The sequence below is a fragment of the Halovibrio salipaludis genome, assembly GCF_002286965.1.
GTDB classification, from domain to species: Bacteria; Pseudomonadota; Gammaproteobacteria; order Pseudomonadales; family Oleiphilaceae; genus Halospina; species Halospina salipaludis.
Genome location: NZ_NSKD01000003.1, coordinates 399,495 through 456,954 on the forward strand (window position 1 = coordinate 399,495; position 57,460 = coordinate 456,954).

General features: G+C 62.6%; 54 protein-coding genes (2 of these 54 only partly in view). 20 read left to right on the forward strand and 34 right to left on the reverse strand.

Annotation, left to right across the window (positions count from 1 at the left end):
• Positions 1-1,262, reverse strand: partial view of an alanine--tRNA ligase gene (gene alaS, locus CK501_RS09605; protein ID WP_095617493.1) — the 5' portion only. It extends 1,369 nt beyond the left edge of the window; the window shows 1,262 of its 2,631 coding nt (coding positions 1-1,262); it begins with the start codon at positions 1,260-1,262; its stop codon lies off the left edge, out of view.
• 191 nt (positions 1,263-1,453) lie between these two features.
• Between alaS and CK501_RS09610 the strand changes: the two genes are divergently transcribed.
• Positions 1,454-1,960, forward strand: coding sequence for an RDD family protein (locus CK501_RS09610; protein ID WP_095617623.1), 507 nt, complete (start codon positions 1,454-1,456; stop codon positions 1,958-1,960).
• A 6-nt stretch (positions 1,961-1,966) separates the two neighbouring features.
• On the opposite strand, the gene lptG is transcribed toward CK501_RS09610, so the two are convergent.
• On the reverse strand, positions 1,967-3,025 hold the full coding sequence (gene lptG, locus CK501_RS09615) for an LPS export ABC transporter permease LptG (RefSeq protein WP_095617494.1): 1,059 nt from the start codon (positions 3,023-3,025) through the stop codon (positions 1,967-1,969).
• Positions 3,012-4,109 carry an LPS export ABC transporter permease LptF gene (gene lptF / locus CK501_RS09620; RefSeq protein WP_095617495.1) on the reverse strand — a complete coding sequence of 366 codons (1,098 nt, stop codon included), beginning with the start codon at positions 4,107-4,109 and terminating at the stop codon, positions 3,012-3,014. Before lptF ends, lptG begins: the two co-directional genes overlap by 14 nt.
• An 87-nt stretch (positions 4,110-4,196) precedes the next feature.
• Here lptF and CK501_RS09625 point away from each other — a divergent pair, with 87 nt between their 5' ends.
• From CK501_RS09625 to CK501_RS09635, 3 genes are all read left to right on the forward strand, one after another.
• A complete protein-coding gene (locus CK501_RS09625; protein ID WP_095617496.1) occupies positions 4,197-4,634 on the forward strand; it encodes a DNA polymerase III subunit chi in 438 nt (145 codons plus the stop codon).
• A 91-nt stretch (positions 4,635-4,725) separates the two neighbouring features.
• Entirely contained in the window at positions 4,726-7,578 is a 2,853-nt protein-coding gene (locus CK501_RS09630) for a valine--tRNA ligase (protein WP_095617497.1), read from the forward strand.
• A gap of 46 nt (positions 7,579-7,624) precedes the next feature.
• Entirely contained in the window at positions 7,625-8,191 is a 567-nt protein-coding gene (locus CK501_RS09635; RefSeq protein ID WP_095617498.1) for a cob(I)yrinic acid a,c-diamide adenosyltransferase, read from the forward strand.
• On the opposite strand, the gene CK501_RS09640 is transcribed toward CK501_RS09635, so the two are convergent.
• The 4 genes from CK501_RS09640 to CK501_RS09655 form a co-directional block, all read right to left on the reverse strand.
• Positions 8,181-10,214 (reverse strand): methyl-accepting chemotaxis protein, encoded by a 2,034-nt coding sequence (locus CK501_RS09640; RefSeq protein ID WP_095617499.1) that lies wholly within the window; start codon positions 10,212-10,214, stop codon positions 8,181-8,183. The two genes, CK501_RS09635 and CK501_RS09640, sit on opposite strands and share 11 nt — an antisense overlap.
• 226 nt (positions 10,215-10,440) lie before the next feature.
• Entirely contained in the window at positions 10,441-11,331 is an 891-nt protein-coding gene (locus CK501_RS09645; protein ID WP_095617500.1) for a histidine kinase, read from the reverse strand.
• Positions 11,331-11,921, reverse strand: a complete 591-nt coding sequence (gene ampD, locus CK501_RS09650) for a 1,6-anhydro-N-acetylmuramyl-L-alanine amidase AmpD (protein ID WP_269844189.1) — start codon at positions 11,919-11,921, stop codon at positions 11,331-11,333. Before ampD ends, CK501_RS09645 begins: the two co-directional genes overlap by 1 nt.
• Before the next feature lie 75 nt (positions 11,922-11,996).
• Positions 11,997-14,255, reverse strand: coding sequence for a DUF1631 domain-containing protein (locus tag CK501_RS09655; protein ID WP_095617502.1), 2,259 nt, complete (start codon positions 14,253-14,255; stop codon positions 11,997-11,999).
• 127 nt (positions 14,256-14,382) lie between these two features.
• Here CK501_RS09655 and nadC point away from each other — a divergent pair, with 127 nt between their 5' ends.
• Both nadC and thpR read left to right on the forward strand, forming a co-directional pair.
• Positions 14,383-15,240: a carboxylating nicotinate-nucleotide diphosphorylase gene (gene nadC / locus CK501_RS09660; RefSeq protein ID WP_332888974.1), complete on the forward strand. Its 858-nt coding sequence runs from the start codon at positions 14,383-14,385 to the stop codon at positions 15,238-15,240.
• 71 nt (positions 15,241-15,311) lie between these two features.
• Entirely contained in the window at positions 15,312-15,896 is a 585-nt protein-coding gene (gene thpR / locus CK501_RS09665) for an RNA 2',3'-cyclic phosphodiesterase (protein WP_158223088.1), read from the forward strand.
• Here thpR and CK501_RS09670 read toward each other — a convergent pair.
• Genes CK501_RS09670 through CK501_RS09685 form a run of 4 tightly spaced genes read right to left on the reverse strand, consistent with a single transcriptional unit; the run spans position 15,893 to position 19,083 of the window.
• Entirely contained in the window at positions 15,893-16,234 is a 342-nt protein-coding gene (locus CK501_RS09670) for a YqcC family protein (protein ID WP_198949460.1), read from the reverse strand. The genes thpR and CK501_RS09670 overlap by 4 nt on opposite strands.
• Positions 16,235-16,239: 5 nt before the next feature.
• Positions 16,240-17,037, reverse strand: a complete 798-nt coding sequence (locus CK501_RS09675; RefSeq protein ID WP_095617504.1) for a ParA family protein — start codon at positions 17,035-17,037, stop codon at positions 16,240-16,242.
• 54 nt (positions 17,038-17,091) lie between these two features.
• Entirely contained in the window at positions 17,092-17,793 is a 702-nt protein-coding gene (hda, locus tag CK501_RS09680; RefSeq protein ID WP_095617505.1) for a DnaA regulatory inactivator Hda, read from the reverse strand.
• A gap of 9 nt (positions 17,794-17,802) precedes the next feature.
• A complete protein-coding gene (locus CK501_RS09685) occupies positions 17,803-19,083 on the reverse strand; it encodes a DUF2066 domain-containing protein (protein WP_158223089.1) in 1,281 nt (426 codons plus the stop codon).
• A gap of 141 nt (positions 19,084-19,224) precedes the next feature.
• On the opposite strand from CK501_RS09685, the gene purM reads away from it, so the two are divergent.
• The 3 genes from purM to CK501_RS09700 are packed head-to-tail and all read left to right on the forward strand — an operon-like array spanning position 19,225 to position 21,730.
• A complete protein-coding gene (purM, locus tag CK501_RS09690) occupies positions 19,225-20,280 on the forward strand; it encodes a phosphoribosylformylglycinamidine cyclo-ligase (RefSeq protein WP_095617507.1) in 1,056 nt (351 codons plus the stop codon).
• The gene (gene purN / locus CK501_RS09695; protein WP_095617508.1) at positions 20,280-20,939 is read left to right on the forward strand and encodes a phosphoribosylglycinamide formyltransferase; all 660 of its coding nucleotides are present in this window, start codon (positions 20,280-20,282) and stop codon (positions 20,937-20,939) included. Before purM ends, purN begins: the two co-directional genes overlap by 1 nt.
• 56 nt (positions 20,940-20,995) lie before the next feature.
• Complete coding sequence (locus CK501_RS09700; RefSeq protein WP_095617509.1) at positions 20,996-21,730, forward strand: DUF3108 domain-containing protein; 735 nt, start codon at positions 20,996-20,998, stop codon at positions 21,728-21,730.
• Here CK501_RS09700 and CK501_RS09705 read toward each other — a convergent pair.
• The 5 genes from CK501_RS09705 to apbC form a co-directional block, all read right to left on the reverse strand.
• A complete protein-coding gene (locus CK501_RS09705; RefSeq protein ID WP_095617510.1) occupies positions 21,721-22,983 on the reverse strand; it encodes a valine--pyruvate transaminase in 1,263 nt (420 codons plus the stop codon). The genes CK501_RS09700 and CK501_RS09705 overlap by 10 nt on opposite strands.
• 12 nt (positions 22,984-22,995) lie before the next feature.
• Positions 22,996-23,619 carry a DUF416 family protein gene (locus CK501_RS09710; protein WP_095617511.1) on the reverse strand — a complete coding sequence of 208 codons (624 nt, stop codon included), beginning with the start codon at positions 23,617-23,619 and terminating at the stop codon, positions 22,996-22,998.
• Between the two features lie 16 nt (positions 23,620-23,635).
• Positions 23,636-24,205, reverse strand: a complete 570-nt coding sequence (gene dcd, locus CK501_RS09715) for a dCTP deaminase (RefSeq protein ID WP_095617512.1) — start codon at positions 24,203-24,205, stop codon at positions 23,636-23,638.
• Positions 24,206-24,278: 73 nt separating this feature from the next.
• On the reverse strand, positions 24,279-24,815 hold the full coding sequence (locus CK501_RS09720) for a DUF2062 domain-containing protein (RefSeq protein WP_095617513.1): 537 nt from the start codon (positions 24,813-24,815) through the stop codon (positions 24,279-24,281).
• A 95-nt stretch (positions 24,816-24,910) separates the two neighbouring features.
• Positions 24,911-25,999 carry an iron-sulfur cluster carrier protein ApbC gene (gene apbC, locus CK501_RS09725; protein WP_095617514.1) on the reverse strand — a complete coding sequence of 363 codons (1,089 nt, stop codon included), beginning with the start codon at positions 25,997-25,999 and terminating at the stop codon, positions 24,911-24,913.
• Positions 26,000-26,725: 726 nt separating this feature from the next.
• Here apbC and CK501_RS09730 point away from each other — a divergent pair.
• From CK501_RS09730 to nth, 9 genes are all read left to right on the forward strand, one after another.
• Positions 26,726-27,898: an RNA-guided endonuclease InsQ/TnpB family protein gene (locus tag CK501_RS09730; protein ID WP_158223090.1), complete on the forward strand. Its 1,173-nt coding sequence runs from the start codon at positions 26,726-26,728 to the stop codon at positions 27,896-27,898.
• Positions 27,899-28,066: 168 nt separating this feature from the next.
• Positions 28,067-30,124 (forward strand): methionine--tRNA ligase, encoded by a 2,058-nt coding sequence (gene metG / locus CK501_RS09735; protein ID WP_095617516.1) that lies wholly within the window; start codon positions 28,067-28,069, stop codon positions 30,122-30,124.
• Between the two features lie 370 nt (positions 30,125-30,494).
• The gene (gene rsxA, locus CK501_RS09740) at positions 30,495-31,076 is read left to right on the forward strand and encodes an electron transport complex subunit RsxA (protein WP_095617517.1); all 582 of its coding nucleotides are present in this window, start codon (positions 30,495-30,497) and stop codon (positions 31,074-31,076) included.
• Between the two features lie 19 nt (positions 31,077-31,095).
• Entirely contained in the window at positions 31,096-31,695 is a 600-nt protein-coding gene (gene rsxB / locus CK501_RS09745; protein WP_198949476.1) for an electron transport complex subunit RsxB, read from the forward strand.
• Positions 31,695-33,386: an electron transport complex subunit RsxC gene (rsxC, locus tag CK501_RS09750; RefSeq protein ID WP_095617519.1), complete on the forward strand. Its 1,692-nt coding sequence runs from the start codon at positions 31,695-31,697 to the stop codon at positions 33,384-33,386. Before rsxB ends, rsxC begins: the two co-directional genes overlap by 1 nt.
• Before the next feature lie 2 nt (positions 33,387-33,388).
• Positions 33,389-34,390 (forward strand): electron transport complex subunit RsxD, encoded by a 1,002-nt coding sequence (gene rsxD, locus CK501_RS09755; protein WP_095617520.1) that lies wholly within the window; start codon positions 33,389-33,391, stop codon positions 34,388-34,390.
• A complete protein-coding gene (locus CK501_RS09760; RefSeq protein ID WP_095617521.1) occupies positions 34,387-35,034 on the forward strand; it encodes an RnfABCDGE type electron transport complex subunit G in 648 nt (215 codons plus the stop codon). The genes rsxD and CK501_RS09760 overlap by 4 nt, the downstream gene beginning before the upstream one ends.
• On the forward strand, positions 35,031-35,741 hold the full coding sequence (locus tag CK501_RS09765) for an electron transport complex subunit E (protein ID WP_095617522.1): 711 nt from the start codon (positions 35,031-35,033) through the stop codon (positions 35,739-35,741). Before CK501_RS09760 ends, CK501_RS09765 begins: the two co-directional genes overlap by 4 nt.
• A complete protein-coding gene (nth, locus tag CK501_RS09770; protein WP_095617523.1) occupies positions 35,738-36,373 on the forward strand; it encodes an endonuclease III in 636 nt (211 codons plus the stop codon). Before CK501_RS09765 ends, nth begins: the two co-directional genes overlap by 4 nt.
• Here nth and CK501_RS09775 read toward each other — a convergent pair.
• The 6 genes from CK501_RS09775 to CK501_RS09800 form a co-directional block, all read right to left on the reverse strand.
• Entirely contained in the window at positions 36,370-36,948 is a 579-nt protein-coding gene (locus CK501_RS09775; RefSeq protein WP_095617524.1) for a chalcone isomerase family protein, read from the reverse strand. The two genes, nth and CK501_RS09775, sit on opposite strands and share 4 nt — an antisense overlap.
• A 238-nt stretch (positions 36,949-37,186) precedes the next feature.
• On the reverse strand, positions 37,187-37,528 hold the full coding sequence (locus CK501_RS09780; protein ID WP_095617525.1) for a P-II family nitrogen regulator: 342 nt from the start codon (positions 37,526-37,528) through the stop codon (positions 37,187-37,189).
• Positions 37,529-37,545: 17 nt separating this feature from the next.
• Positions 37,546-40,656 carry an efflux RND transporter permease subunit gene (locus CK501_RS09785; protein WP_095617526.1) on the reverse strand — a complete coding sequence of 1,037 codons (3,111 nt, stop codon included), beginning with the start codon at positions 40,654-40,656 and terminating at the stop codon, positions 37,546-37,548.
• A gap of 37 nt (positions 40,657-40,693) precedes the next feature.
• Positions 40,694-42,049, reverse strand: a complete 1,356-nt coding sequence (locus tag CK501_RS09790; RefSeq protein WP_095617527.1) for an efflux RND transporter periplasmic adaptor subunit — start codon at positions 42,047-42,049, stop codon at positions 40,694-40,696.
• The gene (locus CK501_RS09795) at positions 42,049-43,323 is read right to left on the reverse strand and encodes a TolC family protein (RefSeq protein ID WP_158223091.1); all 1,275 of its coding nucleotides are present in this window, start codon (positions 43,321-43,323) and stop codon (positions 42,049-42,051) included. The genes CK501_RS09790 and CK501_RS09795 overlap by 1 nt, the downstream gene beginning before the upstream one ends.
• 575 nt (positions 43,324-43,898) lie before the next feature.
• Positions 43,899-44,339, reverse strand: coding sequence for a MerR family transcriptional regulator (locus CK501_RS09800; protein WP_095617529.1), 441 nt, complete (start codon positions 44,337-44,339; stop codon positions 43,899-43,901).
• An 86-nt stretch (positions 44,340-44,425) separates the two neighbouring features.
• On the opposite strand from CK501_RS09800, the gene CK501_RS09805 reads away from it, so the two are divergent.
• Together CK501_RS09805 and CK501_RS09810 are read left to right on the forward strand one after the other, a co-directional pair.
• Positions 44,426-46,576 carry a heavy metal translocating P-type ATPase gene (locus CK501_RS09805; protein WP_095617530.1) on the forward strand — a complete coding sequence of 717 codons (2,151 nt, stop codon included), beginning with the start codon at positions 44,426-44,428 and terminating at the stop codon, positions 46,574-46,576.
• A gap of 116 nt (positions 46,577-46,692) precedes the next feature.
• Positions 46,693-47,586 carry a cation diffusion facilitator family transporter gene (locus CK501_RS09810; protein ID WP_095617531.1) on the forward strand — a complete coding sequence of 298 codons (894 nt, stop codon included), beginning with the start codon at positions 46,693-46,695 and terminating at the stop codon, positions 47,584-47,586.
• A 35-nt stretch (positions 47,587-47,621) separates the two neighbouring features.
• Here CK501_RS09810 and rpoS read toward each other — a convergent pair whose 3' ends face one another.
• From rpoS to CK501_RS09870, 12 genes are all read right to left on the reverse strand, one after another.
• Entirely contained in the window at positions 47,622-48,632 is a 1,011-nt protein-coding gene (gene rpoS, locus CK501_RS09815; protein WP_233128881.1) for an RNA polymerase sigma factor RpoS, read from the reverse strand.
• 80 nt (positions 48,633-48,712) lie between these two features.
• Entirely contained in the window at positions 48,713-49,573 is an 861-nt protein-coding gene (locus CK501_RS09820) for a peptidoglycan DD-metalloendopeptidase family protein (RefSeq protein ID WP_095617532.1), read from the reverse strand.
• A gap of 254 nt (positions 49,574-49,827) precedes the next feature.
• Positions 49,828-50,766, reverse strand: coding sequence for a DUF368 domain-containing protein (locus CK501_RS09825; RefSeq protein WP_095617533.1), 939 nt, complete (start codon positions 50,764-50,766; stop codon positions 49,828-49,830).
• Entirely contained in the window at positions 50,763-51,419 is a 657-nt protein-coding gene (locus CK501_RS09830) for a protein-L-isoaspartate(D-aspartate) O-methyltransferase (RefSeq protein WP_095617534.1), read from the reverse strand. Before CK501_RS09830 ends, CK501_RS09825 begins: the two co-directional genes overlap by 4 nt.
• The gene (gene surE, locus CK501_RS09835; protein WP_095617535.1) at positions 51,420-52,169 is read right to left on the reverse strand and encodes a 5'/3'-nucleotidase SurE; all 750 of its coding nucleotides are present in this window, start codon (positions 52,167-52,169) and stop codon (positions 51,420-51,422) included.
• A complete protein-coding gene (truD, locus tag CK501_RS09840; protein ID WP_143421417.1) occupies positions 52,166-53,134 on the reverse strand; it encodes a tRNA pseudouridine(13) synthase TruD in 969 nt (322 codons plus the stop codon). The genes surE and truD overlap by 4 nt, the downstream gene beginning before the upstream one ends.
• Positions 53,131-53,625, reverse strand: a complete 495-nt coding sequence (gene ispF, locus CK501_RS09845) for a 2-C-methyl-D-erythritol 2,4-cyclodiphosphate synthase (protein ID WP_192497230.1) — start codon at positions 53,623-53,625, stop codon at positions 53,131-53,133. Before ispF ends, truD begins: the two co-directional genes overlap by 4 nt.
• Positions 53,622-54,353: a 2-C-methyl-D-erythritol 4-phosphate cytidylyltransferase gene (gene ispD / locus CK501_RS09850; protein WP_095617537.1), complete on the reverse strand. Its 732-nt coding sequence runs from the start codon at positions 54,351-54,353 to the stop codon at positions 53,622-53,624. Before ispD ends, ispF begins: the two co-directional genes overlap by 4 nt.
• A 9-nt stretch (positions 54,354-54,362) precedes the next feature.
• A complete protein-coding gene (locus CK501_RS09855) occupies positions 54,363-54,635 on the reverse strand; it encodes a septum formation initiator family protein (protein ID WP_077530768.1) in 273 nt (90 codons plus the stop codon).
• Positions 54,636-54,666: 31 nt separating this feature from the next.
• Complete coding sequence (gene eno, locus CK501_RS09860) at positions 54,667-55,965, reverse strand: phosphopyruvate hydratase (protein WP_095617538.1); 1,299 nt, start codon at positions 55,963-55,965, stop codon at positions 54,667-54,669.
• Positions 55,966-56,163: 198 nt separating this feature from the next.
• Entirely contained in the window at positions 56,164-57,009 is an 846-nt protein-coding gene (kdsA, locus tag CK501_RS09865) for a 3-deoxy-8-phosphooctulonate synthase (RefSeq protein ID WP_095617539.1), read from the reverse strand.
• A 24-nt stretch (positions 57,010-57,033) separates the two neighbouring features.
• Positions 57,034-57,460, reverse strand: partial view of a CTP synthase gene (locus tag CK501_RS09870; RefSeq protein WP_095617540.1) — the 3' portion only. It continues 1,202 nt past the right edge of the window; the window shows 427 of its 1,629 coding nt (coding positions 1,203-1,629); the start codon falls outside the window, past its right edge — the gene reads right to left on this strand; its stop codon occupies positions 57,034-57,036.

Sequence of the window (57,460 nt, forward strand, 5' to 3'; positions counted from 1 at the left end):
TCCAGATCCAGGGTCAGGCCACGTTCGCGGGCAATGTCGTTGGTGAGGTCCACCGGGAAGCCGTAGGTATCGTAGAGGGTGAAGACGGTTTCCCCAGGAATCTCACTGCCGCTGAGCTGGGCAATGTCATCCTCCAGCAGCCTGAGACCCTTTTCCAGGGTGCGGGCGAACTGCTCCTCCTCCTGTTTGAGGATCTTCTCGATCTGCGGGCGTGCCTTCGTCAGCTCGGGATAAGCCTCGCCCATCAGTGCTTCCAGCGGCTGCACCAGCTTATGGAAGAAGGTGCCAGTGGCGCCCAGCTTGTTACCATGCCGGGCCGCCCGGCGGGTGATCCGGCGCAGAACGAAGCCGCGCCCCTCGTTCGAGGGCATGACGCCATCCGCGATCAGGAAGGAGCAGGAACGGATATGGTCGGCGATCACCCGCACCGAGGCCTGCTCCGGATCCACACCACCCAGCGCTTCTGAGACGGACTTCAGCAGCGACTGGAAAAGGTCGATCTCATAGTTGCTGTGCACGCCCTGCAACACCGCCGCGATGCGCTCCAGCCCCATGCCGGTGTCCACGGACGGACTCGGCAGGTCGTGCATCACGCCGTCGGCCGTGCGGTTGAACTGCATGAAGACGATGTTCCAGATCTCGATGTAGCGGTCGCCGTCCTCGTCCTCGCTGCCGGGCGGGCCACCGGCCACGTCCGGACCATGGTCGTAGAACACCTCGGAGCAGGGACCGCAGGGGCCGGTGTCGCCCATGGACCAGAAATTGTCGGACTTGTAGGGCACCCCGTCCTCATCGCCGATGCGAACGATGCGCTCGGCGGGCACCCCGATCTCCTCGTTCCAGATCCGGTAGGCATCCTCGTCGGTCTGATAGACGGTGACCCAGAGCTTCTCTGCCGTCAGCCCCAGCCACTGCGGATCGGTCAGGAAGGTCCAGGCAAAGTTGATCGCCTTGCGCTTGAAGTAGTCGCCGAAGCTGAAGTTGCCCAGCATCTCGAAGAAGGTGTGGTGGCGCGCCGTGTAGCCCACATTCTCGAGATCGTTGTGCTTGCCGCCGGCACGCACGCAGCGCTGGGATGAAACCGCGCGCGTGTAGCCCCGATCCTCGCGCCCCAGGAAGGCGTCCTTGAACTGGTTCATGCCCGCGTTGGTGAACAGCAGGGTAGGATCGTCCGCCGGCACCAGTGAACTGCTGGGAACAATGGTGTGCCCGTTCTGACGGAAATACTCCAGAAACGCACTGCGCAGCTCGGCTGTTTTCATAGCGGACTCGGACCCGTTCTCTTGGTGGTGAGGATTGCATTGATTCTGAAGGCAACACTCTAACACAGCCGCAAAAAGCCGGGGAACGCGCCATGCGGGGAGCACGTCACGCCTCTGGCAATGGGCCATCTCGCGGCGCCGGCCCTGAGCCGGTACAATAGTGGCCACTTCCCGCAATAACCGTGCGCCTGATGAACAGCGAACCCGCGACCTCCGACACACACACGCCGGCCCCGCTCTGGCGCCGCCTCATTGCCATGCTCTACGACAGCCTGCTGTGCATTGCGCTGGTTTTTGTGGTCACCGCGGTCTACACCGGCCTGCACAAGCTTCTGATCAGCATCGGCCTTTTCAGCGACCGCTACGCCAGCATGACGGAACCCGGGGGCAGCGTTGGCTACGACCCGGTCCTGACCCTGGTGCTGGTTGCGTGCCTGTGGCTGTTCTTCGGGGTCTTCTGGCGCCGCGGTGGCCAGACCCTGGGCATGCAGACCTGGCGAATCCGGATCGAGAACACCGACGGATCCGTGATCAGCTGGACCCAGGCGCTGCTGAGGATCATTGCAGGCGCGCTGAGCTGGGCCACCCTCGGGCTTGGCTGGCTGTGGCAGTGGCTGGATCCACAGCATCGCAGCTGGACGGACCGGCTGTCGGGCAGCCGCACGGTGCAGCTGGCGAAAAGGAAGAAACAGCAGTAACCAGCGTCACCCGGCCCGGCGCAGCAGCACCACCCCGATGGTCCCGGCAATCGCAATGGGCACGATGGTGGCCAGGGCGGGGCTGAAGCCATACACCAGGCTCATGGGCCCCAGCAGGTCCTGGGTGTACTTGAAGCCGAGCCCGGCCAGCAGCCCACAGAAGATCCGGAAGCCCATGGTGACCGAGCGCAGCGGCCCGAACACGAAGGAAATGGCGAGCAGGACCATGGCGGCGGTCCCCAGCGGCTGCAGGGTCTTCTTCCAGAACGCCAGCCAGTAGTCGCTGGCATTCAGCCCCTGGCTCTCCATATAGGTGGCATAGGTATAGAGGCCACTGATCGCGAGCCGGTCCGGCCTCACTGTCAGCACGCTGAGCACATCCGGTGACAGGCCATTCTCCCAGCGGAACGTCTCCTGCTTCTCTGTGCTCACGGACTGCTCCCGGATCCGGGAGTGGCTCACATCGTGCAGCTGCCAGTAATCGCCCTGATACTCCCCGCGTTCGGCATAGAGCGCCTCCTCCAGCCACTCACCCTCGCCGAAACGGAACAGGGAAACACCATGGAGTTCGCCATTGGGCAGCACCGTATTGAAGTGCATGAAGACATCGTCCTCCCGGTGCCAGAACCCATGGGTTGCCGCTGCCTGCCCCCCGTGACGGGCCACCGCCTTGTTGCTCTGGGCGGCCTGCTCGGCAGGAGGCGCCACGAAATCGCCGATCACCAGGCTGACCAGCACCACCACCAGCGCCGGCTTCATGGCGGACCATGCGATACGCCCCAGCGAGACGCCAGCCGCCCGGACCACCACCAGCTCCGAGTTGTTGGCAAGCTGGCCCAGCCCCACCAGGGCCCCCATGAAAGCCGCCAGCGGCAGGAACTCATAGATCCGCCTGGGCAGGGTATAGAGCATGAACAGGAAGGCTTCCCAGGCCTGGTAATCGTTGGTCGTATCCTCGAGTTCCGCGATGTAGGCGAACACGAAATCCAGTGCCTGGACCACCAGCAGCACCAGCAGGATGGAAGCCGCCACCACCCGCATGACGTAGCCATCAATCAGACGCATGACGCACCCCCGCAGCCCTGCGCAGCCGCATCGCCGGCCACCCCAGCATTGCCACACCCAGTACCAGATAGGCGCCGTGCACAGCCCAGAGCCCCGCCCTCGCGGGCACCTGACCCGAGGCAATGGCATCCCGCCCCAGGATCAGCACGCCCAGGTAGCTGATGAACACCAGAATCCCCGGCAGCAGATGGAAGAAACGACCCTGGCGGGGATTCACCCGGCTCAGCGGAATGGCGAGCACCGTGATCACCAGAACCAGCAGCGGCAGGGACAGGCGCCAGTGCACCATGGCCTGATCGGCCCGCGCGTCAGACGCCATAAGCTCGAGCGTGGGCTGGCTTTCACGGGATCCTCCCGAGCTTACGCCGGAAGGTGATTCGATCCTGAGCCCGTAATCCTCAAAGGTCATGGCATCAAATTCCGCTCCGCCAGGCCGCCCCTCAAAACGGACGCCCTCGTGCAGCACCAGGAAACGCTCACCCTCTTCTTCCACGATCTGGGTACCCTCAACCGCCTTCATGAGCGTGAAGCGCCCGTCTTTGCCGCCCTCCGCCATGAACACCCCTTCCAGGGTCTGCTTGTCATCACTCATGGCCCGGGTATAGGTGACGCGGTCGTTCGACCCCATCTCCTGGAAGCGCCCCGGCGCCAGCATCTCGAAGCCAGTGCGCTGGGCCTGTTCCGCGAAGATTCTGTCCACCTGCTGGATTCCCGCCGGAGTCAGCCACAGGCTCATGGCTCCCACCAGGCCGGCCACCAGGAGGCCGGGCCCCAGGGTCAGGAACAGGATCTGGCGCTCGCTCACGCCACAGGCGGTCAGCACCGTCATCTCGCTTTCCTGGTACATGCGGCCGTAGGTCAGCAGGATGCCCAGGAAAAAACTCAGCGGCAGGATAAGCTCAAGGAATTCCGGCAGCCGGTAGCCCATGACGATGAAAATGGCGTTGGCCGCGTACTCGCCTTCCGCAGCCGACGCCAGATACTGCAGGAAGCGGCCGCTCATGAAGATAAGCAGCAGCACCAGCGCAACGGCGGTCATGGTGGTCAGGACCTGGCGGCCCAGGTACCGGAAAATGATGAACACGGGCAGCCCCAGCGTCTCAATCGCCTGACAGGAAGGGCCATTCTAGATAACCTGTGGCAGCAATGACAGCCAACCCCGGAAGACACCATGAGTCACTGGTTCCACATCCTCGCCGGCTCCGGCCGTGACGCCCGCCTGCTGCACGCGGCGAGACTGGCGGAAAAAGCCTGGCAGGATGGCGACCGCGTGGCCCTGTTCTGCGACGACCCGGACACCGCCGAAGCACTGGACGGAATGCTGTGGTCCTTCCGCCCGGAAGCCTTCCTGCCCCATGACCGGCTGCAGAGCAGCGACCAGCGCCCCACGGCACCCATCGCGGTGCTTGAGTGCGAACCCGCGACCAGTGACTGGGACACACTGATCATCGTGGCAACCAGCCTGCCCGCGACGGCGGACGGTTTTGCCCGCCTGGCACTGATCGCCAGCAATGACGACGACAGCCTCCAGCATGCCCGCGCCCAGTACCGGCAGCTGCGCGAACTGGGTATCACCCCGCAGGTCCACGATTTTCGCAAGCCGGACTGACGGTTCGCCGGTGACGGGCCACCATGTATAATCGGCGGTCTGTTAACCTTTAGTGCCTCAACCCAAACCAGCAGACCCGGGCCGAACAAGCATGGACAAGACCTACCAGCCGGAAAAGATCGAGAACCAGTGGTACCGGACCTGGGAAGAGCGTGGCTATTTCGCGCCTTCCGGCCAGGGCGATCCTTTCTGCATCATGATCCCGCCGCCCAACGTAACCGGCAGCCTGCACATGGGCCACGCGTTCCAGCACACGCTCATGGATGCGCTTATCCGCCACCGCCGCATGAAGGGCGACAACACCCTCTGGCAGGTGGGCAGTGACCACGCGGGCATCGCCACCCAGATGGTGGTGGAACGCAACCTGGCCAGTGACGAAGGCCAGACGCGCCATGACCTCGGGCGCGAAGCCTTCATCGACAAGGTCTGGGAATGGAAGCAGCAGTCCGGCGGCACCATCACCAGTCAGATGCGCCGGCTGGGCACCTCCGTGGACTGGGACCATGAACGCTTCACCATGGACGACGGCTTCTACCGCGCCGTCCAGGAAGTCTTTGTACGGCTCTTCGACGAGGGCCTGATCTACCGGGGCAAGCGCCTGGTCAACTGGGATCCGAAACTGCACACCGCCATCTCCGACCTGGAGGTGGAGAACAGCGAGGAACAGGGCCACTTCTGGCACTTCCGCTACCCGATCAACGGCGGCCAGACCACCACCGAGGGCGCGGACTACCTGGTGGTCGGCACCACCCGCCCGGAGACCATGCTGGGCGATACGGCCGTGGCGGTGAACCCGGAAGATGAGCGCTATAAGCACCTGATCGGCGGCACCGTGCGCCTTCCGCTGGTGGAACGCGACATCCCGATCGTGGGTGACGAGCACGCCGACCCGGAAATGGGCAGCGGCTGCGTCAAGATCACCCCTGCCCACGACTTCAACGACTACGCCGTGGGCCAGCGCTGCGGCCTGGCACTGGTCAACATCCTCACGCCGGATGCCAGCATCCGTGAGCAGGCCGAGGTCTTCAACGCCGATGGCACCCCCAACCACGAATTCGATGGCACCATGCCAACCGCCTTCGCCGGGCTGAACCGGTTTGATGCCCGCGAGAAGATCGTCGAGGCCATGAAGGCGGAAGACCGCCTCCACGGCGTGGATGCCCACACCCTCAAGGTCCCGCGCGGCGACCGCTCCGGACTGATCATTGAACCGCTGCTCACGGACCAGTGGTTCGTGGCCACAAAACCCCTCGCCGAGCCGGCCATCAAGGCCGTGGAGAACGGCGACATCGAATTCGTGCCGGAACAGTACGCCAACATGTACTACGCCTGGATGCGTGAGATCCAGGACTGGTGCATCTCCCGGCAGCTGTGGTGGGGCCACCGCATTCCCGCCTGGTACGACAGTGAGGGCAACGTCTACGTCGGCCGCACCGAACAGGAAGTACGCGAGAAATACAGCCTGGCGGAAGACCGGGTTCTGGAACAGGACGAGGACGTACTGGACACCTGGTTCAGCTCCGCGCTCTGGACCTTCGGCACCCTGGGCTGGCCCGAAGATACCGAGCGGCTGCGCACCTTCCATCCCACCCAGGTGCTGGTCACCGGCTTCGACATCATCTTCTTCTGGGTCGCCCGGATGATCATGATGACCCTGCAGTTCATGAAGCACGAGGACGGTACGCCCCAGGTTCCGTTCCAGCAGGTGTATGTGACCGGCCTGATCCGGGACGAGCACGGCAACAAGATGTCCAAGTCCAAGGGAAACGTGCTTGACCCCATGGACATGATCGACGGCATCAGCAGCGAGGACCTGGTGGCCAAGCGCACCGCCAACATGATGCAGCCGCAGCTGGCCGAAAAGATCGCGAAGAATACACGCGAGGAATTCCCGGAAGGCATCCAGGCCCACGGTACCGACGCCCTGCGCTTTACCCTGGCGGCGCTGGCCACCACCGGGCGCGACATCAACTGGGACATGAAGCGCCTCGAGGGCTACCGGAACTTCTGCAACAAGCTCTGGAACGCGGCCCGCTACGTGCTGATGAACACGGAAGGCGAAGACTGCGGCACCTCGGGGGAGCCTCTGGAGCTGTCACTGGCCGATCGCTGGATCCTGAGCCGCCTCCAGACCTGCATCGAAGAAACCAACAGCTTCTTCGACCATTACCGCTTTGATCGTATTGCCCAGAGCATCTACGACTTCCTCTGGAACGAGTACTGCGACTGGTACCTGGAACTCTCCAAACCAGTGCTCTACGACGACAATGAGTCCGCCGAGCACAAGCGTGGCACCCGGCGGACCCTGGTGCAGGTTCTGGAAACGGTACTGCGGCTGGCCCATCCGCTGATGCCCTTCATCACGGAGGAAATCTGGCAGCGCGTGGCCCCGCTGGCCGGCGTGACCGGCGAAACGGTCATGCTCCAGGCCTATCCGGAGCCGGACCGCAACCTGGAAGATGCCGACGCCGAGGCGGATATCGAGTGGCTCAAGGGCGTGATCCTGGCCGTGCGCAATATCCGTGGCGAGATGAACATCTCCCCGGCCCGGGCATTGCCAGTGCTCCTTCGCCACGGCGACGAACAGGACCGTGAGCGCATGGAGGCCAACCGGACCTTCCTGAAATCCCTGGCCAAGCTTGAAAGCATCGACTGGGTCGATGACGGCGAGGCCCCGCTCTCCGCCACACAGCTGGTGGGCGAGCTGGAAGTGCTGGTGCCCATGGCCAACCTCATCGACAAGGATGAAGAGATCGCGCGCCTGAGCCGGGAGCTGGAAAAACTCGACAAGGAGATCCAGCGCCTGGGCGGCAAGCTCGGCAATGCCGGCTTTGTCGAAAAGGCACCGGCAGAGGTGGTGGAGAAGGAAAAGGCCAAGCTGGAGGATGCGGAAAGCCAGCGCCAGCGGCTGAACGAGCAGCTGGAACAGATCCGGGCACTGTAAGACAGCGTATACCGGGAATCAGTCACAACGGAAAACGGACGGACGCATGGGCAACCGCCTCTCCAAGATCTACACCCGCACCGGCGATGACGGCACCACCGGTCTCGCCGATGGCAACCGCATCGCCAAAAACAGTCTGCGGGTCGAAGCCATGGGCACCATGGACGAGCTCAATGCTCAGATGGGCATCCTGATCGAGTCACTCGGCAGCGAGGAAACGGAACTGAAGGAAGTGCTGCAACGGGTTCAGCATCACCTCTTCGATCTGGGCGGCGAGTTTGCCATTCCAGGGAGTCGCGTGGTCGCGGACAGTCACATCGATTGGCTCGAAAGCACCCTCGACCACTGGAACCAGGACCTGCCGCCGCTGAAGAACTTCATCCTGCCCGGTGGGTCCATGCCCGCGGCCCAGTGCCATATGGCACGGGCGGTATGCCGCCGCGCGGAACGGATTACGGTGGCGCTTGGTCATGAGGAGTCCATCAACCCGGACGCCCGCCAGTATCTCAACCGGCTTTCGGACTTCCTGTTCGTCGCCTCCCGGGTTCTGGCCCGCCGCGAGGGCGCGGCGGAAGTGCTCTGGGACCAGCAGATGAGCAAGCCTACACCCTGAAGCGTTCGACCTGTTCGTGCAGTGAGGCGGTCAGGTCCGATAGCTCACGGCTTGCGGAGAGGGTCTCTTCGGCGTTGCCCGCCGTTTCGCGACCCACCTCGGAAATCGTCTCGACATTACTGTTGATGTTGTTGGCGACCGCGGACTGCTCCTCCGCCGCCTGGGCGATCTGCTGACTCATATCCACGATCCGGGAAATGGCGCTGACGATGTTCTCCAGTGCCTCGGTCACCTCACTGGACTTGGTCACCGTCTCGTTGGTCACCTCATGGCTGTTGTTCATGGCACTCACGGCGTCCTTTACGCCGGACTGCAGCCGCCCGACCATCTCCTCGATCTCTTCCGTGGACTTGTGCGTGCGCTGTGACAGCGAACGCACCTCATCCGCCACGACCGCAAAGCCGCGCCCCTGCTCCCCGGCCCGCGCCGCCTCAATGGCCGCGTTCAGGGCCAACAGGTTGGTCTGCTCGGCGATCGCCTTGATCTCGTCCAGCACCTGACTGATGCTGTCGCTGTCGTTGCTGACCCGGTTGATGACGTCCGCCGAGCCCTTGATCTCATCCGCCAGCCGGTTGATCGTCTGCACGGTATCACCTACCACGGCACGCCCCTGATCCGCCTCGGAATCGGCCTCGTTGGCATAATCCGAAGCCTGCTGGGAGCTCTGGGCCACCTCCTGGACCGTATCCACCATCTGCTTCATGGCATCATTGATCTGGTCCGTCTCCTGCATCTGGCGGGAGACGGCATCCGAATTGGAGGTGGCTGTCTCGTTTACGCGCCGTGCCTGCTGATCCACCCGGTTGACCGTCTCACGCACGGATTCCACCAGCTCGCGGATGCTCTCGGTCATGCCGTTGAACTCGGTGCTGAGTTCGCCCAGCTCGTCCCGGCTGTTGAGTTCAAGCTGCACCCGCATGTCGCCATCCGCCACACGGCGGGCTGAATCCGCAAACTTGCGGATGGAGGAGCGCACTGAGTAGTAGAAACCGGTATACAGCCAGACAATGATCAGAAGAACGACCGCAAGGGAGGCAAAGATGATGGTCCGCTGCTGGCGTTCACTGGCAAGACGCGCCTGCAGCTGGCCCCGGATGGCGCCGAGTATGTCATTGCCCACGGAATAGAGCTGGCCAATGGGCTCGGAGACCCGGGTATCATACTCATCCGCCGGAAACTCAAGCCTGAAGGGAGTGATCACCTCCTCTTCCATAAGGTCACGGATCTCGATGGGCGCCTTGCTGAGCCGCTCCGCGTCCTGTGTGAAACGCTGGCCGATGACAGGTGCCGCATCGAAACCAAGGTCGAAGGCCGTCTGCAGCTGGTTGCTGACATTGGTGAGGCTGTCATAGATGCCGTTCATCCGCTCACTGAGCGGCCCCGAGAGCCGTCCCTCATTGAGGCCATGAAGGCCGAAGGCACGGGCCTGGCCCATCTCATTGGCGACCGGTGTCATGCCATTGATGACCAGCTCCAGCAGCATCTGCACACTGTTGGACGGATCCTGCCCCAGCCCGCTGACCTGGAGCACCGTGTTGCGCAGCGCCAGTGTCTTCTGGAAGAAACGGTCGTAGAGATTGAACTGACGGTCGGGGGTCTGCAGGTACTGATCCTCCTCCAGCATACGGGTCCAGGCCGAGGTCACCTCATCCAGCTGCGTCTTCAGGGTATCCCCGTTATCCAGGGTATCCGCATAGTCGCTCAGTACCTGCAGCTTCTCGGTAACGGCCGCCCTGGCCTGCTGCGACTTGTCCCGGAGTCCGCCTTCGAGCTCCCGCACCCGCACCACCGTGTGGTAATCGCGGAAGCGCTGGGCACTGCGCACCAGGTCATTGGCCTCGGCAACCGCCTCTGTACCATCGATCGCCTTGTTCAGGTCATCAATGGAGGCATTCAGCTGGCTCACCAGGAGATACCCCAGTCCCGCTATGGGGATCAGGAACAGAACACTGATCAGGCTGAACTTGTAGACAAACTTCAGCCTGTTCATCAGCAGAATGGCAGGGGTCAGCAGTTTCTTCACGGTACGCCCTCCGAGCGTTCAAACACACCAGTCGTACTGGCAGGCCGGCCCTGAATCCTGCCGGCGCTATCGCCTGTGTGCCGCACTCCGATGCGGCGTTATTCGATTCACAGTAGCCTCTGAATCATTCCGTGCCCGGAAGTCTAGGTCAGATATGCACCGGGACAAGCCTGATCCGTCAGTTCCATGGGCTGTTTAACGACTTTTTCCCGCGGATCTTGAGCCTTCAGGGCATAATTCCCATGAGTGCGAGAATCGCCAGCACTGCCAGCCAGACAAGCAGGCTGCGGTTGAGCAGATGGCGCACGGCCAGAAGGCTCCTGTGGCCGTAATCCGGCCAGCCATCCGGGTCGTGGGCCTGGAAGCGGGCTGGATCCAGGGCGTAGCTGGAAAGGGCGCTGCCGGCGGCGGTCAGCAGTACCTCGCCACAGCTGTCCGTGCGCCGGGGATGGCGGTTGCGGGGTTCGCCCGACCAGCCGGAGAAATCCCCGGCCAGGGCAAAGCTGAATGACAGCAGCCAGCGTGGCGGTATGGCGAGCCAGTGGACCCAGCGCCCGAACAGGGTGCGGACCCCTGTGGAGGGGTAGTGGTCGCGCAGCATCAGGGCCACCAGGATCAGCACCACCCCGGCGGGGCCCAGGAGGGCATACCAGAACAGCGGCAGGAAGTAGCGCTCAAAGGTGGTCTGGATCAGAGCCCCGCAGAGGCTCAGGTGAAGCTGTTCCGGCGCCAGTGCCGCGCCCCTCTGTTCCGCCGGCAGCAGCGGCGAGACATGATGCCAGGCCGCCTGCATGTCCCCGGAGCGCCAGGCCGCACTGTAGGCCCTCAGCGGTGCCCGCCAGCCCGGCATGCCGGTACCGGCGACCAGCAGTGCGAGCGCCAGCAGGCTGGCCCAGAGCCCGCCGGCGATGCCACTTGTTCCCCAGGACAGCAGACCGGTGAGGACAACCAGCAACCCGTAGAGAGGCAGCAGCCAGCGCAGCGTGGCACGGCCTCCGTCCTTCTCCGGGGGCGCGTGCTCCAGGAGCCGCCGCTGCCACTGCTCTGGATCCAGCCAGCCGCGTGCATCCAGCTGCCGGCGCAGCATCCAGGCCAGAAGAATCACCAGAAGACGCATCAGCCCCGCTCCTCTGCCGCATGCTCAACACCCTGCCGGAGCCGCTGCCAGTCAAAGGCGGGCCCCGGATCCGTCTTGCGTTCCGGCGCGATGTCGCAATGCCCCACGACCCGATCCGGTGTAATGCCCGGGAAGCTCTGCATGATGCCACGGGTCAGCGGAATCAGGCAGTCGTACTGGGCCTCTGTGTAGGGCGTATCGTCGGTGCCCTCCAACTCAATGCCGATGCCGAAATCATTGCATTCCGCCCGGCCATCGAAACAGGAACGCCCGGCGTGCCAGGCCCGATCCAGCAGGGAAACGAACTGCACCAGCTGCCCGTCACGCCGGATCAGAAGGTGTGCCGAAACGCGCAGATTGCGCAGCCGCTCAAACCAGGGGTGTTCACTGCAGTCCAGGGTGTTGCAGAAAAGGCGCTCGATGGCATCGCCTCCGAACTCGCCGGGAGGGAGGCTGATGCCGTGAACCACCAGCAGCGAGACGGCAGTGCCGTCAGGCCGGGCATCATGGTTGCCCGAGGGCATGGGTCGCGCCGCCGGGAGCCATCCGTCCGGGTCAGGCGTCAGGAATTCAACAGGATCACTGGCCAATGCGCTTCCCTCACTCGCGGGTTCAGGCGGCAGTGAAGCACAGTGGCCATATTTTGCAAGAGGGAACCGCCGGACTCAGGCGGTCTGCCCCTGGCGCAGGCTGTCGATGACCGACTCCAGGGCGCGGTCAAAGATCAGGCCATCGTCCAGCATCTCGAGGGTGCCATCAGCCAGGGCCCGATTGACCTCCGGCATCATGTACTCGACCACCCGGGCACCGTTGCGGTTAACAAAGACGTACTTGCCCGTGGCACGGATGACCGCGGCCAGCTTGCAGCGGACAGGACTGCCCTCGTGGGGCTGCCACGTGAGCCATGCGCCCACACTCAGGTCCGGAGGCGTCACCGCCTCAGGCTCTTCCTCGGGCTGCTCGGGCATGGCCTCGGGGAGCGCTTCAACCTCTTGCACCGCAGCGCCCCCGTCATTGGAGCATTCAGCCAACCCCGGAGGTGCCTCGCTGGTGATATCCAGCTCGCTGCCACCGGCAGTCTCTTCCGGCGCTTCCTCCTTCGGTGCTGTCTTCAGCCGCTGGAGCACGTCGACATGCACCAGCTCAAGCTGATGCAGGCTGCGATCCGTTTCAAAGGGATCCCAGCCGATCTGTTCCAGGCTCTCGCGCACGCTCCGCACAATACCGGGGATCTCACGCAACAGCAGGGAGCGGGTGGACGCCAGGAAGGGATCCGGATCCAGGCTCCACAGCAGCCTGTGGGTCAGGTCGCACTGCGCCTTCCAGCCTTCCCCCTCGTCGCCCTCACGCAGGTAGTGCCACTTGAGCACACGGAACCAGGCACTCTCCAGAAAGCCGGTCAGACTTTCCGGAACCGTGTACCGGGCCTGCGCCTGACCCAGGAACCGCTCTACCTCGACCCTTGCCTGCTCATCCCGGGCGCGCCCTTCCTCGGCATCGCGCAGGCGCTGCTCCACAAGCTCACGCCGGCGCCGGTCCTTTTCCATGAAGGCCGTGAAGTCATCCAGAACGGATTCAAAAACGCTTACATCATCGCTGTACTCGTTCAGGATCCGGCTGACCGCGGATTCCATCTTTTCATAGAGCGGATCACGACTGCTGTCGTTGCCCTCGTTCCACACCAGCGCTGCTGAGGACAGTTCATTGAGCAGCTTGCGGGCGGGATGACCGCCACGCTCGAAGAAGGCCGGATCCACCAGGGCCACCTTGACCATGGGAATCTGCAGCCGGCCAATCAGTGCCTGCATCGTCTCCGGAAGGCGGCGGTCCTCCAGGATGAAATCGAACAGCATGGAAACCAGGTTGATCACGTCCGAATCCACCTGGCGCACATTGCGGTCATTGCTGTTAACCAGTCCCTGAACAACAGGAACCATACCACCCGCCTGGGCAGCCTCAGCGGAGAGCTGGACACCGGAGAGCATCTGCACCAGCTCGGAGGTCTGCACCGGTGCGGCACCCTGACCCGCGCCAATGACCGGGAAGCCCTGACCGGCCCCCATGGGCCCGGACGATACGGAGCCACCCTGGCCCCCTCCCGAGTGCATCATCTCAATCAGGCTACGGATATCGGTGCCACTGGACTGACCGGCCTCGCCACCGGAAACCTGACCGCCACTGGCCTGGCCCGACGTGCCGGCGGGCGCGCCCTCGCTGCTGTCGCGGCGCTGATGCTGGGTTGCCGGGTTCTTCAGGTTGGGCAGCACACCTTCATCACTGAGGTGCTGGTTCGCCTCGGCGTACAGGTTGTCCAGCTGGTTGATCAGCAGCTTGTCGAACAGCTTGTAGATCACCAGCCGGGAGCGTATATCGATGGACAGCGAGGAGCAGGCCTCGGCAAGACCGTGACAGATGACTTCCGGCCCGAGCGGATTACGCGAGGACGCCAGATCCGGATTCCGCAGCAGTTCCGCCACCCGCTGGCGCAGCAGCTCCACCTGGTCGGTGTAGCGGTTGCGGATGCGCTGGATCATGTTGTCCACCGCCACCTGCTCTTCCAGATCGTCATCCTCAACCAGCGACAGCGACTCCAGGTCGGATTCGCCCTCGCTGTGCCGGCCCGGCGCGGGCTCGAAGTGACCACCTTCATTGAAGGCACGGCTCAGCCACTGCTGGAAGGCCAGGGTCATGGACTTGCGCTGCATGCGCAGTTCACGCATGGCATCAAAGTAGGTGGTCTGCTCGGCATTGGAGCGTGAGCGCTCGGACAGATCGAACAGTGCGTCATCGGCGCTGTCGAAGAAAGCGTCAAGCAGCGTGCGGAAACGGACCGCCGCCCTGTCGCGCAGGCTGATCAGCGGAGCTGGCAGCTGGCGCCCTTCCCCGGACTGCCCCAGGGTGACTACGTTTTCTCCACGACTCATCTGTCTGGCTCCCGAACTTCAGCGAAACGCCGGTTGGATTTTCAACGGTTCCACTATAGAGTCGGAGCGCGTCAATCTGTGTCAGAATTTGTCACCTTTTGTGACCACCGCCAGCAAGGGCCAGACCATGATGAACCCGATCCCCGCTGCCACACTGCGTCAGGCCGTGACACGCGATGTCGCCGCCAGTATTGCCGAGGATGAAGGCTCCGGTGACCGCACCGCAGCCCTTATTGATCCGGCGCGCGTGGTCGAGGCCGGGGTCATTGTACGTCATGAGGCGGTGGTCGCCGGCCGCCCCTGGGTGGATGAGTGCTTCCGACAGGTGGACCCGCGCCTGAGCGTGGTCTGGCACTGCCGTGAGGGGGAGCGGGTTGCGGCGGATTCGCACCTGCTCACCGTCACCGGCCCTGCCCAATCCCTGCTCACCGCCGAACGCATCGCGCTCAACTGGCTCCAGACGCTCTCCGGTGTGGCAACGCGCTGTCGCGCCTATGCAGACCGTGTCGCGCATACCGGGGCCCGGCTCCTGGACACGCGCAAGACCCTGCCGGGACTGCGCATCGCCCAGAAATACGCGGTCGGATGTGGTGGCTGTGCCAACCACCGCATCGGCCTGTACGACGGCATCCTCATCAAGGAGAACCACATCGCCAGCTGCGGCTCCATAACCGCCGCCGTTGAGCGTGCCCGGCAGACATCACCGGATGTGCCCCTGGAGGTGGAAACGGAAACCGAAGCGGAAGTGGCGGAGGCCATCGCTGCCGGCGCCAAACGCATCATGCTGGATGAGTTCCCGCTGGAGAGCATGGCGCGGATGGTGGAACGCTACCGGGGGCAGGCCCGCTTTGAGGCTTCCGGCGGCATCACGGAGGCGAACCTGGCAGCCATTGCGGAAACCGGCGTCGATTTCATCTCCCTGGGCGTACTGACCAAGGATGTCACGGCCGTGGACCTTTCGCTGCGCATACGGGATGAGGCCTGAACGGCACAACGGGCGGTAAACGTCTATAGTGATGGCCAGACGGGTTGCCTGCGACAGAGGAGGATCCGAAGGTGGCCGACGCGATCCGAAGCTTTCTTGCCGTGCCAGTGGGGCAATCCGTGGCGGAACCCCTGATGGCCACGGTCAATGCCTCAACCCACGCCCTGCCGCCACTGCGGGTTACCCCATGGGCGAACCTGCATCTCACACTGGTGTTTCTCGGCGCCGTCCCGCAGCGGGTACTGGATGATCAGGTCATACCCCGGGTGGGTGAGCTGCTGGCCGACGCCCGCCCGGGCCGGATCCACTTCCGTCAGGTGGCGGGATTCCCCGACCCCGGCAGACCCCGACACCTGGTACTGGAAGGCTACGCCTCCCCGACCATCGAGACGCTCCAGCGCACGCTCAGGGAGGGACTGGCCGGCATACTCGACCATGCCCCGCAGGAACAGCAGTGGCGGCCACACATCACGGTCGCCCATTTCCGGGACCGCAGGCCGCGCGCCATAACAGCCACTCCCTGGCAGGCGGAACTACCGGTCGCCGAGGTCTGTCTCTACGAAAGCGAACCGGGCCTGCATGGCCCGGTTTACAGGGTGCGGGAACGCTGGCCACTGGCCCAGGAACCGGACGAGGCCGGCGCAACAGCCCCCTAGCGCGCCGCCGTCACCAGCTCATCCAGCCGCCGGAGCGCCTCGATCAGCAGGCTGCCATCCTGTTCCAGGTTCCGGAAATATTCCTCGGCCATGGGGGCCACATCACACCAGGGCGGCATGGCTTCGCCGCCTTCCAGCATGCCCTCCAGCTTGGGCAGGAACACGAACTGGACCCACTCAGGGAAGGTCATGGTATCCACGCAGAAAGGCTGCACACTGGCAAAGGCCTCGGGCGACGGAGCGGTACTGCTGCGCAGTGCCAGCTCCGACAGTGCCTCCTCCACACGTTTCATGCTGCCAGGCAGCGCCTGACGCGCGTGTTCCCGATCCATTGCCATGCGCCTCAGGCTCCCAGCGGTTCCACGTCCACGGTCTCACCATTGAGCAGACCGTAGAGATCCTGGAAACGCATCGTCAGGTTGTGCTTCGGCGCCATGTGGATGAGGGGCCGGCCCACCTGGTGGGACTCCTTCATCTTCACCGAGGACGGCAGCCGCACCGGCAGCACCGGCAGCCCCTCGTCCGTCAGCTCCTGGACAAGCCGGCGCGGCAGGCTGGCCTGACTCTGGAACTGGTTGGCAATGATGCCCTCAATCATCAGGTCGGGGTTGTGGTCCTCCTGCAGCTCCTGGATCTCGCCCATGATGCTGTACAGCGCCTGGCGGGAGAAATCATCGCAGTCAAAGGGAATCAGGCAGCGCTGTGCCGCGATCAGTGCCGACCGGGTGTAGAAGTTCAGCGCCGGTGCCGTATCGATGTAGATGGCATCATAGAGATCGCTCAGGCGGCTGAGGTGATCACGCAGCTTGTAGATCTTGTGCTTGGCCTCCAGCTTGCGCTCAAGGTAGTCCAGCTCGGGGCTCGAGGGCAGCACATGCAGGTTGGAGAACGCCGAGGCATGCACGAATTCCTCGGGGCGGCGGCTGGAGATGCGGAAGGCGATGGACTGCTCGAGCAGGTCGGCCACCGTGTCCTTCAGCTCTTCCGCGGGCCTGCCAAGCAGATACTGGGTTGAATTCCCCTGTGGATCCAGATCGACCACCAGTGTCCGCACACCACGGCTGGCGCTGATGGCCGCCAGATTGCTGACGATACTGGATTTCCCCACACCGCCCTTCTGATTGAAAACAACCCGGCGCATGGCTTTCCCCCTGTGTTTTTGCTGTTATCGATGGAATCCCTGTAGATCCGGAGTCTACCAGCCCAGCACCTGCCTGACGAAGGGTACCGTCAGCCGCCGCTGCTGTTGCAGCGAGGCCTCATCGAGACGGTCCAGAAGCCCCAGGAGCTGGCCCGGATCCCGGGGAGCACGGCGCAGGATGTAACGGGTCACTTCCTCCGGCATGGCAAGCCCCCGGTTTTCCGCCCGCGCCCTGAGCATGGCCGCACGCTGATCATCGTCCGGGAGGGCCAGCTGCCAGACAGGCAGGGCCCTGAGGCGTGATGCCAGATCCGGCAGGGCCCAGTCCAGCGCCGCTGGTGGCTGTCGGCTCGCGATCAGAAGGCGTCCGCCGGCATCCTGGACACGGTTGAACAGGTGCAGCAACGCCTCCTGCCAGGCGGGATCCGCGGGCAATCCTTCCAGATCATCCAGACAGACGGGATCGAAACCCTCAAACCCCTGAAGCGCCTCCGGCGCCAGTGCCGCTGCCTCGCGCAGACTGAGCGACACCGGCTGGAGGCCGGTCGACTCCGCGGCCAGGCAGACGGCATTGAGAAGATGGCTCTTGCCTGCGCCGGCATCACCACAGAGCACCAGGGAACCGGCGTCCGCCGATGCCGGCCAGGCCTGAAGCCGCTCGACCACGGCCCCGTTGGATCCGGCATGGAAGTTGTCAAATCCGGCTTCGTCCCGCAGCCGGATCCGCAGGGGAAACTGGGAAGGTGTCTGTGTCATGGCCCCATTCTACTGCAGCGTGGCACCGCTTCCTCCGGCATCCTCCGCGGAATCCAGGGGCACAATCTCCTGCACCTCACCTCGGCCAGGCAGCATGCTGCTGCCCCGCTCACCGTCCCAGCGGTAGTAGAGCCTCAGCGTGTCATCCTCCGGATCGGCCGGAATCGCACCGTCCGGCGGCCCACCCGCCAGCATCAGCCGCTCATCCAGCCCGATGTAATCATGCAGCACGCTCAGATCGCCGTTGAAGGCCAGGTCCAGGGTCAGGTGATCCTGCTGCACCGTCTTCACCTGTACCGACCGGATCGGCTCCAGCCCGGCCAGGGCGCGTCGCACACCAGCATAGGACGCCAGCGTCTCCACACCGGTCACTTTCATAAGGGCGGAACGCAGATCCCCGCCCCTGGGTGGCGCCACGGCATAACGCTCGGCCAGCCGGTCAGCCCAGGCATCCACCAGCTGCTGCACCACCATGCGCCGCTCATTCTCCCGGACGACGCCATCCGCAACCCGCTCATCCCCTCGCCACAACTGCCAGCGCGCCCGCCAGCCACCACCGGCCCGATTGACCCTGACCGTCGCCATGAGGTCATGGGGATAGCGTCGGGAGGCCTGTTTTATGGGCCTGTCAAACAGTCCCCAGATCTCGGACAGACTGACTTCCGCGCGATCCCGCTCATCATGGAAAGGCAATGCCAGCGGCAGGCCGCGGCGCTGGGACTCCGCCCAGAGTGGCTCCTTCCAGGGGCCCCGCTCCGCTGCAATGGCCTCCCTGTCCAGAGGCTGCATGGGTTCTTCCAGGAAGGGGGGCAGGGTGTTCTCCCGGTGGATCAGCTCACGATCACCACGATCATCCACCGCGAACCAGACCAGAACCCGGGGGCGGTTGGCTCCCCACACCGCCACACCCCGTTCAGCCAGCATCTGACCGACCGCCGGCGCACTCAGGGTGGCATGCAGCTCAAGCTCTCCCTCATTGCGCCGGTAGCTGAAAGCATCAATGAAGCGGGCGGCATCGCCGTCCAGGGTGCGCTCGGTGGCACTGTCCTCCTCGGCAGCCGGCACCAGCTCCCGCACCTCGGCGGGATCACCGGTGAGACGCAGCAGCACCTGGCGCAGCGCTTCCCGGAAAGCCTCATCCCGCGCCCCGGCCCCGGTGTCCTCGACCGGCACCACCGCCTGGTACAGACGGTCCACGACCACTGCCTGAGCAGGGCCGGTCAGCATCAACAGCAACAGAAGACCGCCTGCCAGCAGCCCTGCCCGGAACCGATCAATGCGCTGTGCCACCCGAACTCCCATTGTCCACTGTCTCGCCCTCAAAGGTCGGCTCAGGATACAACAACCACCCCGACCACGACACCCACGGCATTTGGCCGGGGATGACCACGGTGCTAGAATCCGCGCAATGCCCGTTTCGAGGAACGCCCCATGAGCGACACCAACCAGGGAATGACCTACCGCGACGCCGGAGTCGACATTGATGCCGGCAGTGAACTGGTCGACCGCATCGGCGAGAGCGTTGCACGCACCCAGCGACCGGAGGTTCTGGGTGGCCTGGGCGGTTTCGGAGGGGCCTTCGCGGTTCCCGAGGGTTATAAGGAACCCGTTCTGATCTCCGGGACCGACGGGGTCGGTACCAAGCTGCGCCTGGCCATGGACACGGAGCGCCACGACCGCATCGGCATCGACCTGGTGGCCATGTGCGTCAATGACATTATCGTCACCGGCGCCGAACCTTTGTTCTTCCTCGACTACTACGCCACCGGCAAGCTCAACAATGACATCGCCGCCGATGTCATCAAGGGCATTGCAACCGGCTGCGAGAATGCCGGCTGCTCGCTGGTTGGCGGCGAGACCGCGGAAATGCCCGGCATGTATCAGGGCAACGACTACGACCTTGCCGGCTTCTGCGTGGGGATTGTGGAGCGCAAGCGCCTGATCGACGGCAGCCGCGTGGAAGCCGGTAACGCCCTGATCGGCCTCGGTTCCTCCGGCCCCCACTCCAACGGCTACTCCCTGATCCGCCGCATCCTGGAGCACACCGGCGCGGACCTGAAGCAGTCCGTGGGCACGGAGACCCTGGGCGAAGCCCTGATGGCCCCCACCCGCATCTATGTGAAGCCGCTTCTGGAGATACTGCACCAGTTCGACGTCCGGGCCATGGCCCATATCACCGGTGGCGGACTCACGGAAAACGTGCCGCGTGTTCTGCCCGAGGGAACGGAAGCGGTCATCGATACCCACAGCTGGCAATGGCCGGACGTCTTCCAGTGGCTCCAGCGCGCCGGCAACGTGGCCACCGACGAGATGTTCCGTACCTTCAACTGCGGCATCGGCATGGTGGTCTGCATTCCGGAGACCGAGCGTGACCAGGTTCTGGAAACCCTCAATGACGCGGGCGAGGATGCCTGGCTCCTGGGCTATATCCAGGAATCCGATGACCCTGCTGGTGTCCGCTTCGTCCCCGACAACGACGAACGCTGATGCCGAACGCCCTGCCGCGTATCGTTGTCCTCATTTCCGGCGGCGGAACCAACCTTCAGGCACTGATTGATGCCGAGGCCGCCGGTACACTGGAGGGCACCATTGCCGGTGTCATCAGTAACCGCACTGGCGTAAAAGGCCTGGATCGGGCTGAAAGCGCCGGCATTCCCGCTCAGGTGATTCCGCACCGCGACCATGACAGCCGGGAATCCTTTGACCAGGCCCTGATGGCCGCCATTGATGGGTTCAGGCCGGATCTGGTGGTCCTGGCCGGCTTCATGCGCATTCTTACGGACGCTTTCGTACAGCACTACCAGGGGCGGCTGCTCAACATCCATCCCTCGCTGCTGCCGGCCTGGCCCGGCCTGCACACCCATCGCAAGGTGCTGGAGGCCGGGGAAACGGAGCACGGCGCCACCGTGCATTTCGTCACGGAGGAGCTGGACGGTGGCCCGCGCATCATCCAGGGACGGGTCCGGGTGCATCCTGACGATGACGAGGACAGCCTGGCAGGCCGCGTGGGCGTGCAGGAGCGCCGGATCTACCCCGAGGCCGTGCGCTGGTTCTGCCAGGGGCGGCTGCGCCTGGTGCAGGGTCGGGCGCAGCTCGACGGCACGCCCCTGGACGAACCGGTGGATATTGACTCCCAAAACGCTTGAGCCGGTAAAAGGGTTCTCATAGGGTAGAAGCAAACCATCCAACAGGGGATGCTGACATGGACCCGATCCGACGCCTGTTCCTCACAGTCGCTGCCGCCGCTGTGCTGCCTTCCACCGCTTTCGCACAGGACGTGGGCCTCTACCCCATGACCACCACCTATGGCGCGGAGCTTGAACGCGGCATCACCATCAGCGGGGAAGCCACCCGCTCACTGGAACCCACGGACACCGGCCGCTGGGTCTACCGCTTTGACGTGGACTCCTTCGTGGCGGATATCCGCGAATCCAGCCGGTTCCGTTTCGAGGACCAGACCGTGATCTCGGAGCGGTACCGCTACAGCCTGGAAGGCTTCTTCCTGTCGAACCGCTACAGGAAACTCGATTTCGACTGGAATGAGAACGTCATTGTGGACCGGGAAAACAACCGCCGCACGGACATGAGCGACCACCCGGGTGTCCAGGACCAGCTCGGTGCCCAGCTCCAGCTCTGGGTGGACCTGCGCGCCGGCAGGGAGACCATGGAATATGTGATCCCGGACGAGGGCGACTTCAAGGATTACCAGTTCGAAGTGCTGCGTGAGGAAACCCTGGATACCCGCGAGTTCGGCAAGGTCGAAACCGTGGTCGTGAAACGGGTGCGGGACGAGGACTCACCCCGCACCACCCTGATGTGGTTCGCCCCGGAATGGGATCACCTGCTGGTGCGGCTCGAGCAGACCAACGAGGATGGGGAGGATTTCGAGATCTATCTCAAGCGCGCCACCCTGGACGGCGAGCGTATTCAGCCCTGAGCCCAGGCCCGCTTGACTTCCTCGGCAATGGCCTGGAGACCGCGGGCCACATCCGCCTCATCCTGGGAATAGGTTACCCGGAGGCATTCATGCCGGTGGCGCCAGTCCTCGTCCGGCAGTCCCGGGAAGAAGTAGTGCCCTGATACCACCAGAACGCCCCTGGCCTTGAGCCGCCTGTAGAGTTCCAGACTGCTGATGGGCAGATCCGGGAACCAGAGCCACAGGAACATGGCGCCCTCCGGCTTGTGGACCCGCCAGGGGCACTCATCACCCATGGCCTCCCGGAAGGCCGTTACGGCGCTCTCCATCTTGCGCCTGTAAACCGGCCGTACCAGATCCCGGCTCATGCTGATGATCTCGCCACTGCGCACCAGCGGCTCCGCCAGCATGGCGCCGAAGCTGCCGGTAGCCAGGTTCATGATGGCGTTAACGCCGGACAGGGCCCGGATCACCGGCTTGTCCGCGATCACGATACCGGTACGCGCCGCCGGAATACCGAGTTTGGAAAGGCTCAGGCAGAGAATGTGCTGGGGGGTCCAGCGCGGGGACGCCTCGGTGTACATCAGGTCCGGGAAGGGCGTGCCGTAGGCGCCGTCCACGATCAGCGGAATATCATGCTCACGCGCCAGTTCCTCGAGTCCCAGCATCTCGCCGTCTGTAAGCACATTACCCGTCGGGTTGGTCGGCCGTGAAACACAGATGGCGGCGGTGTCTTCCGTGATCTCGAGCTGCGAGAAATCCACCCGGTACTTGAACTGGTTGTCCCCCAGCTCCTCGATTTCAGGGCGCACCGCGCGGAACAGGCCCGGCGTCAGCCCGGCATCGCCATAGCCGATATACTCGGGCGCCAGCGGCAGGAGGATGTGCTTGTGGCTGCCGTCCGGATGCTCACCGGCCAGCATGTTGAACAGCATGAAGAACGCGGACTGGCTGCCATTGGTCAGCCCCACGTTCTCCGTGGTCAGCCCCCAGTCGTATTCCTGGTTGAGCAGTTCAACCAGGCTGGCAATGAACTTCTTCTCGCCCTGGGGTGGGTCGTAAACGCCCGTCAGGCGCCGGAACTGCTCCGGGTCGTCCACCAGCTCCTTCATGATCGCCTGCAGCCGGTCCGTCACCTCCGGAAGATGGCCGGGGTTGCCCCCGCCCATCATGACCACGTCGCCACCGGAGGCCATGGCCTCGCCCAGATCGTCCATCAGCGAATTGATGCCGGCGTCCTCGCCCAGCTTCTGACCGAAGGATGAGAGTTTCATGCAGGCTCCCGTTCAGGATTGGTTCGCGTTCGTCCAGCGCTCCGGGACTTCCAGGCCCAGGCTGCTGACACCGTCGTTGTGCGCCATCCCGTGCAATTCATTCAGGGTGTCGCCATCCGGTGCCGGGGCACGACGCAGCGTCTCGGCCAGGGTCTTCTGGAACGATTTCTCCGCTTTCACCAGTTCATGCCCGTCAAACAGCTTCACCAGCGCGTCATCCTCCAGCCCCTCGCCCTCGGTGACCTCGATGAAGGTGGTCACCGTCTCAAGGGCGCGGGCCGCAGCGTCAAAGGCGCGCTTCTTCTCCGGGTTCACATGGCACAGGAAGGCCTGCTCCAGCAGGTGCCAGGCATCCATGGCCGGCGCCACACCATAGAAATCATACTCGGCGGGGTCCGGGTACACGTCTTCCAGGCGGGTGAGCTGCTTCAGGGGGTCCACGTCATGGTCCTTGATGGCCAGCATCCGCCACCCCCAGTCCAAGGCATCCCGGAAGCGGTCACCCCACTCGGGTTCGGTGATCTCGGCAAAGAGCGCGTAGTTGGGGAAGGCCCTTTCAGCCAGCGCCAGTATGAAAGCGTACTGGCGCCAGCCGGTCAGGCGGTTCATTTCCCGCTGCCACTGCTTCGAGTTCATGGGCCGCTCCCGGCGTTCAGGTCTTGGGCAGGGTCACGCCACGCTGGCCCATGTACTTGCCCTTACGGTCCGCATAGCTGGTCTCACAGACCTCATCGGACTCCAGGAACAGCATCTGGGCCACCCCTTCGTTGGCATAGATGCGTGCGGGCAGGTTGGTGGTATTCGAGAACTCCAGGGTTACCTGCCCTTCCCATTCCGGCTCCAGCGGTGTGACGTTGACGATGATCCCGCAGCGGGCATAGGTGGACTTGCCCAGGCAGATGGTGAGCACGTTGCGCGGAATCCGGAAGTACTCCACGGTCTGCGCCAACGCAAAGGAATTGGGCGGGATAATGCACGATTCCCCGGAAATGTTGACGAAACTGTCCTCGTCAAAATTCTTGGGGTCCACCGTGGCCGAATGGACGTTGGTGAAGATCTTGAATTCGGAACTGCAACGCACGTCGTAGCCGTAGCTGGAGGTGCCGTAGGAGATGACCCGGCCCTTGTCCGCGGTTTCCTTGATCTGACCCGGCTCGAAGGGTTCGATCATGCTGTGTTCCTCCGCCATCCGGCGGATCCAGCGATCGGATTTGATGCTCATGCTGCGTCAGCGCCCACGATTGGATGATTGGGATAGCCGGGAATCATACCGCAGCTGACGCAGGCACCGAAAGTCAGGGACCGGACGCAGCTCCGTTACGGCGCTGCTTGCGCAGGCGGCGACGGGCCAGAATCCACCGGGAGAGACCGTGGGTCGCCAGGTAGCCGCCCACCGCGAAAGGCACGGCAACGATCAGGCTCCCTATGATGGTGAATGTCATGGTGTCCCCTGCCTGCTCAAACATCCATGGCGGGATGAAATCCATGGACACCGGCAGCAGCACGGTCAGCAGCTCACCCAGCTCGTGGAATCCCCAGTAGAGCGGCGCCATGGTGATCGGATTGCTCAGCCAGGACACGGCAAAGGCCGCCGGGAAGTTACCGCGCAGCACCACACAGCCGATGATCATGAACACGGTCTGGAAGCCCACCGTGGGCGTCAGCCCCACGAACAGACCGACGCTGACGCCACGGGCCGCCGCCTCAACGCCGCCTCTGAGGCACCCGGTCACGTACAGCAGGTGCCACAGACGGGGGTGGCCCACCAGCCAGTTATGGCCGCGGCGCCGGAGGACCCGGTAACGGGCCTGGAGTGTGGGGAATCGTTTCATACGCCCCTGGCCAATGGATGCTGGAGACTGCAAGAGCACCGTTTATAACTCAATGATTACCCTCCAGGCCATTAAGACTCGTTTACGGCCTGTAATCAGGAACTCATTGCGGCGATGGGGGAGCTGGTATCCCGCTCCCGCTGCGACAGCGCCGCGCCCACCCGCCGCGCCAGATCGGCGTAGATCCGCGAGACTTCCGAGTCCGGTTCCGCCACCACCGTCGGGTTGCCCCCGTCGGTCTGCTCCCGGATGGTGCGGTGCAGCGGCAACTGCGCCAGAAGCGCCACATCATAGTCCGCGGCCAGGCGCTCGCCACCGTCACTGCCGAACAGCGGATCATGATGCCCACAATGGCTGCAGATGTGCGTGCTCATGTTCTCAACCACGCCCAGCACCGGGATATCCACCTTGCGGAACATCTCGATGCCCTTCTGGCCATCCATCAGCGCCATGTCCTGGGGCGTGGTGACCACAACCGCACCGGTCACGGGCACCTTCTGCGCCAGGGTCAGCTGGATATCGCCGGTGCCTGGCGGCATGTCCACCACCAGGTAATCCAGATTATCCCACAGAGTCTGGCCCACCATCTGCTGCACCGCACCGCTGACCATGGGCCCGCGCCAGATCATGGGGGTTTTATCCGTGATCATGAACGCCATGGACATGGCCTGGATGCCGTGGGCCTCAATCGGTACGAAGTATTTCTCCTGCTTCGTCTCCGGCCGGGTGCCCTCGGGGATCCCGAGCATCAGCCCCACATTCGGCCCGTAGATGTCCGCATCCAGGATGCCCACGCGCGCGCCCTCGCCCGCCAGTGCCAGAGCCAGGTTCACGGCGGTTGTGGACTTGCCCACGCCACCCTTGCCGGAGGCCACGGCGATGATATTGCTCACCCCACCCATGGCATGCAGATCGCCCTGGGCCTTGTGGGGATGGATGTTGTGACTGGTGGTGATACGCACATCCTCGACGCCTTCCACATCCTCGATGGCATGGGTCAGGAGCGATCGGGCACCGCCCGCGATGCCATTCCATGCGTAGCCCAGCTGGATCTCAAAGGACACCGTACCGTCCTCAATGGACAGATTCCGGATGGCCCCCAGCGACAACAGGTCCTGCTTCAGATAGGGGTCCGTGTACTGGCGGATCGCCTGTTCGACCGCGCTCTGGTCAATATCCGTCATGCTGCTCCCGAAACAAAGGATTCCAATGCTTCAATAATACGCCCGGCGCGGGGGCAGTAGCTAGTTCTCCAAAAACCGTTTAAACCTAATCATTTGGAGAGTACCCCAATGATCCGGCACAGCCACTCCCCTTTCCATAAGAGCTTTCGCCTCAGCACTGGGCGTTTCATTTGTCACTATCCGGCGCTGGTGCCGATCCGACAAGGTACGAGAAGCATTCCGCACCCCCGGCGGCCACCGGCGCGTCTCTGCCGATCAGGCCCGAAACTTATTGGGATTTTCAGAGGTGCGTTCCAGCGTTGGCTATACGCGTGTTTCGTCGCACGATCAACCAAACGAGCTGGACTCCCAGGCAGCCCGATTGGCTGGTGTTTCGGATATCGTGATTGAAGACCTCGTGCAGGGCTGAACTGCAAAAAAACCGGGATTCGGCGGCTGCTGGTGGCACTACTCAACCGGAAAGTATCGACGTTGTAGCGCACACACAAAGATCGCCTGGTGCGCTTCAGGCACGAATTGATCTTTCAGGTGCGCCAATGGGCGGGAACGGATGTGGTTATCCTGAATGATGATCAGAGTGTGAGTGTCGAGCAGGAGCCCACATAGGATGTGTTTACACTGATGAGCGTATTCTCGGCGCGGCTCTCTGGCGGTCGATCCCAACAGAATCGAAAATGGGCGCCCAGAGCTGGTTGCATATACAGTTATGCGGTTTATACTCGACTTATGGACATCGCTTTCAAGACCCAGCTTCGCCCCAACAACCGGCAAAGGACCTACTTTGCCCGGGCCAGCGGCACCGCGCGGTTCTGCTGGAACTGGGGGCTGGCTGAGTGGAACCGCCAGTATGAGTTGTTCAGGGATGGACAAGGCGATCGTCCATCGGGCATGGCGCTCAAGCGTCAATTCAATGCCCTGAAAAAGACCGACTACCCGTGGGTCTACGAGGTCACCAAGTACGCCTCCCAGCAACCGTTCATTGCCCTGCAGCGCGCCTTCTCCGACTGGATGAAGGACCTCAAATCCTCCAAGCCGGCGCACCTGAAAAAGCGCCAGCCGCGGTTCAAGAAAAAGGGCAAGGCCACCGACTCGTTCTATGTCGGCGGCGATCAGGTCAAGGTGGACGGTCACTGGCTCAAGGTTCCCAATCTGGGTTGGGTGCGCATGGCGGAGCCGCTGAAATACGGTGGCCACATCAACGGCATGACCATCTCGCGCCAGGCGGATAAGTGGTTTGTGTCGTTCTCACTCAATGTCGATCTCTGCCCGCTGCCAAGCGAAAGCCAAGCACGCTGCGGTGTGGATCTCGGCATCAAGACGCTGGCGACAATCTCCCGGGGTCCGGAAACGGAGTGGGAATCGCCCAAGCCACTGCAGAACGCGCTCAGGAAACTGGCCCGCTACCAGCGCCGGCTGGCGAAGAAGGTCAAGGGGAGCAACGGCTACCGGAGACTGAAGATGCGCATTGCGAGGCTGCACAAGCGCATCGCCGATATCCGGGCCAACACGCTGCACCAGTTGACCGCCTATCTGAGCACCCACTTCAGTGAGGTGGTTATCGAGGATCTCAACGTCAAAGGCATGATGGCCAATGGGCGTCTCGCCCGCCACATCGCCGATGTCGGTGCCTTCGAGTTCCGCCGGCAGATGACGTACAAGATGGACTGGCGTGGTGGCATGCTGACGGTCGCCGACCGGTGGTACCCATCGAGCAAGCTCTGCTCAGGCTGCGGTTCTCACAAACCGGATCTCACGCTGGCGGATCGGGTTTATCACTGCGGCGAATGCGGCCACCGCCAGTGCCGTGACGCCAACGCCAGCATCAATCTGGAGCACTATACGGCTCGTTCAGTCGGAATACACGCTGCTGGAGATGACGGCTCTGCCCGGGCCGCTTAGCGAGCCGGGCAACCAGCATCGATGAATGCAGAAGAAAGCACTGAGCTTGGAGATCAGGTTTGGGTAAGTCTTTTAGAACGGAGGCTGCCAGACAGGCGGGATGAAAAAAACGCGGCTGAGCGGTATCATCGGCACCTCCAAAACCAATCACGGAGCCAGCCAACCCCCATGAGCGAGCCGAGCGCCCATCGCCGCGACATCCTGGTCACCAGTGCCCTGCCCTACGCCAATGGTCCCATCCACCTGGGCCATCTGCTGGAGTACATCCAGAGCGACATCTGGGTGCGTTACCAGAAGCTGCGGGGGGAGAACTGCCACTATGTCTGCGCGGACGACGCCCACGGCACCGCCATCATGCTCCGGGCGGAGCGCGAGGGGATTACGCCGGAACAGCTGATCAGCCGCATCCAGGCCGAACACGAGCGTGACTTTGCCGGTTTCCTGGTCGAATTCGACAACTACTACTCGACCCATTCCGAGGAAAACCGCGAGCTGTCCTCCTACATCTACCAGAAACTGCGCGACCGCGGCCATATCGCAACACGCAGCATCACGCAGGCCTACGATCCCGAAAAGGGCATGTTCCTGGCAGACCGTTTCATCAAGGGCACCTGTCCGCGCTGCCGCACCCCGGACCAGTACGGCGACAACTGCGAGGCCTGCGGCGCCACCTACACGCCCATGGAGCTGATTGAACCCAGATCCGCGCTCTCCGGCGCCACGCCCGAAGAGCGCGAATCCGAGCATTTCTTCTTCACACTGCCGGACTTCGCCGATTTCCTGCGCGAGTGGACCAACAGCGGCGCCCTGCAGCCGGGCATGGCCAACAAACTGGCGGAATGGCTCGACGCCGGCCTGCACGACTGGGACATCAGCCGTGACGCCCCCTACTTCGGTTTCGAGATCCCGGACTCACCCGGCAAGTACTTCTACGTCTGGGTCGATGCCCCGGTGGGCTACCTGGCCAGCTTCCAGAACCTGTGCAACCAGCGTGGCGACATTGACTTCGACCATTACTGGCGCGAAGACTCCACCGCCGAGGTCTACCACTTCATCGGCAAGGACATCGTCAACTTCCACGCCCTGTTCTGGCCGGCGATGCTCAAGACGGCCGGGTTCCGCACGCCCACGGCCATCAACTGCCACGGCTTTGTGACAGTGAACGGCCAGAAGATGTCCAAGTCCCGCGGCACCTTCATCATGGCGCGCACCTACCTGGATCACCTGCATCCGGAATACCTGCGTTACTACTTCGCGGCCAAGCTCACTGCCGGCGTGGACGACATGGACCTGAACCTGGATGACTTCGTCCAGAAAGTGAATTCGGACCTGGTGGGCAAGGTGGTCAACATCGCCAGCCGCAGCGCCGGTTTCATCACCAAGCAGTTCGACGGCCACCTGGGTTCTGAAATCACCGAACCGGAGCGCCTGAAGGAATTCACCGACGCCGCCGAAGAGATTGCGGGCTATTACGAGGAACGGGAAATCGGCCGCGCCATGAAGCGTGTGATGGAACTGGCCGACCGGGCCAACCAGTACGTGGACGAACAGAAGCCCTGGGTCCTGGCCAAGGACGAGACCACCCGCGACCAGGTCCAGGCCATCAGCACCAATGCGCTGAACATGTTCCGCATCCTTATGACCTACCTGGCGCCCGTGCTGCCGGAAACTGCGCGCAACGCGGAGGCTTTCCTCAACACCAGCCTGGACTGGCGCCGGCTTGAGGATCATCTGCTGGATCACGGAATCAACAAGTTCAAGCCGCTGATGAAGCGCATCGATTCCAAACAGATCGAGGCCATGCTCGAAGCCTCGAAAGAAGACGTGGCCCAGGATCAGCAGACCACCCAACAGCCCGCACAATCGCAGAAGGAGACCCCGGACGTGGAGCCCATTGCCGAGCAGATTGAGTTCGATGACTTCACCAAGGTCGACCTGCGGGTGGCGAAGATCGAGAACGCCGAGCATGTTGAGGGCGCGGACAAGCTACTGAAGCTGACTCTGGATATCGGGGCGGAACAGCGCCAGGTGTTTGCCGGCATCAAGACGGCCTATGCGCCGGAGGATCTGATCGGGCGGCTGACGGTGATGGTGGCGAACCTTAAGCCACGGAAGATGAAGTTCGGTGTCTCTGAAGGGATGGTTCTGGCGGCCGGGCCAGGCGGCGAAGATATCTGGCTGCTGGCGCCGGACTCCGGGGCTACGCCGGGGTTGCGGGTTATGTAGTCCCAGGAGTTAGAGGTGGCTGCGGGGCGGGGTACCGGGAGGCCTTCACGGGAATCGCTGTAAATACATCCCTGTAGGCTGCTATTCCGCCATCCATGGCTCCATAGCTTCCCGTGAAGGCCTCCCGGCACCCCACCTGATCAACGCCCCGGGGTCGCTGACGCAAGATGCCTCAGCGCTGCTGAAAACAGATAAGCAATAAGTTCTTTGAATTGGAAGCCCATGACGGATCCCGATTGGAGGGGGTCGGGTGGTTCCTTCCGGGAAGCTATGGAGCCATGGATGGCGGAATAGCAGCCTACAGGGACGTACTTGTGGCGATTCCCGGAAGGAACCACCCGACCCCCTCCCCACGACCAAGCTGAAGCCGATGACTGAATACCTGCTGATACTGATCAGCACCGTCCTGGTGAACAATTTCGTGCTGGCCCAGTTCCTGGGGCTGTGCCCCTTCATGGGCGTCTCCAACAAACTGGAGACCGCCATGGGCATGTCCATGGCCACCACCTTCGTGCTGACACTGGCCTCCGTGTGCAGCTATCTGGTCAACACCTGGATCCTCGAACCCCTGCAGGTCGAATACCTGCGCACCATCAGCTTCATCCTCGTCATCGCCGTGGTCGTGCAGTTCACCGAGATGGCCGTTCGCCACACCAGCCCCCTGCTCCACCGGGTACTGGGCATCTTCCTGCCGCTGATCACCACCAACTGCGCCGTCCTTGGGGTCGCCCTGCTCAACATCCAGGAGAAGAACAGCTTCCTCGAATCCATTCTCTACGGCTTCGGCGCCGCCGCCGGCTTCTCGCTGGTGCTGGTGCTGTTCGCCGCCATGCGCGAGCGCATTGCCGCCGCCGATGTGCCGCAACCGTTCCAGGGCGCCGCCATCGGCATGATCACCGCCGGCATCATGTCACTGGCCTTCATGGGTTTCACCGGCATGGTGCAGGTGTGAGAGGGTTACCGGCATGTGGATGAACCTGCTCCTCGCCATCGCGACCCTGCTGCTGCTGGCCGGCGCCTTCGGAGCCCTGCTGGGGTATGCGTCCGTGCGCCTGCGTCGGGATGACGACTCCCTGGTGGAGCAGATCGACGCGGTGCTGCCCCAGACCCAGTGCGGGCAGTGCGGTTACCCCGGCTGTCGCCCCTATGCGGAAGCCATCGCCGAGGGCGACGCCATCAACAAGTGCCCGCCCGGCGGCGAAGCGACCATCCAGAGCCTGGCCAACCTGCTGGATGTGGAACCGCAACCGTTGGATGCCGAACATGGCGAGGAGCAGCCCAAACGGGTAGCCTACATCCGCGAGGCCGAGTGCATCGGCTGCACCAAGTGCATCCAGGCCTGCCCGGTGGACGCTATCGTGGGTGCGCCCAAGTTCATGCACACCGTGATCGAGAGCGAATGCACCGGCTGTGACCTGTGCGTGGACCCCTGCCCCGTGGACTGCATCGACATGATTGAAGTCGCCCGAGGCATCGATGACTGGGTGCCGCCTCACCCCGCGGACCGGCCACTGACCCATGACGGTCCTGTGATCGCCACGGACCAGCGTCCGGCGGAGGCCTCCGCCTGATGGGGACGCAATTCGACTTTCCCGGCGGCATTCATCCACCGGACAACAAACTTCGGTCGCTGCAGACACCGATCCGCCAGGCGCCACTGCCGGATCGGTTGACTGTGCCGCTGCGCCAGCATCGCGGCGACCCCGGGCGGGTGGTGGTAGCCGTTGGTGACCACGTACTGACCGGACAGCCACTGAGCGAAGGCCAGCCGGGACGCTCGGTTCCGGTGCATGCGCCCACCTCCGGAACCATCACGGCCATCAAGTCGCACGAAGTGCCTCATGCCTCAGGGCTGGAAGAGACCTGTATCCTCATTGAGGCGGATGGCCGCGACCAGTGGTACAAGCTGGCGCCCTGCCCGGACAGCGCCAGTACCGCCGAACGCTACGACCACCTGCACCGGACAGGCGTTGTTGGGCTCGGTGGTGCCGGTTTCCCGACCCGCGACAAACTCCAGAGCGCAGAGGCAGCGCCAGACGTCCTGATCCTCAATGGCGCCGAGTGCGAGCCCTACATCACCGCCGACCAGGCCCTGATGCGTGAACGGCCGGACTCGGTAGTGGCCGGGGCCCTGGCCCTGTGGCGACTGGTGGGGGCGGGCCGGTGCCTGATTGGCATCGAGGACAACAAGCCGGATGCCATTGAGGCGCTCAGACAGTCGGCCGAGGGAACCAGCGTCGAGATACGGGTTGTCGCCACGCGCTACCCCTCCGGCGGCGAGCGCCAGCTGATCCAGCTGCTGACCGGCCTCGAAGTACCCTCCGGCGGCCTGCCCGCTGACGTGGGCGTGCTCTGCCAGAACGTCGCCACGGCGGTCGCCGTGGACCGCTCCCTGCGTCTGGGCGAACCGGTCATCCAGCGCATCACCACCCTCACGGGCGAGGCGCTGGCCCGGCCCGGTAACATCGAGGCCCGCATCGGAACGCCCCTGGACCACCTGCTGTTCGAAGCAGGGCTGGATCCCCAGCGCCTGCACCGGCTCATCATGGGCGGGCCGTTGATGGGGTTCGACCTGACCACGACCGGCCTGCCCCTGATCAAGACCGCCAACTGCCTGATCGCGGGCACCGCCGGGGAATTCCCGGACCCGCCGGTCCCGCAGCCGTGCATCCGCTGCGGCCTGTGCGAACAGGCCTGCCCCGTGGATCTGCTGCCCCAGCAGCTCTACTGGTTCGCCAGCGCCGGTGAGCACCGCAAGGCCGAGCACTTCGACCTGTTCGACTGCATCGAGTGTGGCGCCTGCGACTGGGTCTGCCCCAGCCACCTGCCCCTGACGGAGTACTACCGACACAGCAAGGGCGTGCTGCGCCAGGAACAGAAGGAGCAGGCGGAGGCGGATCATGCCCGCCAGCGGTTTGAGGAACGCCAGGCCCGACTGGAACGGGAACAGGCGGAACGCGAGGAACGTCGCCGGGCGCGCCAGCAGGCCCGGGAACAGCGCCACAACGTGGCGCCCGCAGAGGCATCCGAAGCCGCCACCGCAGCAGCGACCTCACCGACGGCGCCCGGCCCGGACCGTGAAACCCTGATCCAGCGCCGGGACCAGGCCCGACAGAAGGTCGAGGAGGCGCAGGCACAACTGGCCGAGGCCCGGGAACAGACCCCGGAAGCCGTACCCAAGCTGGAACGGGCCCTGAACAAGCACCAGAAACGCCTGGACGCCGCCGAGAAAGCGCTCAGCGACGCGCAGGAGGATACCTGAGCATGCTGACCACCCAGCGGATCATGCTCTGGGTCATGGCGGCCACCCTGCCCGGCCTGCTGGCGCTCATCCACTTCTTCGGATGGGGCGTGCTGATCAACGTGCTCTGGTGCATGGGCATTGCCATGGCCACCGAGGCCCTGATCCTCTGGATTCGCGCCCGCCCGGTCCAGCACACCCTCATGGACGGCAGTGCCGCGCTGACCGGCCTGCTTCTGGGCCTGTCCCTGCCGCCACTGCTGCCCTGGTGGATCGCGCTGGTGGCCACCGCCAGTGCCATCATCCTGGCCAAGCACCTCTATGGCGGGCTCGGAAGCAACCTGTTCAACCCCGCCATGGTGGGCTACGCCCTGGTTCTGGTGAGCTTCCCGGAAGCCATGAGCACGCGCTGGGCGCTGCCGCTGTCACTGCAGGAGACACCGCTCAGCCTCCTGGACAGCCTGTCCGTGTTCACCGGCCTGGGTTCGACCTCCGTGGACGCCTTCACCGGCGCCACGCCCCTGGATGACTACAAGCATGCCATTGACGGTGCCATCGCCAGCCAGGTTACCACCGCGCCCATCTACGGCGATCGGGTCGCCCTGGGCTGGGAATGGGTCAACCTGGGCTTTCTTGCCGGTGGCCTGCTGTTGATCCAGCGCCGGATCATCACCTGGCACATTCCGGTCAGTCTGCTCGGGGCATTGACCATCATGGCCCTGCTGTTCGGTTATGACCCGGACCAGTCCGTGCCCCTGAGCCTGCACCTGCTGGCCGGCGGCACCATGCTGGGCGCCTTCTTCATCGCCACCGACCCGGTCTCGGCCGCCACCTCCAACCGCGGCAAGCTCTGGTACGGCGCCGGCATTGGTGTGCTGCTCTACACCATCCGAGCCTGGGGCAGTTACCCGGACGCAGTCGCCTTCGCCGTGCTGCTGATGAACCTGGCCGTGCCCTTCCTGGACTATTACACCCGGCCGCGGACACGAGGCCATAAACGTGCGGGGCGGGGGGTGCCGTCATGAGCGAGGCACTCCAGGCCATCCAGCGCAATGCCCTGGGACTGGGCCTGTTCGCGGCCCTGACGGCCGGGGCCATTGGCGTCACCCAGATCCTCACCGCCGAGCGCATCGAGCAGCAGCGCGAACTGGCGACCGCAAGGGCCCGCGCTGCCGTGCTGCCGGACGATGTGTCCCTGACAGCCGGGGCCACCCGTCCGATCACTCTGCCACGGAACGACGTGACCGGTATCCGTGGAGGCGCCGAGGCCATACGGGTCACTCCCGGCGACGCCGATCCCATCCTGATCCTTCCGGTCACGGCACCGGATGGTTACTCCGGCCGCATCGAGCTGATCCTCGGCATCCGGGCAGATGGGACGCTCACGGGCGTACGCGCCACCGATCACCACGAGACCCCGGGGCTGGGCGATGCCATCGAAGTGGCGAAGAGCAACTGGATACTGGATTTCAATGGCCGCTCACTGGACAATCCAAACCCTGAACAATGGCGCGTTGGCCAGAATGGTGCCTTTGATGCCCTGAGCGGAGCCACCATCACCAGCCGCGCCGTCGTGGATGCCGTCAAACGCGGGCTTACATTCACGGCCGCGCATCACGACCGTCTGTTCAACAGCGAAGGCGGGGAAACGGGAGCCGGAACACCATGAGTACAGGTGCCAACCAGATCATCCGAGACGGCCTCTGGCACAACAACCCGGCGCTGGTGCAGTTGCTGGGCCTGTGCCCTCTGCTGGCGGTCACCAACACGGTGGTCAATGCCATTGGCCTGGGCCTGGCCACGCTGATGGTGGTCACCGGCTCCAACATGGCGGTGTCGCTTATCCGCAACCGGGTAACCGACTCCATGCGCCTGCCCGCCTTCGTGATGATCATCGCCGCCCTGGTGACCTGTACCGAGCTGATCATGCAGGCCTATGCCTATCGGCTCTACCAGATCCTGGGCATCTTCATTCCCCTTATCGTCACCAACTGCGCCATCCTGGGCCGAGCCGAGGCCTTCGCCAGCCGTAACCCCCTGCCCAAGGCAACCCTGGATGGCCTGATGACCGGACTCGGGTTTCTCGCCGTCCTGGTGCTCCTGGGGGGAATGCGCGAACTGGTGGGCTACGGCACGCTTCTGGCGGACGCCCACCTGCTCTTCGGCGAGGCCGCCCGGGGCTGGACACTGACGGTCTTCCCGGACTACCGGCAGGCGCTGATCGCCGTTCTTCCCCCCGGTGCCTTCATCGGCCTGGGCCTGATCATCGCACTCCGGAACCGCATCGATCACCATATCCAGCAACAGCAGCAGGCCCGCCAGGCGCCCGTGGAAAGCGGGCACAAGCGGGTCCGCGTAACGGGGACATTCTCATGAACGACGCCAAGCGTGAAGCCATCTTCGCCCGCCTTAAGGAAGCCAACCCCGCGCCCACCACGGAGCTGAACTTCAGCTCCCCGTTTGAGCTGCTGGTGGCCGTAACGCTTTCCGCCCAGGCCACTGACGTAGGCGTTAACAAGGCAACGGCGAAACTGTTCCCCGTCGCCAACACGCCGGAGGCGATCCTGGAACTGGGGGAAGAGGGCCTGAAGGAGTACATCAAGACCATCGGGCTCTACAACAGCAAGGCCACGAACATCATCAAGGCCTGCCGGATGCTGGTTGATAAGCACGATTCGCAGGTACCACAGACCCGCAAGGAGCTGGAGGCGTTACCCGGCGTGGGCCGCAAGACCGCCAACGTGATCCTGAATACCGCCTTTGATCAGCCCACCATGGCGGTGGACACGCACATCTACCGGGTTGCGAACCGGACCGGCATTGCGCCGGGGAAAAACGTGCGGGAGGTTGAAGACAAGCTGATGAAGCGCGTCCCGAAGGCGTACCTCAAGGACGCGCATCACTGGCTGATCCTCCATGGCCGCTACACCTGCCTGGCCCGCAAGCCACGCTGCGGCAGCTGCGTCATCGAGGATCTGTGCGAGTACAAGGAGAAAGCGGTGGATTAACCTTCGCCGCCCAGCATCGCGGTCTTCACGCTTTCCTGTGCGGGTTCCTTGCCGAGCCAGATGCCGAACACCGCCTTCTTGAACTCGAGACCACCATCAACGGTACCGATGCGCTCATCGTTCTTGTAGCCGACGATGCCCTCACCGGGTACGTAGGCGATCTTGAACTGGTCGCCTTCCTTGATCTCTTCCTCGAACAGCCCCAGGAAGTCGTCAATCTCGGCCTTGATCGGCTCGATGTTGCCATTGGTCGAGCTGTGGAAGCCTTCCATTGTGGCCTCCGTCATGTTCTCGCTGTCGATCATGCCGGAAATGATGTCGAGCTGGATGACCATGGGCTTGTCTGACTCAACGATCGCCATGGGATCGTCCATCTTCTCCGGCAGGTAGAGGCCGCCCACGTACAGGCTCATAAACCACTTGGAGCGCACACCCGCGCCATTGAGCGTCAGGTCGTTGCCCTCCACATTGATGGTGCCGGGCAGCTCAACCCCACCAACCGTCATACCCTCTGCCTGGACCGGCAGCGTCAGTGCGCACAGCAGGACAAAGGCAAGCGAAAGCATAGATTTCATTGAAAGATCCCCTTTCTTTTTCTGTTACGGATTTCGGGTGATGCCGGGCAATCCCTCGCGCCCGGCGGCCACAACGCAGGACCGAGGGGAGCATAGCATCGTCAATCCGCGTTAAATGTCCATCAGTTCTCAACGCGTTGGCATTTTTGGCCACAAGATCCGGACGCCAGGGCAAGTTTCACATTGGATGCCCGACCAAGGGGCATCCACCAAATGCACTTCTAATAGTCAGGTGCACTCATAGAATGTCAGGTCCCCGCTTTCCTGAGGCGACCCGTATTGCATCATCAACAGGCAGGACAAAAATCTTGCCGTCATGACGCAAGCCTGTATGCGCGGCTTCTCTCAAAGTCTCGACAACCTTCTCAACAAGCTCATCACTGCAGAACGTCTCAAGACGACCAACCCCCCTGAAATCATGAATCATCTCCGGGCTCGGTTCCCGCTCGTTGGCTGCCTCGCGCCGCCCGAACCCTTCCGCGTGAATAACGGTGACGCCGGAAAGGCCGTCAATGCCCCGAAGGGCATTGGCGACCGGCTCAATCCGATCCTCTTTAATGAATGCTTCAATTTTTTTCATCGCTTTTCCTCCCAGTATCAGCCCTCGTCAACTTCAACACGAGCCGAGAACCACTTATAGAGCGCCGGCAGCACCAACAAGGTCAGCACTGTCGATGTTACCAGCCCACCAACCACGACGGCTGCCAGCGGACGCTGCACTTCGCTACCCGTTCCGGTCGCGAACAACAGTGGGAAAAGGCCCAGGGAACTGGTAACGGCTGTCATCAGGACTGGCCGAACACGCAATTTGGCGCCACGTATTGATGCCTCATCCACAGGCACGCCAGACCTGACCAGTTGGTTCAGGTAGGTGACCAGGACCATCCCGTTCTCCAATGCAATCCCGAACAGGGCGATGAAGCCCACCGAGGCCGGAACCGAAAGATTCAGTCCGCCAAGCCAGAGGGCTGCTATACCGCCCACCAGGGCAAGCGGGATATTGAGCAGAATCAGTGCCGTATTGCGGATCGAACCGAAGCTCATATAAAGCAACAGGCAGATCAGTGCCAACGTAATCGGGATCACGACAGCAAAGCGGGCATTGGCCTTCTGCTGCAGCTCAAACTGCCCCCCCCAGTCCAGGCGATACCCGGAGGGAATCTCTACCTGTTGGTCGATTTGCTTTTTGGCTGCCTCAACAAAGCCGCCCATATCCCGGTTGACCACATTGGCCTGTACCGTGATGTATCGTTGGGCATCCTCGCGGCTGATCTGCCGTGGCCCCTCAATGGACTCGATCGTTGCCAGCTGACTCAGCGGTACCTCCTGCCCACCTGGCGCCTCAACGAGAATATTGCCAATGGATTCTGCATCATCCCGGAATTGCTCCTGATAGCGCACGTAGATATCAAACCGGCGCACACCGTCATAGACCTGGCCGGCTGTCGTGCCGCCCACGGCATTCCGGATCACATGCTGCACCGTCTGAAGGTCGATGCCGTAGCGCCCCAGGGCCTCACGGTCTGGCCTGATACGCAGCTGGGGTGCCCCGGTGACCTGCTCTGCCTGGACGTCAGCCGCACCGGGAACCTCACGTACCACACTGGCAATCCTGTCAGCCTTATCCTTGAGGATACCGAGATCGTCTCCATACAGCTTTATGGCAAGCTCCGACTTGACGCCCCCCACCAGTTCATCCACTGACAGCTGGATTGGCTGCGTCATATTGGTCATGATGCCGGGCATGCCCTTGAGCTTTTTACGGATCGCTTCTTCAATATCGGCCTGCGACTCGTAGCCGTATTGGCTCCACTGGCTTCGATCCTCCAGTACAACCAGCGAATGGACACTGTTGATCGGGTCAGCATGAGCGCCAACTTCGCCCCGACCAATCCGACTGACGGTCTTCTTCACCCCGGGGACGGACAGTATCCGTTTTTCCGCGAGCATCGTCTGACGCTTGGCCTCACTCAGTGAAATGGAGGGAGCCAACGTCAGATTCACGATCAGATCTCCCTCATTGAGCTTGGGGCGGAACTCGGACCCCAGTTGCGGGAAAATGGCAGCCCCCGCAGCCAGCAGGACAAGCGCCAGCGTCACCGCCGCAAATCGCTTGCGGACGAAGAACCGAACCATTGGGAGATAAGGCACCAGGATCCAGCGCACCAGAGGCGATTCCTTCGATTCCCCGTCTCCCTTGTCAGCGCGTGGGCGCCGCATCAGGAGATCACTCAGAACCGGTGTCTGGAAAAGGGCGTAGATCAGTGACCCGAACATGGCCAGTGCGACGGTGTAGGCGAGAGGCCGGAAGGTCTTACCCTCAACGCCGGTCAGGGTAAACAGGGGGATAAAGACAATCACGATAATCGCAATCGCGAACAGGATAGGCTGGGCGACTTCGCGACAGGCTCGACCCACTACATGAATGCGGGGCTCTTCAGGGGAGGACTCACGAAGATGTCGGTCGATGTTCTCTACCATCACGATCGTACCGTCCACCATCAGGCCAATGGCAATGGCAAGCCCACCGAGACTCATGAGGTTCGCTGAGATATCGAAGTAATACATCCCGACCACGGCAAACAGGACCGAGAACGGAATAGCCGTGGCAACGACCACACTGGGACGGATGCCCCCCATGAACACGAGCAGTACAGCCACGACCAAGCCAATGCCCTGAAGCAATGCATTGGTTACGGTATCGACACTGTTCTGAACCAGCGTCTTCTGTTCATAGTAGGGAACAATCCTGACACCTTCCGGCAGACTCTTCTGAATCTTCTCCAGCCGCTTTTCAACGCGTTCAATGACGCCAGACGTATTCGTACCATAGAGCTTCACGACCATCCCGGAGACGACTTCTTGTTCGCCGTTCAGGGTCTGCATCCCTTGCCGGACCTTACCGCCGATTTCAATGGTCGCAACATCACGAAGATGGACCGGATTGCCCTCATGGGTTTTAACGGTAATCGACTCCAGATCCTCAATGCTCTGGGCAAGCCCTTCAGAGCGGATTACGAACTGTTCGCCATTCTTCTCCAGGTACTGGGCGCCCACGTTCAGGTTGTTGGATTCAACACGTTCAATAACATCCTTCAGAGTCAGGTCGTAACGCTGGAGTGCATTGGCGTTGGCGTTGACCTGAAACTGTTTCTGGAAGCCACCAATCCCCAGAACCTCGGTAACCCCCTTTACGGTCTCCATCTGGGGCTTGACAACCCAGTCCTGAATGGTCCGGAGCTCGGTCAGGTTGTATTCGTCCCTCGGCGCATCAAGGTAGTAGTAGAGCACCAGCCCCTGCCCCGTGGCGATGGGCCCCATCTGTGGGGAACCGAAGCCGTCGGGAATGGCCTCCTTCGCTTTCGGCAGGCGCTCTCCCACCACCTGGCGGGCAAAGTAGATGTCCGTCTCATCCTCGAAATAGATACTGACCACAGACAATCCGAAGTTGGATACACTCCGGATCTCGCGCACATTGGGAAGGCCAGTCATCGCCCGCTCAACCGGGTAGGTTACGTACTTTTCCACCTCAGTCGGGGCGAGACCCGCGGTGGGTGTGAACACCTGAACCAGTTTGGGTGACACATCGGGAACGGCCTCGACACCCAGCCGCTCCCAACTCCAGATTCCACCCCCCAGCAACATGAGAGCAAAGACCACCATCAAGAGGCGGTTCCTCAACGCCAGATCAATAAATCGTTCAATCATCAAATAATTCCTTTAACCGCGACCATCGAGAGCCAGGTCAATGCGAGTGGCCTGCGTTTTTAAGCTTATCCCGACCGAACTCTGCCTTAACGGTGAAGGTGTTCACCGCGGCATAACGCTCACCACTGGCGAGTCCTTCCAGGATTTCAACCTTGCCGTCGGCCTCACGCCCCAGTTTCACTGGACTCGCCCTGAACCCCTTCTCGGTACGGATGAACACAGTGGGCTGACCATCCATGTTCTGTACCGCGCTCTTGGGTACAGCAACCTCTGCATCAACGGTATCCAGCGTTACCGCGCCCGTGATGAACTGACCGGGGTACCACTGTCCCGAGGCGTTATCCAGTACCACGCGGGCTTTCGCTGAACGGGTGGATTCATGCATCAACGGTGTGACATAGGTAATGGGACTGGTCGCGGACGCATTCGAATCGGTCGCCTTGACCGTGACACTCTGGCCGGGTCTGACATCATCAATGCTCTGGGGAAAGATACTGATCCGGCCCCAGACCTGCTCACGACTGGCAATCACGAAGGGAGAATCCCCGGAGGAACGGGCATCCACTCTTTCACCACGAGTGAGGTGCCGCTCAATGATCGTGCCGTTCACGGGCGCAGTCAGTTCATAGCGGGCCAGACTGTCATTGCCCTCAAGGTCCAGCGCCTCGATACCCTGTGCCGTCATACCCAGGGTGCGAAGCTCGCGACGCGCCAGCTCCACCTTGACCTGCGCATCGCTGAGTGCCTGGCGGCTTTCCTGAAGTTCTGCCTCGGATGCAATCTGATCTTCCGCCAGGCGTTGCTTGCGCTCAAACGTGGCTCGAGCCAGTTCAAGGCTGGCCTTGGCGGAGAGATAGTCCGAGCGTACCCGGGCCAACTCCCGACTTGAGAGAACCGCCAGAACCTCACCTTTTTCAACCTTCTCACCACTCTGCTTAAGCAGTTCTTCAGCACGCCCCGATACACGGGCTGTCACATGGGTGATTAAGTTTTCATCAAAAACGATCTCCCCCGGAAACGTCCGCTTGAGTGCCAGTTTGTCCGGACCGGCCTCACGAATCTCGACTCCGAATTCACGGATCACCTTATCCGAGAGGACCAGTTCCCGATTGCCGTGATCGCCTGTATGCTCTCCTTCCGAAGCGCTTCCGTGATCACCTTCACCGGAAGGCTCGCCGCCCTCCTTGTGGCCTGATCCGCCATGGTCATCATGACCTTCGCCGTCTTTGTGGCCCGACTCACTGTGACCGTCATGGCCCTGCTCCTCCTGAGCATGGTTTTCATGGCCTTTTTCACTGTGCCCTGTTTGCGAGGCATTCTGTTCCTGACCATTGCCACACGCGGTCAGCAATACGGCCAGCATCAGTATCATGAGCGTTTTCCAGTGGTTCATTACAACGACTCCCCAGGGGCCAGACCGGCCGCCTCTTTCAATTCCAGTTTCGCCAGACGTGCGTCCAACAGCAGATCCTCGCGCGTGCGTTCGGCCTGCCAGACGGATTGGGTGGCATCGATAAGCTCCGTGAGCGTGACGTTGCCGGCGCGATAGCCCTGCTCGCTCTGCCTGAGGACCTTGCGTGAGGGTTCAAGTATCTGTTGCTCATGGCGCTCCAGGCGCGTCATCAAACGGCTGAGTGACGCATACGCCGTCGCTAGCTGTCGCTCAAGGTCACGACGCCGATCCCTCATGGTCTGCTGAGCCTGATCAGCTCTGCCTCGGGCAGCCGCTTCACGCCCTCCATAAGTTGTCCAAAGCGGAACCTCCAGACCCAGCCCTACCGCGTAGGCGTTCTCCTCTTCACCTCGCAGTGCAAACCGCTTGTGACTGAACGTCAGGTTCAGGTCCGGAATACGCGACGCACTCGCCTCGCGCGCACGCGCCCTCGCGGACTCGGTTTGCTGGCGTGCCTGTTGAAGTGCCGGGTGGCTCGTAAGCCTGGACTTCAGAGCCATCAGTCCAGGTACCTCTCTCAACGCCAGAGCGCTACTCAGCTGAAGGTCATCAGTGTTTTCGATATCAAGCAGGTTCCGGAAGCGCTCCTGTACCATTGCCTGGTGCCGACGGGCGTCGGACAGCGTAGCTTCCGCCTTCGCGGCCAACACCGAAAGGCGGCTGGCTTCGCGAACCGCGATATCCCCGCTGTCCGCACGCTTCTGGGCAATGCGCTCGAAACGATCCGCTTGCTGCGTCTGGCGCTTTGCAATGGTCATCTGTGCGTTGGCGTGCTCCAAACGCTGATACAGTTGAGCTGCATCGTGAGCAACGGCAAGCGATGCACTGGTCACACCGGAACGCGCCGCCGAAACGGACTCTTTCGCAGCGTCGGCATCCGCCATCGTGCGACCGCCAATGGGAATGGGCTGCATCAGCTGTACGTTCTGAACGCGGATGTCGTTGGTCTGCAGTTCCTGCCCAAGCGCATCGCCCGCCGAAACACTCAGGGTAGGGTTCGGCCAAACGCCGGATTCCTCGTACTCACCCTTTTCACTGGCAAGGGCTGCCTTTTCACGTTCAATGAGGGGCGAGACGGACTGCGCCCGCTCAATGCTCTGCTGCAATGTCCAGGTTCCGGCATAGACACGGCCCGCTGCTACCAGCGTGAGGGCGGCGATCACTGCCCAGGGGAAACGCCTGACATTGCAGACACACTTCACCATGTGCCGCATGGGTTTTCTCCAATACGCAATCATTCATATGGCATGCGGAAAACGCATACCGCGGACTGGATTTGTTCAGGCGTGGGGTGGATCGCGGGGTTGAGGAAGGGTGTAGCGTGGTGGTGGCTGAGGTGCCTGTACGAGCTGCGAGCCCACGTCGACCGGGGCTGCGGTGAAAAGGATAGGTTGTGGCCAATGATTAACTAACAGTTCAACAGACCAGTCGCCAGACTGCTCCCGGCTTACCGACTCCGTATCAAGGCCATTCTGGTCCCCATGCAGCTCATGGGAGAAATCCGCGTGGATCGTGCCCGAGTCGGAGAGTCCGTAATCTCCCAACTGATGGAAGTGAAGTCCAGCCCCCAGCAACAGCTGCGCCACGAATAGAACCGCCAGAACTACGCTGAGCCGACGACCTAATCGCTGATTGTTCACGAACATTGAGGTTGCTCGCAGATGCATCGGCTTTCGTTACCTTCGAGGACTACAATACGGTGTGACTGTTTTAAAGCCAAAAAGAGACTACCACAGAAAGAACCAATCACAATACTCAGCGTACTAGACCAGCACAAATCCTGAATAGATCACTCCTGCCCATGATAACGGCATAATTGATGATCACTGAGCACTTCAATAATACGGCATTCCCCAACTCTGTCGCCCTGACACTGCAGAATCATGCGATGCAACTCTTCACGTAGCGAAGAAAGGCGCGCCAGCTTTGTTTCAACCTCCTGAAGGTGACGTTGGGCCAAGCTGTCAACATGGTCACAGGGCATATCGGGCCGGTCGGACATGTCGAGCAGCTCCCGGATTGATTCCACGGTGAATCCAAAATCACGGGCATGGCGGATAAACGTCAGTCGCCTGACGGCAGCTTCCGTGTAGCGCCGCTGGTTGCCGGCATTACGCTCGGGTGGCGGCATCAGGCCGATCTGCTCATAGTAGCGGATCGTCTGGACCTTACAGTGGGTACGCTTGGCCAGCGCACCAATGGACAGGCTCGAAGTGTCCTGGCTCCTCATACATATCCCATGGCTTGAACCTCTAGTGGCTTTAGGGAATATCCTGCTCGTCAGTACTCATGAACGCAATGCGCTGGAGGATTTCGATGAGCAATCAATCACAGAGCGCGACCGGCGGTGAACACCAGCGTTTCCGGGTGGAAGGCATGGACTGTGGTGGCTGCGAGCGCAAGGTTGAAGCCGCCATCGCGAGGCTTGACGATGTAGCGGAGGTCAACGCCAACGCCAGCGTGGGGACCGTCGACGTCGTCACCCGAGAAGGCGTTATTGCTTCCTCTCAGGCCATAGAGCGGGCCATTCGTGACCTCGGCTACTCGTTGGCTTCCGAGGGTAATGCAGATGGGTCAGTAGCAAAAGCCGCTCCCGACACCTGGTGGCAGACCCCCAAAGGGAAGCTGGTACTCGCCACTGGCGCCTTGCTGGTTGCGGCCCTCGCTCTTCACTTAATCTGGCCGGCCCTGGGCAGTGGGCCGTTTGTCGTTGTTACGCTGGTAGGGCTGGTTCCCATCGCCCAGGCGGCCTGGCGTGCGCTGCGCGTGGGTCAGCCCTTCACGATCGAGATGCTGATGACCATCGCCGCCGGCGGGGCGCTGCTCATTGATGCCGCAGCCGAGTCCGCTGTCGTGGTCTTCCTGTTTGCCGTTGGCGAGCTTCTAGAGGGCGTGGCTTCGGCCCGCGCACGCCGCAGTATTTCCGCGCTCGCTGACCTTACCCCTTCGACAGCCCAATTGCTTGAGGAGGGGCAGCATCGTGAAGTCTCCGCCAGCACCCTGAAGCCCGGCCAATGGGTACTGGTGCGCCCCGGCGACCGGGTGCCCTGCGATGGGACGATTGTTGAAGGGGGTTCCCACCTGGACGAATCGCCGATCAACGGTGAGTCGGAGCCACGCTACAGGAAGATTGAAGAGGGGGTTTTTGCCGGAACCATCAACCTCGACGGGGTGCTCAGGGTAGAGGTGACGCGCGGCGCGGAGGACAACACCATCGCTCGGATCATCCGTCTCGTGGAAGATGCCCAGGCGGCGAAGGCCCCGGTGGCACGGTTCATTGACCGGTTCGCCCAGTGGTATATGCCTGCGGTCGTTGCCATTGCCGTTCTGATGGCAACCGTTCCACCCTTTGCCTTGGGCATGACCTGGTCCGAATCGGTCTATCGCGCGCTGGCATTGCTATTGGTCGCCTGCCCCTGTGCCCTTGTCATCTCCACACCGTCGGCCATCGCCGCCGGTCTCTCCAGCGCGGCTCGCCGGGGGCTGCTGATCAAGGGTGGCGCCGTGCTGGAAACCCTCGGCAAACTCAAGACAATCGGCCTGGACAAAACCGGCACCCTGACCGCAGGCACGCCACAGGTGACTGATATTGAGGTCTGGGCCGATGCAGATGACGAATCGGCAGTGCTGCGCGAAGCTGCCGCGCTCGAACAGGAATCCAGCCATCCAATTGCAACCGCAATCGTGGCCCACGCGCGCGAACGGAATCTTGAAATTCCGAGTATTGAAGGGGCCCATGCCCTCTCAGGTTCCGGTGTGGCCGGCTGGCTTGCAGGCCGGTCCCTGAAACTGGTGAGTCCCCGCTCAATCGCCGGGTTGCTTGAAGCCTGGCCGCAGCATTGCTCACGACTCGAAGCCCTGGAAAACGAGGGTAAGACCCTGGCCGTGCTACTTGAAGGTGAGCAGCTATTGGGATGCATCGCATTGCGCGACGAGCCTCGCCCGGATGCCAGGGAGGGGCTGGACTCGCTTGAGCGGCTGGGTGTCAAAGCGGTGATGCTGAGTGGTGACAATGCCCGCACCGCCGCGGCAATCGGCAGGACGCTGGGCATCGAGGCCCATGGCGAGCTTATGCCCGAGGACAAGGCGCATCGACTGCGCGAGTGGCAGGCCAATGGCCGGGGTCCCGTCGGCAAGGTCGGCGACGGTATCAACGATGCGCCGGCGCTTGCCGCAGCGGATGTGGGAATCGCCATGGGTGGCGGCACCGATGTGGCGCTGGAGACCGCCGATGCCGCCCTGTTGAAAAACCGGGTCACGGGTATCGCTGAATTGATCGACCTGTCACGCGCCACGCTGCGTAACGTCAAGACGAACGTAGCGCTGGCCCTGGGGTTCAAGGCGATTTTCCTGGTGACCACAGCACTGGGCATTACCGGCCTCTGGATCGCGGTAATGGCCGATACCGGCGCCACCGTCCTGGTTACCGTGAACGCGATGCGGCTATTGGGTTATCGCTTCCAGTGAGGAGTTCAAATCAAACATAAACTCTTCTCTGGAAATGGGAAACCAAAGCTTCTTTTACACAGGTAATCTCTGACCACAATAATCCCTTAAACGACTAAATCAGACTGGAGCAAAAAATGGCCCATGATCATTCAGCAGGAGACCGGCGGGTCGGCATCGCGATTGTAGGCAACTTTTTACTGACTCTTGCTCAAGTTGTCGGAGGCATCCTCTCTGGCAGCCTTGCCCTTATCGCCGATGCCCTGCATAACTTCTCGGACATGGCCTCAATGGTTATAGCGCTGGTGGCACGACGCATTGCAAGGCGGCCGGCGGATCCAGCCATGACCTTCGGCTACGGTCGGGTGGAAACCGTGGCGGCACTGGTCAACTACACATCCCTCATCCTGATCGGGCTTTACCTGGGGTTTGAAGGCATCATGCGCCTTCTGGATCCCACCGAAGTCGCCGGCATGGCGGTCATTGCTCTCGGGGTGCTGGCACTGGTTGTGGACACACTCACCACCGTCCTCACCGGGTCCATCCAGCACGGCGGTTCCAACATCCGCGCCCTTTTCCTTCATAACCTCAGTGACGCGCTGACCTCGGTCGCAGTTGTAGTCAGCGGGGTGCTCATCGTGCTGTACGACTGGCGACTGATTGATCCACTGATCACTCTACTGATTTCAGGCTACATACTCTGGCTTTCCGCCAACGAGGTTGGTGGTGTCATTCGTGTTCTCATGCTGGGCAGCCCACCAGACATCGACACGGATGCAGTACTCGATTGCATCCGTGAATTCGATGGTGTCGAGGGCGTGCACCATGCCCATTTCTGGCTGATGGAAGAAAATGCGGCGGCTCTGGATACCCACATCGTCGTCGTTGATTCGCTCTGGAAAGAACAGCACGCGCTCAAGGAAAAGATCAGGCGCGAGCTGGACAGCCGCTTCGGCATTCAGCACACGACGCTCGAGCTGGAGCCGTCGAATCAGCAGCACGAAGGCGCTAGTCTCTTCGGCAGAGATTGAAGGAAACCGCCCGCGAGCGCGGGCGGCGAAGGGCGTCAGGCCTCGAAGAGCATATCCCCGGAAAGGCCTTCCTTCTCAAGGATTTCACGCAGGCGACGCAGAGCTTCCACCTGGATCTGGCGGACCCGCTCGCGGGTGAGCCCGATCTCCGCGCCAACCTGCTCCAGCGTCATGGTTGAATACCCCCGCAGGCCGAAGCGCCGGCACAGGACTTCCTGCTGTTTCTCGCTGAGCTGGTCGACCCACTGGCCGAGGCAGCCCTTAATGTTGTTCTCCTGCAGCAGGGCAGCCGGGTCGGCGGAACCTTCGTCCGGTACCGTGTCGAGCAGGGATTTGTCGCCATTGTGCCCGATGGGCGTATCCACGGAAGCAACCCGCTCGTTCAGGCCGAGCATCCGCTTCACATCCTTCACCGGCTTTTCGCACTTTTCAGCGATTTCCTCGGCCGTCGGCTCGTGATCCAGCTGCTGGCTGAGTTCACGGGACGCCCGCAGATAGAGGTTGAGCTCTTTCACCACATGAATCGGCAGACGGATGGTGCGGGTCTGGTTCATGATGGCCCGTTCAATGGTCTGGCGGATCCACCAGGTCGCGTAGGTGGAGAACCGGAAACCACGCTCCGGATCGAACTTTTCCACGGCCCGGATGAGACCCAGATTGCCTTCCTCGATCAGGTCCAGCAGCGTCAGGCCGCGGTTGACGTAACGCCGGGCGATTTTCACCACCAGGCGCAGATTGCTTTCGATCATGCGCCGGCGGCCGCTTTCGTCGCCATCACGTGCAAGCCGGGCGTAGTGCTTTTCCTCTTCCGGTGTGAGCAGCGGTGAAAACCCGATCTCGTTGAGATAGAGCTGTGTGGCATCCGCCTGCTGCTGGCGGCTGGTATAGCTGTAACGCGACGTTCTGGAGCGGGCACGTTCAAGCGCTGCCGCATCCCCATCCAGCTTTGTGGCTTCTTCGCTGGCGGCCACGGCCTCTTCCGGATCCATCACCGCCTCTTCCGCCGATGCATCGAGCGCTGCTTCCTGAACCATCTCTTCCGACATAGCTTTCACCCTGCGTTAACTGATCTACCCCTTGAACACTTCCGGCCTTGTTCGACTTCTTATGGGCCGCAAGTCCCGGATCAGCGACGCGGAAGGTACTGCATCGGGTTAACCGGATCGCCCCGTCTCCGTATCTCGAAGTGGAGCATGATCCTGTCGGCGCCCGAATCCCCCATCTCGGCGATGGTATCGCCCTGCCCAACGTTCTGACCCTCTTCCACCAGGATCGTCCGGTTGTGGGCATAGGCGCTGAGGAAGGTCTCGCTGTGGTTCACGATGATGAGGTTGCCGTAACCCAGCAACCCGTTCCCGGCGTAAACCACGCTGCCATCCGCAGCGGCCCTGACGGGGTCTCCCGCGTCACCTCCGATATCAACACCTTTGTTCACATCGGAGCCGTCGGATGAATATTTCGCAATAATCGGGCCAGAATGGGGCCATGCCCAATCGATTTCGGATGACGCTTCATCAGATGCCGGTAACGCATTGTTACTCCGGGAAGCCTGGGGTGACGCCCGCGTCTGGTCTGCGGGTTGCGCGGATGATCCGGACGCCCGTCCGGTTGACGATGAAGCGGTGCCGGATGATGGGGATGAAGCCGAGCCACCACCGGAGCGCCTGAAGTCATCCGGCGCCTCAACGTCGAACTGGATCACCTGACCGGGATGGATCTCATAGGGGGGCTCGATATCGTTGGCAGCCGCGAGTCTGCGGTAATCCCAGCCATAACGCATGGCGATGCTGTAAAGGGTTTCACCCTTCGAGACACGGTGATGCCCCCAGTTCACTCTGGGGTTGTAATCACTGTCGAGGAGCAGATCCGTGGAGTTGCAGCCACCAACCAGAAGCAATACCAGAACGGCCAGGAGCGGTTTTCGGATTGTTCGAATCCCGGTTCCCGCCTGGTTCCGTACAGCCTTTCTGACCGTTTTGAACTCCATCCGTACTAGAACTTTCCGCTATTGATTCTATATTTTTATTCTAAAAAAATCCTGAATATTCACGAGCCTCTGAGGAGACGCGGGTAAATTGCTCTTTTGTCAGGATAATTTTTACCCAGAATTCAGTTACCCACCCACCCCGAACTGTTACCTGTGGGAACAGTGGGCGTAACAGATCACGCAAAAGCCGTGCGTTACTTCCGACTGTCGCGTGATCCGTCTCAAGTGTATGCCCCGCACGGCCAGGCAACCAGTTACGACTTGCCACAACGACCCAACCACTCAACCAGCAGGATCAGCCCCAGCCCCAGACACGCCAGCACCAGCACCGTCCAGGTCTGGGAAGCAGCACCCGTCAGCTCCGTATAGCGCCAGGGCGCAAGATTCTCATACAGCAGTGGCTCGGCTTCCCCGCCCGAGCCGGTGCGCCAGGCCACTGCGCGCTTCCAGGGCCACAGATTGGTAAGCGAACCGACCATGAAACCGGTCAGAACCGCCAGCGTCACAGCGGGAAAGCGGGCCAGGGTCGCCGCCACCAGGCGGGCCATGGCGACCAGCCCCAGCGCGCAGCCACCGGCAAACACCGCCAGCGTTGCCAGAGCAGGCTCGCGGATGGCATCGAGGATCGGCTCGTAGAGACCGAGCAGAAGCAGGATGAAGCTGCCGGAAATACCGGGGAGAACCATCGCCGAGATGGCCACAAATCCGGCCCCAAAAGCGATCAACGGTGTCAGGGCCAGGGTGGCGGGCGTCAGCTGGGCAATGCCCCAGGCCACGAGGGTCCCCAGGCCCAGCCCCATCCCGGCAGTCAGTGACCAATGGGGAATCTGCCGCCCCACATGGAGGACTGCCCCAATGATCAGGCCGGAGAAAAAAGCACGGACCAGCATCGGATGCTCATCCAGCAGTGTCCCGATACCGTGCGCCAGGGTCACAACGCTGAAGAGAATGCCGCCCAGAAGCAGCAGGAGGAAGTTTGCGTCCATGGTCTGCCAGGCCCGGACCAGGCTGCGGTCGCGCACCAGGGTCAGCGCCGCTGCTGGGATATTGCCAAGCGCGGCCAGCAGCCGCTGATAGATACCGGTGATCAACGCCATGGTGCCGCCGGACACCCCCGGCACGATATCCGCAGCCCCCATGAGACAACCTCGCACCACAATACCGGGAGCGGACTGGGTGTGGGTCCGGTTCATCGCACCACGCCACCGAGCACGGGCACGAAGCGCACCGGCTCAATCTCCCGGCGCTCGAATTCGTCCCCGTTGCGGGTGATCAGGGTCAGCATCTGGGTATCACGGCCGAGCGGTGCCACAATGCTGCCGCCGTCCGCCAGCTGGTCGTACAGCGCTGCCGGTATATCCCCGGGCGATGCCGTCAGGATCATGCCGTCAAAGGGCGCGGCTTCCGGCCAACCCTGGCTGCCATCCCCCAGGCGCAGGTGGGCATTGCGATAACCCAGCCGCTGCAGGCGCTCCCGGGCCTGGCGATGAAGACCACCAATGCGCTCGATGCTGTAAACCTCCTTGCCGAGATACGCCAGGATGGCCGCCTGGTAGCCGGATCCGGTGCCCAGCTCAAGGATTCGCGTGGCGCCGGCAGCCAGCAGCATCTCGGTCATGCGTGCGACCACATAGGGCTGGGACAGGGTCTGCTGGTAGCCGATGGGCAGCGCCGTGTCCTCATAGGCACGGTGTGACAGCGCCTCATCCAGGAAGATGTGCCGGGGCACATTCGCGATGGCGTCCAGCACTTCCACACGCTGTATGCCTTCATCACTGAGACGCTCCACCAGCCGCATCCGGGTGCGCTGGGAGGTCATGCCGATCCCCTGGAGTTCGGTATTCATTCAGAGTCCGTCTTTCAGCCAGTCGTTCAGGTTCTGGAACGTATCATAGTGGGTCATGTCCACTTTCACCGGTGTAATGGACACGTAGCCCTCACGGATGGCGTGGAAGTCCGTACCAGGGCCGGCATCATCCTCGTCCCCGGCGGCACCGATCCACATCCGCTCGCGTCCACGCGGACAGTGGACCCGCTGGGGCAGCTCCCCCCGGCCACGATGGCCCAGGCGCGTGATCTGGAAGCCCCTGAGCTCATGCCAATCCACATCCGGTACATTCACATTGAGGACCGTTCTGGGCGGCACTGCCAGCGGATCCGGGCGCAGCAGCAGGCTGCGGACCACCCGCGCCGCCGTATCGAAACGCCAGTTACCCTGGTTGGCCAGCGAAACCGCAATCGGCGGATGATGCAGCAGACGCCCTTCAACCGCAGCAGCCACCGTCCCCGAGTAAAGGATGTCATCACCCAGGTTGGAGTGGGTATTGATACCGGAGATGACCCGGTCGAATTCAATCCCGAACATGTCCCCGATGCCCAGATGAACGCAGTCCGTGGGCGTACCGTCGATGGCCGTGAAACCACCGGGTACATCGGTCGCGGAAAGCGGCCGTGTCAGGGTCAGTGCGTTGCTGGCGCCGGAGTGATCCCGGTCCGGGGCGGCAACACGCACGTCCCCCAGGTCCTCCAGAGCGTCGTAGAGTGCCTTGAGCCCCGGGGAATAGACACCGTCGTCATTGGAAAGCAGCAATTTCATGGCGTTCGGGAACCGTCCTCCAGATCCAGAATCTCAGTCAGTACCACCGTGGCAAAGCCACCGGCAGGCAGGAAGAAATCAAAAACGGCACTGTCGCCTTCCTGCTCCAGAGCGCAGTCTAGCGGTTTCAGCGCGAGGCTGCGACGTGCCGGGCGCATGCGGGTGGCCCGCAGAAGTGCCATGAACTCCGGGTACTGCCCGGCAAATGCCAGTTCCGCCTCTGCCAGCGCCCCTTCGGCCCCGCAGCTGTCGTCACCGAACATCGGCCCTGAAGGAGAGGTTTCCGGGTCCCCCTCCCGCTGTTGCCGCCAATCGCCCGCTGCCAGTCGCCCGGCCAGCCATTCATTGAACAGCCAGCTGCGCACGGCGGACAGCAGCATGCCGGAGCGGGCCCGCTCACGCGGGCGCTTCAGGCGTTGCGGGTCCAGCTGCGCGGCAGCCTCCAGATTGGCCCCATCACGCCCAAAGCGCTGGCGTCCAAAATAGTTCGGACAGCCGCTATTTGCCAGCGCCTGCCAACGCGCGGCCAGGGCGGCACTGTCCGCCTCAAGATCCCTTACCCGGATCCGGAAGCGGTTGCCAGCCAGTTCGCCGGTGCGCAGCTTGCGGCTATGCCGGTCTACCGACAGAACCCGCCACTGCGCGGAAACAGCCTGAAGCACGTCATCCGCTCTCCCGGGCGGACAGGGCAGGCTGAACCACTGGCGGGTGACGGCATGGCGATCCTTGCGCCCCGCATAACCCACCGCAGCTGCAGGACAGCCACAGACGCGCGCCAGCCCACGGGCAACCCAATCGGTGTTGTCACCGCTTTTCTCAAGCTGGATAAGAAGGTGTTCGCCCTCACCGTCGGGAGACCACCCCAGGTTCTCAGTGACCCCGAAATCCCCCGGGTCCACACGGATGCGGCCGGTTCCGACAGGTTCTCCCCCGGCCCGCGGCCAGTCCAGGCGCCAGCCCGTCACGAGCCCCCGCCGCTGCGACGGCTTTCGACCAGACAGACCGCCTGGGCCGCAATGCCCTCGGCGCGCCCGACGAACCCCAGCCGTTCGGTCGTGGTGGCTTTCACGCTGATCCGTTCCGGGTTCACCGCCAGGTCTTCCGCGATGTTGTGGCGCATGGCATCCACATGGGGACCCATCTTCGGCGCCTGTGCCATGACTGTGGCATCAATATTGACCAGCTGGTAGCCCTGCATCCGCACCTGACGATAGACCTCGCGCAGCAGCGCACGGCTGTCCGCATCCCGCCAGCGCTGTTCGGTATCGGGAAACCAGTGGCCGATATCGCCCAGGGCGATGGCCCCCAGCAGGGCATCGCTGACGGTGTGCAGCAGCACGTCTCCATCCGAATGCGCCCGCAGTCCCTGATCATGAGGGATGACCACGCCACCGATGCGGATATGATCGCCCTCCTCAAAGGCGTGGACGTCGAACCCCTGCCCGACTCGTATCATGTTACGGCCCCTCCGGCCTGTTGCTGTTGTTCGATCAGCCATGCCGCCATGGCCAGGTCCCCCGGATGGGTCACCTTGATATTGTCCGCCCGGCCCGGTACCACGAGCGGCTTCAGGCCCAGATATTCCACCGCCGAGGCCTCATCCGTTACCGGCGCCCCGGCTGCCGCAGCCCTGAGCAGCGCCCGTTCCAGCACCCCGGCGGGAAACAGCTGGGGGGTCTGGGCCCGCCAGAGATGGCTCCGGTCCCGGGTTGCCAGCACATGGCGGGCCCCATCCACTTCCTTGATCGTATCCGTGACTGCCTGGGCCAGAAGGCCTCCGGCCTCGCTGCTGCCAACCCCTTCCATGAGGGCGTGGATATCCCCTCCTGTGATACAGGGGCGGGCGGCATCGTGCACCAGTACGGGGTGCTCCTCAGGAAGTGCCAGCGCCTGCAGAGCGCTCAGCACGGACTCGGCACGGGTGGCGCCGCCAATACAGGTACGGACGCAGTCTGCCGCCGCGCTGCGGGTAGACGCCCACCAGCCATCCCCGGCCCCCAGAGCCACCATGAGGGCTGCGCCAGGCACTGCCCGGGCCAGCCGCTCAAGGGTGACGTCGATCAGGAAGGCGTTACCGAGATACTGGTACTGCTTGGGGCGCTCGCCCCCGACACGGGCACCGACGCCCGCGGCGGGTATAACAATGGCTGGGGGGAGGCCGTCTGAGGCGGCATTGGGCGGCATGGATACGGTTCAGGGCTCCACAACCAGGAAAAAGGTCTCATCCTCGCCGATCATGCCGAGGTCGCGACGGGCGCGCTCCTCGATCGCACGGGTGCCGTCGCCGAGGTTGTTCACCTCGGCGAACAGCTCCTCGTTACGGTGACGGAGCCCGGCATTGATGGTCTTCTGCTCATCGATCTGCTCCTGCAGGGCCCAGGCGTGGGGCAGGCTGTTCTCACCCGCCCAGAGCCGGACCTGCAGCAGCAGGGTCAGCACGGCCATAATGCCCCACAACCATTTCATGCACGACGCTCCCTGACGCGTCAGGGGTGCCTCAGCCCCCCTGCCCCTTGATTTCGGTCAGACCGCGATACTCGGCCCGATCCCCGAGCTGCTCTTCAATCCGCAGCAGCTGATTGTATTTCGCCACCCGATCGGAACGACAGAGGGACCCGGTCTTGATCTGCCCGGCGCTGGTGGCCACGGCCAGATCCGCGATCGTGGTGTCCTCGGTCTCGCCCGAACGATGCGAGATAACCGCAGTATAGCCCGCATCCTGCGCCATGCGAATGGCATCCAGGGTTTCACTGAGACTGCCGATCTGGTTGAACTTCACAAGAATGGAATTCGCGACGCCCTTGTCGATGCCTTCCTTGAGGATCCGGGTATTGGTCACGAACAGGTCGTCCCCGACCAGCTGGACCTTGCTGCCCAGGCGCTCGGTCAGGGTTTTCCACCCGTCCCAGTCGCCTTCGTCCATGCCATCCTCGATGGAGACGATCGGAAAGCGGTCGCACAGGCCGGCAAGATAGTCACTGAACTCGGCGGCGTTGTACTGCTTGCCCTCGCCTTTCAGGTCGTAGACGCCATCGCTGTAGAACTCGGAGGAGGCGCAGTCGAGCGCCAGGGTGACGTCCTTGCCGAGGGTATAGCCGGCGCCTTCCACGGCTTCGCGGATGGCCTCGAGCGCAGCTTCGTTGGACGGGAGGTCCGGCGCGAAACCGCCTTCGTCGCCCACACCGGTGTTCAGGCCCTTGCTGTTGAGGACCTTCTTGAGGCTATGGAACACCTCGGCGCCGCAGCGCAAGGCTTCGCGGAAGGTCGGCGCGGACACCGGCTGGATCATGAATTCCTGGATGTCGACGTTGTTGTCCGCGTGCTCGCCGCCGTTGAGGATGTTCATCATGGGCACGGGCATGGAGAACCGGCCGGCGGCGCCGTTGATTTCGGCCATGTGTTCGTACAGGGGCTTGCCCAGGGCGGTGGCGGCGGCCTTGGCGCTGGCCAGGGATACGGCCAGGATGGCGTTGGCGCCGAGGTTCTGTTTGTTGTCGGTGCCGTCGAGCTCGAGCATGGCATTGTCGATGGCGCGCTGGTCGGCGGCATCCATACCCTTGAGGGCGCCGCGGATGCGGTCGTTCACGGCGGCGACGGCTTTCTGTACGCCTTTGCCGAGGTAGCGGTTCTTGTCCTTGTCGCGCAGTTCGAGCGCTTCCCGGGAGCCGGTGGAGGCGCCGGAGGGTGCGCAGGCGCTGCCGATCTGGCCGGATTCGAGGATCACGTCGGCTTCGACGGTGGGGTTGCCGCGGGAGTCGAGGACTTCGCGGGCCTTGATGTTGGCGATTGTTGTCATCCGTTCAACCTCTCTTATCTTTGAATCAGTCTCTGATTCAGGAAATGAAATCAAGTCTGGAAGTCATTGCAGGAGACATGTCGGGCAGTCCTGTCCGGGATACGCTGTGAATACGTCCCTGTACGCTTGTCTTCCGCCATCCATGGCTCCAGACAATCCCGGACAGGACTGCCCGACACGCCTCTTTAAACGCTCCGATCACGCCGTGTCCAAAGGATTAAATCCCTTCACGAGGTCATCCAGTTGTTTGAGTTGAGCAAGGAACGGCTCGAGTTGTTCCAGCCGAAGAGCGCACGGGCCATCGCATTTGGCCTGGTCCGGGTCCGGGTGCGCTTCCAGGAAGAGGCCGGCCAGGCCCTGTGACAGGCCGGCGCGGGCCAGTTCGGTAACCTGTTCGCGGCGGCCGCCGGCGGAGTCGGCACGGCCACCGGGCATCTGCAGGGCGTGGGTGACGTCAAAGAACACCGGCACGCCGAGTTTCTTCATGGCGCCGAAACCGAGCATGTCCACGACCAGGTTGTTGTAGCCAAAGCTGGTGCCGCGTTCGCACAGTATGACCCGCTCGTTACCGGCTTCCCCGCACTTGGTGATGATGTGGTTCATTTCGTGGGGCGCGAGGAACTGGCCTTTCTTGACGTTGATGACGGCGCCGGTCCGGGCCATGGCGACCACCAGGTCGGTCTGGCGTGACAGGAACGCGGGCAGCTGGATCACGTCGCAGACGTTCGCCGCCGGTTGCGCCTGGTGCGGTTCGTGGACGTCGGTCAGGACCGGAACGCCGTAGCGGTCGCGGATTTCCTCGAGGATGGCCAGGCCTTTTTCCAGGCCGGGGCCGCGGAATGAATGCATGGAGGAGCGGTTGGCCTTGTCGAAGGAGGCCTTGAAGACATAGGGAATGCCCAGCCGGGCGGTTACCTGGCTGTAGGCGTCCGCCACTTCCAGCGCGAGCTCCCGGGATTCCAGCACGTTCATGCCGCCGAACAGCGTGAACGGGCGGTCGTTGGCGATGCTCAGGTCAGCGATGTCGATGGTGCTATACGCCATGGTGAACGCCCTCGGCAGTCGGGTTCAGGATTCGCCCCTGCGGGCCAGCGCGGCTTCCACAAAGCCCTTGAACAGCGGATGGCCATCACGCGGCGTGGATGTGAATTCCGGGTGGAACTGGCAGGCGACGAACCACGGGTGCTCCGGGACTTCCACCATTTCCACCAGGCTGTTGTCGCCGGAGCGCCCGGCCACGCGCAGGCCCGCTTCCTCCAGCTTGGGCAGAAGCAGGTTGTTGACCTCGTACCGGTGGCGGTGGCGCTCGCGGATCACGTCCTTGCCGTAACACCGATGCGATGTGGTTCCCGGTTCAAGTCGACAGTCCTGGGCGCCCAGACGCATGGTGCCGCCCAGATCGGAATCCTCGCCGCGCGTTTCCAGCTGGCCGTGTTCGTCCACCCACTCGGTGATCAGGCCCACCACGGGGTACGGTGAGTCCTTGCGGAACTCG

Bases quoted from the DNA above. Each gene is read 5' to 3' on its own strand.
- CK501_RS09855 (WP_077530768.1), bottom strand. From the start codon at position 54,635: ATGAAATGGTTGTGGGGCATTATGGCCGTGCTGACCCTGCTGCTGCAG.
- rsxC (WP_095617519.1), top strand. From the start codon at position 31,695: ATGGGGACGCAATTCGACTTTCCCGGCGGCATTCATCCACCGGACAAC.
- CK501_RS09610 (WP_095617623.1), top strand. From the start codon at position 1,454: ATGAACAGCGAACCCGCGACCTCCGACACACACACGCCGGCCCCGCTC.
- CK501_RS09630 (WP_095617497.1), top strand. From the start codon at position 4,726: ATGGACAAGACCTACCAGCCGGAAAAGATCGAGAACCAGTGGTACCGG.
- nth (WP_095617523.1), top strand. From the start codon at position 35,738: ATGAACGACGCCAAGCGTGAAGCCATCTTCGCCCGCCTTAAGGAAGCC.
- rpoS (WP_233128881.1), bottom strand. From the start codon at position 48,632: ATGTCGGAAGAGATGGTTCAGGAAGCAGCGCTCGATGCATCGGCGGAA.
- purM (WP_095617507.1), top strand. From the start codon at position 19,225: ATGAGCGACACCAACCAGGGAATGACCTACCGCGACGCCGGAGTCGAC.
- purN (WP_095617508.1), top strand. From the start codon at position 20,280: ATGCCGAACGCCCTGCCGCGTATCGTTGTCCTCATTTCCGGCGGCGGA.
- CK501_RS09805 (WP_095617530.1), top strand. From the start codon at position 44,426: ATGAGCAATCAATCACAGAGCGCGACCGGCGGTGAACACCAGCGTTTC.
- CK501_RS09785 (WP_095617526.1), bottom strand. From the start codon at position 40,656: ATGATTGAACGATTTATTGATCTGGCGTTGAGGAACCGCCTCTTGATG.
- CK501_RS09720 (WP_095617513.1), bottom strand. From the start codon at position 24,815: ATGAAACGATTCCCCACACTCCAGGCCCGTTACCGGGTCCTCCGGCGC.
- CK501_RS09710 (WP_095617511.1), bottom strand. From the start codon at position 23,619: ATGAACTCGAAGCAGTGGCAGCGGGAAATGAACCGCCTGACCGGCTGG.
- apbC (WP_095617514.1), bottom strand. From the start codon at position 25,999: ATGACGGATATTGACCAGAGCGCGGTCGAACAGGCGATCCGCCAGTAC.
- CK501_RS09655 (WP_095617502.1), bottom strand. From the start codon at position 14,255: ATGAGTCGTGGAGAAAACGTAGTCACCCTGGGGCAGTCCGGGGAAGGG.
- metG (WP_095617516.1), top strand. From the start codon at position 28,067: ATGAGCGAGCCGAGCGCCCATCGCCGCGACATCCTGGTCACCAGTGCC.
- ispF (WP_192497230.1), bottom strand. From the start codon at position 53,625: ATGATACGAGTCGGGCAGGGGTTCGACGTCCACGCCTTTGAGGAGGGC.
- CK501_RS09790 (WP_095617527.1), bottom strand. From the start codon at position 42,049: ATGAACCACTGGAAAACGCTCATGATACTGATGCTGGCCGTATTGCTG.
- CK501_RS09670 (WP_198949460.1), bottom strand. From the start codon at position 16,234: ATGGCAATGGATCGGGAACACGCGCGTCAGGCGCTGCCTGGCAGCATG.
- lptG (WP_095617494.1), bottom strand. From the start codon at position 3,025: ATGCGTCTGATTGATGGCTACGTCATGCGGGTGGTGGCGGCTTCCATC.
- kdsA (WP_095617539.1), bottom strand. From the start codon at position 57,009: ATGGCGTATAGCACCATCGACATCGCTGACCTGAGCATCGCCAACGAC.
- CK501_RS09800 (WP_095617529.1), bottom strand. From the start codon at position 44,339: ATGAGGAGCCAGGACACTTCGAGCCTGTCCATTGGTGCGCTGGCCAAG.
- hda (WP_095617505.1), bottom strand. From the start codon at position 17,793: ATGACACAGACACCTTCCCAGTTTCCCCTGCGGATCCGGCTGCGGGAC.
- rsxA (WP_095617517.1), top strand. From the start codon at position 30,495: ATGACTGAATACCTGCTGATACTGATCAGCACCGTCCTGGTGAACAAT.
- CK501_RS09820 (WP_095617532.1), bottom strand. From the start codon at position 49,573: ATGGAGTTCAAAACGGTCAGAAAGGCTGTACGGAACCAGGCGGGAACC.
- CK501_RS09830 (WP_095617534.1), bottom strand. From the start codon at position 51,419: ATGAATACCGAACTCCAGGGGATCGGCATGACCTCCCAGCGCACCCGG.
- CK501_RS09730 (WP_158223090.1), top strand. From the start codon at position 26,726: ATGGACATCGCTTTCAAGACCCAGCTTCGCCCCAACAACCGGCAAAGG.
- CK501_RS09775 (WP_095617524.1), bottom strand. From the start codon at position 36,948: ATGAAATCTATGCTTTCGCTTGCCTTTGTCCTGCTGTGCGCACTGACG.
- nadC (WP_332888974.1), top strand. From the start codon at position 14,383: ATGATGAACCCGATCCCCGCTGCCACACTGCGTCAGGCCGTGACACGC.
- dcd (WP_095617512.1), bottom strand. From the start codon at position 24,205: ATGAGCATCAAATCCGATCGCTGGATCCGCCGGATGGCGGAGGAACAC.
- CK501_RS09760 (WP_095617521.1), top strand. From the start codon at position 34,387: ATGAGCGAGGCACTCCAGGCCATCCAGCGCAATGCCCTGGGACTGGGC.
- CK501_RS09825 (WP_095617533.1), bottom strand. From the start codon at position 50,766: ATGAACCGGACCCACACCCAGTCCGCTCCCGGTATTGTGGTGCGAGGT.
- CK501_RS09625 (WP_095617496.1), top strand. From the start codon at position 4,197: ATGAGTCACTGGTTCCACATCCTCGCCGGCTCCGGCCGTGACGCCCGC.
- CK501_RS09780 (WP_095617525.1), bottom strand. From the start codon at position 37,528: ATGAAAAAAATTGAAGCATTCATTAAAGAGGATCGGATTGAGCCGGTC.
- CK501_RS09795 (WP_158223091.1), bottom strand. From the start codon at position 43,323: ATGCGGCACATGGTGAAGTGTGTCTGCAATGTCAGGCGTTTCCCCTGG.
- CK501_RS09705 (WP_095617510.1), bottom strand. From the start codon at position 22,983: ATGAAACTCTCATCCTTCGGTCAGAAGCTGGGCGAGGACGCCGGCATC.
- CK501_RS09675 (WP_095617504.1), bottom strand. From the start codon at position 17,037: ATGCGCCGGGTTGTTTTCAATCAGAAGGGCGGTGTGGGGAAATCCAGT.
- CK501_RS09700 (WP_095617509.1), top strand. From the start codon at position 20,996: ATGGACCCGATCCGACGCCTGTTCCTCACAGTCGCTGCCGCCGCTGTG.
- surE (WP_095617535.1), bottom strand. From the start codon at position 52,169: ATGAAATTGCTGCTTTCCAATGACGACGGTGTCTATTCCCCGGGGCTC.
- rsxD (WP_095617520.1), top strand. From the start codon at position 33,389: ATGCTGACCACCCAGCGGATCATGCTCTGGGTCATGGCGGCCACCCTG.
- CK501_RS09645 (WP_095617500.1), bottom strand. From the start codon at position 11,331: ATGCGTCTTCTGGTGATTCTTCTGGCCTGGATGCTGCGCCGGCAGCTG.
- ispD (WP_095617537.1), bottom strand. From the start codon at position 54,353: ATGCCGCCCAATGCCGCCTCAGACGGCCTCCCCCCAGCCATTGTTATA.
- CK501_RS09765 (WP_095617522.1), top strand. From the start codon at position 35,031: ATGAGTACAGGTGCCAACCAGATCATCCGAGACGGCCTCTGGCACAAC.
- CK501_RS09810 (WP_095617531.1), top strand. From the start codon at position 46,693: ATGGCCCATGATCATTCAGCAGGAGACCGGCGGGTCGGCATCGCGATT.
- eno (WP_095617538.1), bottom strand. From the start codon at position 55,965: ATGACAACAATCGCCAACATCAAGGCCCGCGAAGTCCTCGACTCCCGC.
- rsxB (WP_198949476.1), top strand. From the start codon at position 31,096: ATGAACCTGCTCCTCGCCATCGCGACCCTGCTGCTGCTGGCCGGCGCC.
- CK501_RS09635 (WP_095617498.1), top strand. From the start codon at position 7,625: ATGGGCAACCGCCTCTCCAAGATCTACACCCGCACCGGCGATGACGGC.